Source organism: Aquimarina spinulae (genome assembly GCF_943373825.1).
Lineage (GTDB): Bacteria > Bacteroidota > Bacteroidia > Flavobacteriales > Flavobacteriaceae > Aquimarina > Aquimarina spinulae.
Map to the genome: position 1 here is coordinate 2,450,661 of NZ_CALSBP010000002.1, position 57,671 is coordinate 2,508,331.

49 protein-coding genes (2 of these 49 cut by a window edge) are annotated in these 57,671 nt (G+C 33.1%); 14 read left to right on the forward strand and 35 right to left on the reverse strand.

What is annotated here, in order from left to right; all coding sequences use genetic code 11:
• The 5 genes from NNH57_RS16390 to NNH57_RS16410 form a co-directional block, all read right to left on the reverse strand.
• Positions 1-243, reverse strand: the start of a protein-coding gene (locus NNH57_RS16390; protein ID WP_132065796.1) for a hypothetical protein. Its footprint begins 531 nt before the window's first position; the window shows 243 of its 774 coding nt (coding positions 1-243); it begins with the start codon at positions 241-243; its stop codon lies beyond the left edge, outside the window.
• A 28-nt stretch (positions 244-271) separates the two neighbouring features.
• Positions 272-736: a hypothetical protein gene (locus NNH57_RS16395; protein WP_074409769.1), complete on the reverse strand. Its 465-nt coding sequence runs from the start codon at positions 734-736 to the stop codon at positions 272-274.
• Positions 737-838: 102 nt separating this feature from the next.
• On the reverse strand, positions 839-1,042 hold the full coding sequence (locus NNH57_RS16400; RefSeq protein WP_074409770.1) for a hypothetical protein: 204 nt from the start codon (positions 1,040-1,042) through the stop codon (positions 839-841).
• Between the two features lie 167 nt (positions 1,043-1,209).
• A complete protein-coding gene (locus NNH57_RS16405; RefSeq protein ID WP_074409771.1) occupies positions 1,210-2,313 on the reverse strand; it encodes a helix-turn-helix domain-containing protein in 1,104 nt (367 codons plus the stop codon).
• A gap of 86 nt (positions 2,314-2,399) precedes the next feature.
• Positions 2,400-3,230, reverse strand: coding sequence for a helix-turn-helix transcriptional regulator (locus tag NNH57_RS16410; RefSeq protein ID WP_074409772.1), 831 nt, complete (start codon positions 3,228-3,230; stop codon positions 2,400-2,402).
• Positions 3,231-3,332: 102 nt separating this feature from the next.
• On the opposite strand from NNH57_RS16410, the gene NNH57_RS16415 reads away from it, so the two are divergent.
• From NNH57_RS16415 to NNH57_RS16430, 4 genes are read left to right on the forward strand one after another with little or no spacing between them, the layout of a single operon-like run.
• The gene (locus NNH57_RS16415) at positions 3,333-4,316 is read left to right on the forward strand and encodes a polysaccharide deacetylase family protein (protein ID WP_108808299.1); all 984 of its coding nucleotides are present in this window, start codon (positions 3,333-3,335) and stop codon (positions 4,314-4,316) included.
• Complete coding sequence (locus NNH57_RS16420) at positions 4,313-4,720, forward strand: DoxX family membrane protein (RefSeq protein ID WP_074409773.1); 408 nt, start codon at positions 4,313-4,315, stop codon at positions 4,718-4,720. Before NNH57_RS16415 ends, NNH57_RS16420 begins: the two co-directional genes overlap by 4 nt.
• A gap of 3 nt (positions 4,721-4,723) precedes the next feature.
• Positions 4,724-5,830, forward strand: coding sequence for an alkene reductase (locus tag NNH57_RS16425; protein ID WP_074409774.1), 1,107 nt, complete (start codon positions 4,724-4,726; stop codon positions 5,828-5,830).
• Between the two features lie 4 nt (positions 5,831-5,834).
• Complete coding sequence (locus NNH57_RS16430) at positions 5,835-6,212, forward strand: cupin domain-containing protein (RefSeq protein WP_159099255.1); 378 nt, start codon at positions 5,835-5,837, stop codon at positions 6,210-6,212.
• A gap of 7 nt (positions 6,213-6,219) precedes the next feature.
• On the opposite strand, the gene NNH57_RS16435 is transcribed toward NNH57_RS16430, so the two are convergent.
• From NNH57_RS16435 to NNH57_RS16495, 13 genes are all read right to left on the reverse strand, one after another.
• Positions 6,220-7,098, reverse strand: a complete 879-nt coding sequence (locus NNH57_RS16435; RefSeq protein ID WP_074409776.1) for a cation diffusion facilitator family transporter — start codon at positions 7,096-7,098, stop codon at positions 6,220-6,222.
• Between the two features lie 2 nt (positions 7,099-7,100).
• Complete coding sequence (locus tag NNH57_RS16440) at positions 7,101-7,469, reverse strand: DUF3703 domain-containing protein (protein ID WP_074409777.1); 369 nt, start codon at positions 7,467-7,469, stop codon at positions 7,101-7,103.
• Positions 7,470-7,524: 55 nt separating this feature from the next.
• The gene (locus NNH57_RS16445; RefSeq protein ID WP_074409778.1) at positions 7,525-7,941 is read right to left on the reverse strand and encodes a Fur family transcriptional regulator; all 417 of its coding nucleotides are present in this window, start codon (positions 7,939-7,941) and stop codon (positions 7,525-7,527) included.
• A 2-nt stretch (positions 7,942-7,943) separates the two neighbouring features.
• Positions 7,944-9,137: an efflux RND transporter periplasmic adaptor subunit gene (locus NNH57_RS16450; RefSeq protein WP_074409779.1), complete on the reverse strand. Its 1,194-nt coding sequence runs from the start codon at positions 9,135-9,137 to the stop codon at positions 7,944-7,946.
• 2 nt (positions 9,138-9,139) lie between these two features.
• A complete protein-coding gene (locus NNH57_RS16455; RefSeq protein ID WP_108808275.1) occupies positions 9,140-13,528 on the reverse strand; it encodes a CusA/CzcA family heavy metal efflux RND transporter in 4,389 nt (1,462 codons plus the stop codon).
• A 124-nt stretch (positions 13,529-13,652) separates the two neighbouring features.
• Positions 13,653-13,967 carry a DUF6660 family protein gene (locus NNH57_RS16460; protein WP_108808274.1) on the reverse strand — a complete coding sequence of 105 codons (315 nt, stop codon included), beginning with the start codon at positions 13,965-13,967 and terminating at the stop codon, positions 13,653-13,655.
• A 650-nt stretch (positions 13,968-14,617) separates the two neighbouring features.
• The gene (locus NNH57_RS16465) at positions 14,618-15,220 is read right to left on the reverse strand and encodes a type 1 periplasmic binding fold superfamily protein (RefSeq protein WP_328515369.1); all 603 of its coding nucleotides are present in this window, start codon (positions 15,218-15,220) and stop codon (positions 14,618-14,620) included.
• 14 nt (positions 15,221-15,234) lie between these two features.
• Positions 15,235-17,628 carry a TonB-dependent receptor gene (locus NNH57_RS16470; RefSeq protein WP_108808272.1) on the reverse strand — a complete coding sequence of 798 codons (2,394 nt, stop codon included), beginning with the start codon at positions 17,626-17,628 and terminating at the stop codon, positions 15,235-15,237.
• Between the two features lie 77 nt (positions 17,629-17,705).
• Positions 17,706-17,990, reverse strand: a complete 285-nt coding sequence (locus tag NNH57_RS16475) for a hypothetical protein (protein ID WP_074409784.1) — start codon at positions 17,988-17,990, stop codon at positions 17,706-17,708.
• A 57-nt stretch (positions 17,991-18,047) separates the two neighbouring features.
• The gene (locus NNH57_RS16480) at positions 18,048-18,896 is read right to left on the reverse strand and encodes an alpha/beta hydrolase family protein (RefSeq protein ID WP_328515245.1); all 849 of its coding nucleotides are present in this window, start codon (positions 18,894-18,896) and stop codon (positions 18,048-18,050) included.
• Between the two features lie 38 nt (positions 18,897-18,934).
• Positions 18,935-21,670 carry a PD-(D/E)XK nuclease family protein gene (locus NNH57_RS16485; RefSeq protein WP_108808271.1) on the reverse strand — a complete coding sequence of 912 codons (2,736 nt, stop codon included), beginning with the start codon at positions 21,668-21,670 and terminating at the stop codon, positions 18,935-18,937.
• A gap of 163 nt (positions 21,671-21,833) precedes the next feature.
• The gene (locus NNH57_RS16490) at positions 21,834-23,231 is read right to left on the reverse strand and encodes an OmpA family protein (RefSeq protein ID WP_074409786.1); all 1,398 of its coding nucleotides are present in this window, start codon (positions 23,229-23,231) and stop codon (positions 21,834-21,836) included.
• A 285-nt stretch (positions 23,232-23,516) separates the two neighbouring features.
• On the reverse strand, positions 23,517-26,669 hold the full coding sequence (locus NNH57_RS16495; RefSeq protein ID WP_074409787.1) for a UvrD-helicase domain-containing protein: 3,153 nt from the start codon (positions 26,667-26,669) through the stop codon (positions 23,517-23,519).
• A 195-nt stretch (positions 26,670-26,864) separates the two neighbouring features.
• On the opposite strand from NNH57_RS16495, the gene NNH57_RS16500 reads away from it, so the two are divergent.
• Entirely contained in the window at positions 26,865-27,473 is a 609-nt protein-coding gene (locus NNH57_RS16500; RefSeq protein WP_025666222.1) for a superoxide dismutase, read from the forward strand.
• Positions 27,474-27,735: 262 nt separating this feature from the next.
• Here NNH57_RS16500 and NNH57_RS16505 read toward each other — a convergent pair whose 3' ends face one another.
• Positions 27,736-29,634: an amidophosphoribosyltransferase gene (locus NNH57_RS16505; RefSeq protein ID WP_108808270.1), complete on the reverse strand. Its 1,899-nt coding sequence runs from the start codon at positions 29,632-29,634 to the stop codon at positions 27,736-27,738.
• A 79-nt stretch (positions 29,635-29,713) separates the two neighbouring features.
• Positions 29,714-30,643 (reverse strand): PfkB family carbohydrate kinase, encoded by a 930-nt coding sequence (locus tag NNH57_RS16510; protein ID WP_074409789.1) that lies wholly within the window; start codon positions 30,641-30,643, stop codon positions 29,714-29,716.
• Positions 30,644-31,086: 443 nt separating this feature from the next.
• On the opposite strand from NNH57_RS16510, the gene NNH57_RS16515 reads away from it, so the two are divergent.
• Both NNH57_RS16515 and NNH57_RS16520 read left to right on the forward strand, forming a co-directional pair.
• Complete coding sequence (locus tag NNH57_RS16515; RefSeq protein ID WP_074409790.1) at positions 31,087-32,175, forward strand: M12 family metallopeptidase; 1,089 nt, start codon at positions 31,087-31,089, stop codon at positions 32,173-32,175.
• A gap of 142 nt (positions 32,176-32,317) precedes the next feature.
• Entirely contained in the window at positions 32,318-32,674 is a 357-nt protein-coding gene (locus tag NNH57_RS16520) for a hypothetical protein (protein ID WP_132065794.1), read from the forward strand.
• Between the two features lie 194 nt (positions 32,675-32,868).
• Here NNH57_RS16520 and NNH57_RS16525 read toward each other — a convergent pair whose 3' ends face one another.
• Both NNH57_RS16525 and purN read right to left on the reverse strand, forming a co-directional pair.
• Positions 32,869-33,504, reverse strand: a complete 636-nt coding sequence (locus NNH57_RS16525; RefSeq protein ID WP_074409792.1) for a ribonuclease H1 domain-containing protein — start codon at positions 33,502-33,504, stop codon at positions 32,869-32,871.
• Positions 33,505-33,680: 176 nt separating this feature from the next.
• On the reverse strand, positions 33,681-34,256 hold the full coding sequence (purN, locus tag NNH57_RS16530; RefSeq protein ID WP_074409793.1) for a phosphoribosylglycinamide formyltransferase: 576 nt from the start codon (positions 34,254-34,256) through the stop codon (positions 33,681-33,683).
• A 181-nt stretch (positions 34,257-34,437) separates the two neighbouring features.
• On the opposite strand from purN, the gene NNH57_RS16535 reads away from it, so the two are divergent.
• The 5 genes from NNH57_RS16535 to pyk all read left to right on the forward strand — a co-directional run bounded on the left by NNH57_RS16535 (position 34,438) and on the right by pyk (position 38,778).
• On the forward strand, positions 34,438-34,671 hold the full coding sequence (locus NNH57_RS16535) for an acyl carrier protein (protein WP_024768509.1): 234 nt from the start codon (positions 34,438-34,440) through the stop codon (positions 34,669-34,671).
• A gap of 17 nt (positions 34,672-34,688) precedes the next feature.
• Positions 34,689-35,942 carry a beta-ketoacyl-ACP synthase II gene (fabF, locus tag NNH57_RS16540; RefSeq protein ID WP_108808269.1) on the forward strand — a complete coding sequence of 418 codons (1,254 nt, stop codon included), beginning with the start codon at positions 34,689-34,691 and terminating at the stop codon, positions 35,940-35,942.
• A complete protein-coding gene (gene rnc, locus NNH57_RS16545; protein WP_025666214.1) occupies positions 35,943-36,677 on the forward strand; it encodes a ribonuclease III in 735 nt (244 codons plus the stop codon).
• Between the two features lie 182 nt (positions 36,678-36,859).
• Positions 36,860-37,351, forward strand: a complete 492-nt coding sequence (locus NNH57_RS16550) for an IPExxxVDY family protein (RefSeq protein WP_108808296.1) — start codon at positions 36,860-36,862, stop codon at positions 37,349-37,351.
• Entirely contained in the window at positions 37,351-38,778 is a 1,428-nt protein-coding gene (gene pyk / locus NNH57_RS16555; RefSeq protein WP_074409795.1) for a pyruvate kinase, read from the forward strand. The genes NNH57_RS16550 and pyk overlap by 1 nt, the downstream gene beginning before the upstream one ends.
• 58 nt (positions 38,779-38,836) lie before the next feature.
• Here the strand turns inward: pyk and NNH57_RS16560 are convergent, their stop codons facing one another.
• The 11 genes from NNH57_RS16560 to NNH57_RS16610 form a co-directional block, all read right to left on the reverse strand.
• Entirely contained in the window at positions 38,837-39,250 is a 414-nt protein-coding gene (locus NNH57_RS16560; RefSeq protein WP_074409796.1) for a response regulator, read from the reverse strand.
• 22 nt (positions 39,251-39,272) lie between these two features.
• The gene (locus tag NNH57_RS16565; RefSeq protein ID WP_074409797.1) at positions 39,273-40,724 is read right to left on the reverse strand and encodes an ATP-binding protein; all 1,452 of its coding nucleotides are present in this window, start codon (positions 40,722-40,724) and stop codon (positions 39,273-39,275) included.
• 34 nt (positions 40,725-40,758) lie between these two features.
• Complete coding sequence (locus NNH57_RS16570; protein ID WP_074409798.1) at positions 40,759-41,154, reverse strand: DUF2721 domain-containing protein; 396 nt, start codon at positions 41,152-41,154, stop codon at positions 40,759-40,761.
• A gap of 178 nt (positions 41,155-41,332) precedes the next feature.
• Positions 41,333-41,980, reverse strand: coding sequence for a collagen-like protein (locus tag NNH57_RS16575; RefSeq protein ID WP_108808268.1), 648 nt, complete (start codon positions 41,978-41,980; stop codon positions 41,333-41,335).
• A gap of 227 nt (positions 41,981-42,207) precedes the next feature.
• Positions 42,208-42,828 (reverse strand): hypothetical protein, encoded by a 621-nt coding sequence (locus NNH57_RS16580; protein WP_074409800.1) that lies wholly within the window; start codon positions 42,826-42,828, stop codon positions 42,208-42,210.
• A gap of 234 nt (positions 42,829-43,062) precedes the next feature.
• The gene (locus NNH57_RS16585) at positions 43,063-43,668 is read right to left on the reverse strand and encodes an SIMPL domain-containing protein (protein ID WP_074409801.1); all 606 of its coding nucleotides are present in this window, start codon (positions 43,666-43,668) and stop codon (positions 43,063-43,065) included.
• 113 nt (positions 43,669-43,781) lie between these two features.
• Positions 43,782-44,786 (reverse strand): Kelch repeat-containing protein, encoded by a 1,005-nt coding sequence (locus tag NNH57_RS16590; RefSeq protein ID WP_108808267.1) that lies wholly within the window; start codon positions 44,784-44,786, stop codon positions 43,782-43,784.
• 23 nt (positions 44,787-44,809) lie between these two features.
• Complete coding sequence (locus NNH57_RS16595; protein WP_132065790.1) at positions 44,810-45,607, reverse strand: hypothetical protein; 798 nt, start codon at positions 45,605-45,607, stop codon at positions 44,810-44,812.
• 389 nt (positions 45,608-45,996) lie between these two features.
• Positions 45,997-46,599, reverse strand: a complete 603-nt coding sequence (locus NNH57_RS16600; RefSeq protein WP_108808265.1) for a zinc ribbon domain-containing protein — start codon at positions 46,597-46,599, stop codon at positions 45,997-45,999.
• 692 nt (positions 46,600-47,291) lie between these two features.
• Positions 47,292-48,914 (reverse strand): fibronectin type III domain-containing protein, encoded by a 1,623-nt coding sequence (locus NNH57_RS16605; RefSeq protein WP_074409806.1) that lies wholly within the window; start codon positions 48,912-48,914, stop codon positions 47,292-47,294.
• Positions 48,915-49,101: 187 nt separating this feature from the next.
• Positions 49,102-50,376, reverse strand: a complete 1,275-nt coding sequence (locus NNH57_RS16610) for a helix-turn-helix domain-containing protein (protein ID WP_074409807.1) — start codon at positions 50,374-50,376, stop codon at positions 49,102-49,104.
• A 251-nt stretch (positions 50,377-50,627) separates the two neighbouring features.
• On the opposite strand from NNH57_RS16610, the gene NNH57_RS16615 reads away from it, so the two are divergent.
• Positions 50,628-52,307: an AraC family transcriptional regulator gene (locus NNH57_RS16615; RefSeq protein ID WP_108808262.1), complete on the forward strand. Its 1,680-nt coding sequence runs from the start codon at positions 50,628-50,630 to the stop codon at positions 52,305-52,307.
• Between the two features lie 233 nt (positions 52,308-52,540).
• Positions 52,541-52,717: a hypothetical protein gene (locus NNH57_RS16620; protein WP_159099254.1), complete on the forward strand. Its 177-nt coding sequence runs from the start codon at positions 52,541-52,543 to the stop codon at positions 52,715-52,717.
• A gap of 109 nt (positions 52,718-52,826) precedes the next feature.
• On the opposite strand, the gene NNH57_RS16625 is transcribed toward NNH57_RS16620, so the two are convergent.
• Positions 52,827-53,609, reverse strand: coding sequence for a hypothetical protein (locus NNH57_RS16625; protein WP_074409809.1), 783 nt, complete (start codon positions 53,607-53,609; stop codon positions 52,827-52,829).
• Between the two features lie 107 nt (positions 53,610-53,716).
• Positions 53,717-57,671, reverse strand: partial view of a PQQ-dependent sugar dehydrogenase gene (locus NNH57_RS16630; protein ID WP_108808261.1) — the 3' portion only. 8 nt of this gene lie beyond the right edge of the window; only the last 3,955 of its 3,963 coding nucleotides appear in the window; its start codon lies beyond the right edge, outside the window — the gene reads right to left on this strand; its stop codon occupies positions 53,717-53,719.

Sequence of the window (57,671 nt, forward strand, 5' to 3'; positions counted from 1 at the left end):
AGCAGCTTTTTCTGTTGTTACTATTCCTTGTAAATTAACTCCCCAGATTGCTTTTTCATTTTCTTTTAGATATCCTAGTCCAAATACACCACCAAATCCATTATACTTTACATTAGAGTATTTTACATCCTGAAAGGAGGAAAAACCACCACCAATATCAACATAAAAAGAGGATGTTTTTTGTGCATGAAGCTGTACGAGGCTAACTACAAAAAAGAGCAAGATTAAATAGGTTTTTTTCATGTTTTCGTTTTTATGAATTAATTCACTATTATATTGCTCGTTTAAAAATGTAACGTGTAATAAATATCCCATTACTATCTCCTTCACCAGCATCACTTTCTACTGCACTGGTTACAAAAACAAGATCCCAACCTTCTGCCAACATTGTGGTTATCTTTGATGAAATCACCGCATCATTTGCAGCAATATTTTGAAAACGAATCCCTACCAGGTTGTAAAAGTTTAAAAGTTTAGTCTCCTCAAAATCCTTAACACGAATCGCTTTTCTTTTTGATTTATTACGTGTATTATCATCTTCTGTTTGTGTAGAAGTGAACTCTTTATAATCTCTTTCTGCATTTGCTGAAATAAGTCTTGAACGCCCTAAACCACTTGGAACTATAGATTCTACACTAGTAATAACTTTTACTTCATATTTTGGAGTCGAAGTTTGTGCACTACTTGTTACCATTGATGCGATAATAAATGCGCTTAATAGAATTACTTTTTTCATTTTTCTTACTTTTTATTATTAATTATTAATTTCAGTGTTCTTACTTCTTACACAACAGTAAACTTCTAGAACACCCTATTTTTTAAGGTTTAAAAAAATCCTTTATTTCTTTTTTGATATTGTAATAATTTGATCAATCACATAAATGGTTACTCCAATCAGGATGGGGAGTATAAGAACCAAATCAACTCGTATTACCGGACCGGTTATGGTTTTTTCCCATTTAGTTATCTGTAATTCCCAAACAATAAAACTAGACCAGATCACAACTAAAAAAACCAGTAATATTATAACTACACGTTTCATTTTTGAATAGTTTAATTTTTAACGTTGCACAAAGATTTGTTAAAAGCAAAAAGACAGCCAAGAAAAGTAATAGAGTAGCGGTTCGGATTTCAGAAATCCGAACGGAAATAGTAGTAAAATCAAAGGTTTTATTCCTGTTTCAGGAATCCGAACTTAAAAAAAGAAGGCTATTTGCCGTTTTTAAAACGAGAAGGTGTGGTGCCTGTATATTTTCTAAAAGCATCATAAAATGTACTTTTACTTTGAAAACCAACTTCATTACCAATACCTTCGACGCTTAAACTATTTGCAATATCACTTCTTAGAAGTTCTTTTGCTTTTTCAACCCTAAAACTATTGATATAGGAGTTGAAATTTTGATTAAGTTGAGAATTTATGACACCAGAAATACGTTTGGGATGTGCTCCTATCTTTTCTGCAATATCAATGATAGTTAAATCAGGTACAGTATATACCTTTTCATCCTGAATATATTTCTTTATTTCTTGTAGTAATTGTATTGTACCTTCATTATTTATTAAAGAATTATTGTTTTTATCACTTTTATCCACAACCATTACATCATCTGATATAGGAATTAAAGTTGTTACGTTTTGTTGAAGAATACCTCGTACCGATATCCAATATAATAGCATAACATTAATGGTAGATATTGTTATGAGAAAGTAAAATCCTGTGTCAAAAAAATCAGAGAATAGTACAACAAAAGTAAGAATAAGTCCAAAGCCGATAAAAATTCTTGCCCACCGTAGTTCTCTATATTCTGTAGAAGTATATTGATCTTTTAACTCCTTAGTATGTTTTTTAATAAAATTTAAGGTTTTAAAACCGATAAAGAAAGAAAAAAGAATTCCTCCCAAAAGTATCAAATCATACCAAAGAGATTCTTCTATTTCCATTTTCGAATCATTATCCTGAAAAAATACAACTATTGCGATAATGAATTCTAATACTCCTGGAATTAGTGTCCAGTAACTAAGTTTGTTTTTAGAAAGTATTGAAACCTGCTGAACGTAGATATAAAATAAAGGAAACATCAACCAGGTAAAATCAAAAGGCAATAAGTCATATTGAGGGTAATACGTTATAATATTTAAATCTTCTAAAATGACGGGAAGCAAGTTTAATGCATATACAATTATAAACAAGCCCAAAAATAAAGTAGATTTATCCTTTTTTCTATTTATGATAATGAGTAACAGACCAAGAATAACACCTTGTATTAACCCAAGAGTATCTATAAAGGATACAATATTATAATTTATTTCCATTATCTAAATGTATAGAAATTTGTAGATAAAGCATTGTTACAATAATGACTCCAAAAAGTATTAATTTATAAAATTATTTTGGTTGATTAAAATTCACTTGGGTTCTTACCTGTATATTTTTTAAATAATTTATTAAAATGACTGGAGTCTGTAAAACCTGTTTTTTGAGCTATTTCAGAAATATTCAAATTTGTTTGTTTCAATAATCGCTCTGCCATTTTGATTTTTGTCTGAATCACATATTGCTGTATCGAAATACCTGCATGTTTTTTAATAAATACACTTACATAACTAGGAGACATATTAAATGTTGCAGCAATTTTTTTGATTCTAATAATATCTTTATCCAAAACATTCTGCCGTATATATGTAAGTATATCACTCACCTTTTCTTCTTCAGAAATAGTATGTATAGCAGCATTTTTATTAAGATTTCTTGATATTATAATTAATAATGCACCTAATAATTCTAATAAAATTGAGCGGCTGTAAAGTGAAGGGGTTTTGTATTCTTTTTTAATAATTCGAAACAATTCGAACACATGCGATCTGTCTGTAGTATTAGAAATAATATTTTCGGGAATACTATTGGCATGTAATACAACAGCATCTAAATTCTTTCGCCATTTTAAATCAGAAACAAGTTCTGTTTTTTCTATAAAAAGCTGCTCTGTGAATTTAATAAAGCCAAAGTCTGTATGATCTCTAATGATAAATTCGTGTTCGTCCTTTGGGGTCAATAAGAAGATGTCTCCTTCTGTATATTCAAAAATACTCTCATTTAAAATGTGTTGCCCATTCCCCTTGAGAATAAAAATTAATTCGAAAAAATTATGAGAATGCTTTGGATACTCCCACTTATCAAGCGACAGCTCAAATACATTTAAAGACTTTGCACTAAAAAAACGTTTTGACACAAGTATACTAACATAGATTTATACAAATATACAATGAATATATACCAAAAACAGGCTTCTTCCTTCAACTAAATTTGCATTATAAATCAAATGGTAAACCCAATGAGACTAATAAAAGTATTTTTTTTAATACTATCTACAACCGTATGTATAGTTCTATTTTCTAGTCATACTTCAGAAAAAAAACTTATAAAGACCGCCACAATAGAAACCGATAGCATAACAGATCGTTTCTGGCCAAATGATGCGCGACTGGTCATCTCATTCTCAATGCAATTTGAAACTGGCGGACAGCCTGAAGGTGCAGAAAGTCCTTTTGCTGCAAAACCATTACCCAAAGGATATCCTGATCTTCCTGCAGAAAGTTGGTTTCGTTATGGTGCCAAAGAAGGTATTTACAGAATGCTGGATTTGTGGGATAAACACAATATCAAAGTTAGTTCTCATATCGTTGGAGCTGCTGCTATCAAGTATCCCGAAGTTGCCAAAGCTATAGCAAATCATGGTCATGAAATTGCTGCACATGGTATCGCCTGGAACGATCAATGGGATATGACTTATGAACAGGAATTAGCATTTATAAAAACCGGTATTGACACAGTTGAAACCATTACCGGGCAACGTGGTAGGGGCTATAATGCCAATTGGTTACGACGTAGCCCCAACACACTAAAGGTGTTACAAGAACTTGATTTCTTATATCATATAGATGACTTAAGTCATGACGAACCATTTATCACAGAGGTTAGGGGAAAAGATTTTGTAGTCATGCCGTATACGCTTCGTAATAATGATATTGTAAATATTGAAGGCAAAAATTGGTCTCCTGATCAGTTTTTAAATCAATTAAAAATGGAGTTTGATCAATTATATGATGAAGCAGGAAGTAAAAGAAGAATGATGTCTGTGAGTTTACACGATAGAATCGGTGGAGCACCATCAATTGTTCGCGCGATAGACCTATTCATACAGTATACAAAGAAACATAAAGGTGTTGTATTTATGCGTAAAGATGATATTGCAAAAATGGTAAAAGACGATCCAAAAACACCCAGAGATAATTCTGAATTAATGTATAACAAATGAAAAATACAGCTTCAAAAAATCATGCCTATTTTCTATTACGATTAGCAATGGGCGCCAACCTATTAGCACATGGATTAGTACGAATTCCGAAAATAGAAGCCTTTAGCAACTGGATGATAAACCTTTATAAAGAAATAGTACTACCCGAAATATTCATTTCTTCTTTTGCAAAAATATTGCCCTTTGCAGAACTTACTATTGGTGTCTTCCTTGTTTTTGGGTTGTTTACTTATCGTACCTGCCTCTCTGGGGGAATACTAATGATTATTCTAATTTTTGGCTCTTGTTTAGTCGAACAATGGGAATGGGTTGGGTTTCAAATGATCTACGTACTGTTCTTTTACCTTTTGATTAGTACATCGCAAAACAATCATTTTTCAATTGATAATCTCTTACAAAAATAAATCATGAAAACCACACTATATACAAAATACAAAATGAATGAGCTTTCATTAAAAAATCGTTTTTTAATGGCGCCCATGACACGCTCCAGGGCAGAAGAACCTGGAAACGTACCTAATGCTTTAATGGCAAAATATTACCAACAAAGAGCTTCTGCCGGAATTATTATTACCGAAGCTACTCAAATTTCTGTACAAGGAATGGGTTATGCAAAAACTCCCGGAATCTATTCTCAGAAACAAATCGAAGGCTGGAAACTCATCACAGACACAGTGCATAAAAATGGAAGCAAAATCTTTTTACAGCTATGGCATGTGGGACGTGTAAGCTCTTCAAAAATAAATGGATTACAACCTATTGCTCCCTCTGCTGAAATAGCAAAAGACACACAGGTATATATTTTTGATGGCGCTCCTAATGGTGATGCTACATTTGTTCCTGTCGAAAAGCCTCGGGAGATGACCAAAGGTGATATTGCCCAGGTTATCGAAGAATTTAGAATAGGGGCAAAAAATGCTATCGAAGCCGGCTTTGATGGAGTCGAAATTCATGGCGCAAATGGATATCTTATTGATCAGTTTTTACGAAGTAATAGTAATCATAGAACAGATGAATATGGCGGAACCAAAGAAAACAGAATTCGTATTCTTAAAGAAATTACTCAAGCAGTGGCAGATGAAATAGGTGTTGATAAAACAGGAGTACGACTATCCCCTTTTATAAGCTTTAAAGATATGAATGACCCCGAAATTTTAGAAACCATTATGATTGCTGCCAAAACATTAAACGAAATAGGAGTAACCTATATCCATTTATGTGAAGCCGATTGGGATGATGCCCCCACAATTCCAGAAGATTTCAGAATTAAATTGAGAGCTAATTTTACACATACAATTATAGCTACAGGAAATAAAACTCCTAAAGAAGCTGACGATCTATTGGACAAAAACTTAGTTGATCTGGTAGGGTTCGGAAGAAAATTTCTAACCAATCCTGATTATCCGAAACGAGTACAATTAAATGCTACAATGAATGATATTTCTGATCCCCATACTCTTTTTGGTGGTGGGGATGCAAGAGGGTATACCGATTATCCATTTTTAGATGTATAAAATTATGGTCACAAAAGAAATTAATCCTGCCGGTAGTTTTAAAAATTGGGATAACACTAAAATGCAAGAACTACAAAACAGCAATAAAAGTAATTGCATTGGAAATACTCTATTATTTGAAGATGATAGTATTAAAGTTTGGTCTATACTATTAAAACCTGGAGATCAATTACCTTTTCATAAACATACAAAAAACTATACCTGGATTTGTTTAACCCAGGGGGTTGCCATATCTCATTATGAAAATGGTAGGATTGTCGAAATACAGTATCAAAAAGGAGATGTATCATATTATGATCATGATACCAAAGGTGATTTTGTTCATGATTTAAAAAATACTGGTGATCTGCTATTAAAGTTTAATACAATAGAATATAAATAACCTCTTTTTACCCTGTTAACATACACACCTCACCATCCAATTCTGTTTCAATAGTACAATGACTAAAATGATACATCATTAAGGCCTTTTTAACTTCTGATTTTATATCAATAATCTGATCGGTTTCTGTGATGTCTTTTAGTTTAACATGAGCCGTAAAAACATGATGTTCTCCTTCTAGTGACCAAACATGTAAGTGGTGTATAGAATCAACATGTGGTACTTGTAGTATTTTTGATTTTATTTCTTCTATATTAATATCTTTTGGGATCCCTTGTAGGAATACGAATAATGTTTCTTTTAATCGCTTAATAACATTATATAGAATATACAGTGTTATTAAAAGAGAAAGGGCAGGGTCGAGGTATTGTACATCTGTAAAATATATAGCAATCGCTGCAAAAAGTACAGCAACCCAACCCAATACATCTTCCATTAAGTGCCAGGAAACCACTTTCTCATTCAACGATTTCCCGCTACTTACTTTCCATGCCGCATAACCATTAACAGCTATTCCTATAAGTGCAAAAACAATCATCCCCTCAGCATCAGAACGTTCGGGTTCTAATAATCTGCCTATGGCTTCATAAATCACATAAATGGATCCTAAAATCAAAACAATACTATTAATCAAGGCACCCAAGAGAGAGAAACGCCTATAACCAAATGAGAATTTGGCATCGGCTTCTTTTTTAGATTTCCCTTCGAGGTACCAGGCAGTACCCAAAGAAAGTGAATCTCCTAAATCATGAATAGCATCAGAAATAATAGCAATGCTATTTACATAAAGACCTCCTATAATTTCTAAAATTGTAAAGCTCAAATTTAGAAAAAATACAATTTTTAAATTCTTTCCTGCGTGGTCATGTGAATGATCGTGTCCCATAATTACTTTTGGTATGATTCTAATTTTATTTTCAAATCATGAGGTATATGCATTGTTTTTAAAGGAGGTACATTAGCACCTCCTGTATTACCAATAGGAACCTTATTAACAAAAGATTTCCAGCCTCCTACAATCAAACGAATAACTTGTCCAAAAATTTCTTTGATATCTCTGGTAAGCATCCCATATTTAAGCATTAAATAATGCGTGTAAGAATGTTCCCAAGGGTATGATTGTCCCAAAATATGGCTGCGCTCTAAATGATCCCAAGCCTTTGATAAATCGTTATTAGATAATGCCGTTTTATAAAGCGACAATTCTTTATCATATTCGATTTTAAGCTTTGGTGGTATTGTTATATTAAACTTCATACAATTACATGTTTTATACAAAAATATGCATAGTAGTCATGCAATAGAAGTGCATTTATTGACCACTACAATGCTCACATATACCTTTTACTACCAAATTCATGTCTTCTGCTATATATCCATCTGGTAAATTGATTTGAGGAATTTTATGTTCTGTAAGACATATCGTTTCTCTACAATTATTACAATGAAAATGTAAATGCAAGTCTCTGCCAATATCACAATTACAACCAGCTTCGCAAAGCGCATATTTTATCGTGCCCGTTCCATCATCTACCTGGTGTACAATCCCTTTTTCCTCAAATGTCTTTACGGTTCTATACAACGTTGTTCTATCTGCTTTTGCAAAAGCATTTTCAATATCTCCAAGTGTTTTAGCTACATTACTTTGAGTCATATATTTATAGACCAATAATCGCATTGCTGTTGGTCGTACTTTCTTCGATTCTAAAAAACTTTCAATAGTATTCATTATTAATGTCCGTGACCGTGACCTCCTTCTTCACTGTTTTTTGCCTTACCCAAAATGGTAAAAGCATCTTTTATTACTAATCGAATGGTACTAATGTCTTTATTTTTATCCTCTAATGTAATTGCTACGAATCCTTCTTCTTCGGTTCCTTTAGTGATCGGTATCATTTCAAAATCTGTAACCAGGGCTTCTCCCTCGCTTCTTTTTTCTCCTGCTGCAAAAACATAATGGTTTCCATCAAAACGAACTATGGCTTCTTCTGGAACCGCATATGCTTCGCGAGCACCAACTTCAATTTTTGCGTTTACAAACATTCCCGGAAGCAACTCCTGGTTTTTCTCTTTTAAGTGCCCATGAATAGTTATAGATCTATCATCACTAACATTGTTACCTATTAAGAAAATCTCTGCTTCCATCCATTTATCAGGTTCATTTGCTAATCGAAAACGAATACGTTGCTCATTTTTTATTAATGGGATATCATCTTCATACACTTTGAGCTCGACATGCAAATCTTCGGCATTAGTGATATCCATTAATACATCTTCTGATCCAAAATATTTTCCGGTATTTACATATACTTCTCTCACTACTCCATTAATAGGAGAATACACATTTACTATAGAAGATACTCTTCCGTTGGTTACATTAGAAGGATTGATACCCACCATTTTTAATTTACTTTCTAAAGCCTGAATATTTGCTTTATTAATCAAGTAATCACTTTTTGCTTTTTGAAATACTTTTGTCGAAGAGACATTTTCTTTATTTAGTGTTTCCTGACGTTCATAATCTGCTTTCAGGTATTCATTTTTTGCAACTGCTTCGAGGTAATCTCTTTGAAATTCTATAAAATCAGGGTTCTCTACTCTTGCTACAAGTTGCCCTTTTCTTAATCGTGTACCTGGTAACATATCGGTAAATTTCAAAAATCCTCCATAAGGAACCGTAATAGAAAGATTACTTTGTGGCGGAACATCGATCATCCCATTTACACTTAACTCATTTCCTATTTTACGTTTCTGAGCTTTACCTATTTCTATTTCAGTTTGCTTCATTTGTTCATCGGTCAACTCAATAAAGTTTTCGTTATCTTCTTCATGTTTTTCCTCAGAAGTTGTAGCTGATTTATTATTACACCCTAAGGTAAGCAGAAGTATGAATATGGCTATTAATTTATATATGTTTGTTTTCATTTTTATTGAATTGCGTTTATACTTTCAATTTCGATAAGAGTTTGATTGTAAGCGTTTATGAATTCTAAGTATTTGGTTTGAATTTCTAGTGCCCGATTGAGTCCTTGTACATATTCTATATATCCGATAGCTCCTTCTGTAAAACCTCGCTGAGATTGTTTTAATAACAATTCGGATTGTGAAAGCGCATTTTTCTCATAATACAACAAGTTCTTTTGGTTTTTTCCTAGTCGTTCTAAAAGCATCTTTAACTGGGTATTAACTTCATTTTGAACCACGTCTAACTGTGCCTGACTTTCTTTTTGACGAATTTTTGCCGCTTTTATTTTTGCTGCATGTGGTTTGCCCCAAATCGGAATTGCTAAACCTAACTTTACCCCGGTAAATCTGTTTCTAGAATCAAAAATCACATCGGATCCATTTACGGTTTGTCCCGGGCCATTAAAAGATTGATTAAAATACCCTAATGTGATATCGGGAAGCATTTTTGATACGGCTACCGATTTCTTAATATCGGCAATCGCTATTTGTTTTTTGTAAAAAGATAGTACAGGATTTTTCTCTACAGCTGTAGCATTTTGATCTACTGGCAGCAAATTTGATTTTATTTTTAAATCCCCTACAGCAATATCAACCTTGTTTTCAGAATTTACCAATTTTTGCATAAGCAATTGATATCCTCGTATGGTTGCATTATTCTCCTGTATTTTAATTTGCAAATCTGCAACTTCTGCATTGGCTGTTGCTTGTTCTAATGCATTACTTTCTCCTGTTTTAAATCGCAGGTTTGCAGCATATACAAATCGCTGATAAATACTATCTTGTTTTTGAAGTAACTGTTGTTTACTCTTTAGAAACCACAATTGATAATATGTTGCTTTTAATTGCGTTACTACCTCATTTTGAACCACTTCTTGATTTAATTCACTAGATTTTATCGTTGCTTTAGCCAATTTATTCTGGTTCGTGTAAAGTGTAGGGAAGGCAAATTTCTGGCTGATACTAAACCGAGTATCATTATCAAAATCGCTATTGGTTTGTCCATATGCCAGATCAAAATCAGTTTTGGGTAGGTTAAAACTAGCTCCTTTTAAGGCATGTTTCTGTTCGGTTTGAAATGCAGCAACTTTTAGATTTGGATTATTTCTTAACGCTGCGTCCATAACTTCTTCTAAACTTTGATATATGGTTTTTGCTTCACTAGTCTGAGCATTTATGCTTGTCATATTTCCTGCTACTCCAAGAAATACGACTAGTGAAAGCACTGTTTTTTTGGGTTTCATTTGTACTCTTTTTTCAAAATAATAATAGAGAATAGGTAATACCACCAGGGTTAAAAAAGTAGCGGTAATCAATCCTCCTATAACTACTGTTGCCAGAGGTCGTTGTACCTCTGCTCCCGAGGTTTGAGAAATTGCCATTGGTAAAAATCCTAATGAAGCAACGGTTGCAGTCATAATTACGGGTCGTAATCGAGTTTTGGTACCTTTATAAATTCGTTCAAAAATATCGGTAATACCTTCTTTTTTTAATCGATTAAATTCTGCAATAAGTACAATTCCGTTTAATACTGCTACACCAAATAAGGCTATAAAACCAACACCAGCAGAAATACTAAATGGTAAATCCCGAAGCCAAAGAGCAAAGACACCTCCTATAGCAGAAAGGGGAATTGCTGTAAATATTAAAACTCCTTGTTTTAAAGAACCAAAAGTAAAATACAATAGAATAAAAATAAGCAGTAATGCTAAAGGAACTGCTATCGCCAGGCGTTGCTTAGCTTTGATCAGGTTTTCAAATTGACCTCCATAAGCAACGGTGTATCCTGATGCAAAATTTACCTGATTATCAATTTTAGTACTAATTTCTTCTACAACACTCTGGACATCGCGATCCCTAACATTGAAAGCAATGATAATACGTCGTCTTGTATTGTCTCGTTGTATTTGATAAGGACCATCTTTGATAGATACAGTTGCCAGTTGTTGCAATGGAATTTGTTCTCCATTATGCCCATTAATATAAAGATTCTGCACATCTGTAAGACTGGTTCTGTTACTATTATCTAATCGTACTACTAAATCAAAACGTTTCTCTCCTTCATAAACCAATCCTGTAGATGCTCCTGCAAAAGCTGCCTGAATTGTATTATTAACTGCTTTAATATCCAAGCCATACTTCGCCAATTGGGCTCTATTATAATCGATTACGATTTGTGGTACTCCTGTCACCTCTTCTACATAAACATCGACCGCTCCCTTAACTTTTCCGGCAATTTTACCAATCTGATTTGCATAGGAGGAAAGTCGAGTTAAATCTTCTCCATATATTTTTATGGCTACATCCTGGCGCACCCCCGTCATTAGTTCATTAAATCGCATCTGTATCGGTTGTTGAAAACCAAAAGCCACTCCTGGTAGCACTTCTAAAGCTTCTGCCATTTTATTAGCCAATTCTGAACGATTAGAAGCTGATACCCACTTTGATTTGTCTTTAAGAATAATCATCATATCTGCAGCTTCTACCGGCATAGGATCAGTAGGTATTTCTCCCGAACCTATTTTTGAAACCACTTGTAATACTTCTGGAAAATTATCGAGTACTATTTTCTCTGCTTTGGTTGTAGCTTTTATTGTATTAGAAAGAGAGCTTCCGGTAAGTACTCTGGTTTCTACAGCAAAATCACCTTCTTCAAGTGTTGGAATAAATTCTCCTCCAAGGTTATTAAACACCAAATATGCTATTATAAAAAGTCCTGATGTAATTGCCAGAATAAATATTCTACTATGCATCGACCATTTAATTATAGGTTCATATAGTCTATAGAAAAAATTCATGATTTTATCAGAAATATTTTCTTTATAGGTTCCTTTTTTACTCAACACCAATGCAGACATCATAGGAACATAAGTTAGTGATAGTATGAAAGCTCCCAGGATAGCAAAGCCAACTGTCTGTGCCATTGGACCAAACATTTTTCCTTCTGTTCCTACCAGGGCTAAAATGGGTAAATACACAATAAGAATAATAATTTCACCGAAAGCAGCAGAATTTCTGATTTTACTAGCTGATTTATACACTTCTTCATCCATCTCTTTCTGTGTCAACTTCCTATTAAATTTTAAAGCTCCGAGATGAAACAAAGTAGCTTCTACAATAATTACAGCCCCATCTACTATCAAACCAAAATCAATTGCCCCAAGGCTCATTAAATTTGCAGAAACATCAAAAAGGTGCATCATACTAAAGGCAAACAAAAGTGACAATGGTATTACCGATGCTGTAATAAGTCCTGCACGCCAATTCCCTAGTAATAGTAATAGGATAAAAATAACAATCAATGCCCCTTCTATAAGATTAGTGGTCACTGTACCAATTGCATTATTGACTAATTTAGTCCTATCTAAAAAAGGTTCGATCATTACTCCTTCTGGAAGTGTTTTGGTAATAGATGCTATTTTGTCTTTTACATTTTTAATTACTTCTGCAGAATTTGCTCCTTTAAGCATCATTACAATAGCACTTACTACTTCTCCCTCTCCATTGCGAGTGGTAGCGCCATAACGAATAGCTTTTCCGGTTTGTACCTTGGCTACATCACTAATTAAAACCGGTATCCCATCGGATGTTTGTTTGATAAGAATATTTTTTATATCCTCTATGGTTCCTATCAATCCTTCACTTCGTATAAATAAGGCTTTATCATTCTTCTCTATATAGGCACCTCCTGTATTTTGATTATTACTTTCTAATGCATTAAATATTTCAGAAATAGATATATTCATAGCATTTAATCGTTCGGGACGTATTGCAATTTCATATTGCTTTAGATATCCTCCAAAACTACTTACATCTGCTACTCCTGGTGTACCCAATAGTTGACGTTTTATAATCCAATCCTGAATAGTTCTTAATTCTGTTGCATCATATTGGTCTTCGTAACCTGGTTTTGTAGTAATAACATATTGGTAAATTTCTCCCAGACCTGTAGTTAAAGGAGCTATTCCCGGTTTTCCTATATTTTCGGGAATTTGGGATTGTGCTTCGACAAGGCGTTCACTAACTTGTTGTCTTGCCCAATACACGTCTACGTTTTCTTCAAAAACAATGGTTACTACTGATAGCCCAAAACGTGAAAACGAACGTATTTCTTCAATTTCGGGAATGGTAGCCATTGTAATTTCTACAGGAAAAGTGATTAGCCGCTCTATTTCTGGTGATGCCAATGTTGGAGAAGAGGTAATCACCTGTACTTGATTATTTGTAATATCGGGAACAGCATCCACCGGCAGCTGTTTTGATGAATATATTCCCAAAATAATCAGTGCTAATGTTAGTAATCCAATAATCAATTTATGAGTTATCGAATACCTAATTATTTTATTAAGCATATAATAGTTTTAATTCAGTTAGACATCTCGATTCAATTCGATTAAACAGAATTTCTCGATGTTAAATAGCTGTTACTTTCTTTAAAAAGATAGCAACAAGACATAGTTATCCTATAAAACTAAATTATACTTGGGGTGGTTGGAATAGTGTATTAGAGATTTCTTTACCGACACTATCAAAATGGGCAAATAACTCTGTAGAAATTTCTGGAGATATTAATTGATATGTATCAATACCAAAATCAATAACATGAACATGGCAACAATGACATTGACAGAAAGGAGAGCATAAATCATTCTCTATGCTATGATCGTGATTTTCACAAGAATCTGCAAAAGCTTCAATTTGAGAATCCTCTGTGATAGGTATACTATCATTACAAGGCATAAAATCGAGTGCCAGAAAATATATTGATAATATGAATGCTAAAATCTTCACATTACAAAGATAGTAATATTGTAATGCAATGGTATTGCAAAATTACCTAGATTCTAAATGTTATTAATTATTTTCTTTGGAAGCACGCATACTACTCTTAAAAATAAAAAACAATAGAAATCGGAGTCTGTTTTTTAAGGTTTTATATTCAAAACAAGACCAAAAAAGCGACCCCCGGGTTAACTACTCCCAGGGGTCTAAATTGAAACTTAATTGTATTTAACACAAACTCAACTTATACTAATTATGATAGTTTCAATTATATTGTTTTGTTAGGCTAGGCTTATGATACGAAGATAAGCCCTATCCTTTAAATATTTTAACGTTTTTTTGATGATAATTAACACTTAATAGTATCTTAATGCATTGATAAAATCAATAATGCTAACTAATTAAAAGTTAATTTTTAAACTATTTTATGTACCAATTATGGCATATTGATTGTTGTATTCCCAGTGTTTTTTAAATTTTTTCCCTAACACTGAAGACCCTTATTATAGCAAAATTCATGCCAATATTTTAAATTAGTCTACCTTATTTTAAAATAAACACGGTTTAAAAACCCTCGGGTAACTACTCCCGAGGGCTAGAATTGAAACTAATTATGAAATTTTACACAAATTCAACTTACATAATTAATCGAGTTTCAATTATTGTACTGTAATATCAAAACTTTGGGTAATATCAGTATCACCTCCTGCATTAGTAATATTACCACCGACTACTCCTTCTGCAGCTTTATTAGGTTGGTGTCTCAATGTTACTGTAAAGGTTCCGGTTCCTGCACCTGTTGTTGTTACTGTAAATGCTAGTCCAACAGGATTCGTTGTCGTAAAAGAGGTTCCATCTTCTTTTTTATAATCTGATTCTTTATCAGTATAAGCTGTGGTAATGTTTAGTGCAGAACTTGTTTCGTAGAAAAACTGATGTTCATCTGCTTCTGCCTCTATCTCTTCATTGATTGATTCGGCAGGACTCTCAGATTCATTAAGCAATTCTACAGATCCAGTATATGTTGTATTGGCGCTTAAACTGCCTGAAACTGTTATTACTGGTTCTTTCGGACCATCTGCTCCATCTTCATCGGTAACAATTAAAGTTACAGTTCCTCCACCACCAACTAGAGATACCGTCATTTTGGTTATTAATTCCTCTTCATTAACCGGTACAGGATTATCATCATCGCTAGAGCAAGATGCGAATAAAATACCTCCGACGATAAGCGTTGATAAAAGTTTGCGTGTGTTCATCATTTCTAAAATTTAATTTAATAGTTAATTGATAATCTTAATAAAAAATTCCTACCTAAATCATCTGCAAAATATCGCTGACGATTTAAGTAATTTCTATAGCTTGTATTCAATATGTTGTTTATTGTTAATCCAACTTTTAGTTTATTTCGTTCTCCTAAAGGGAACTCCATACTAGTGTCTGCATTTAATAAATGATATGCATCTGGAGGAGTATTGACCTTTAATAATACATCTTCATTTTGCTGTGGAGAGAACACAGATATATTGGACGGGTACTCATTTTGTCTCAAAAAGTATTGACTTTCTAAAGAAACATTAAGTCCGAACCAATTTTTGTTACTATAAGTAATACTGTTATTAAAAGTTGGTGCAGGGATATTGATCAATGCAGCATCTTTTTTATTTTCTTTTCCTTTTACCATAGAAAAACTATGATCTGTTCTCCAGTTCTGATGCCAATTGGCATAAAGTTTTGCATCTACACCCAATAATCTAACATTGGTTTGTCGATATTCCCAAACAGGAAACGCTCCTCGTATAGATAGCTCGACATCTACAGGTTCTAGCAAAATATAATCATTTATAAAATTGGCATATGGTGCAATTTCCCATCCCCATTTTTCTGTATTCTTTTGTGCGGTTAGAGATATTTTATGAGATGTTTCCTGATCCATCCTTAAATCTCCTAACTCAATTCTCGCAGCCGAGTGATGTAGGCCATCACTAAATAACTCTGAAGGATTAGGAGCGCGTTGTGCTAATGCATAATTGAATCTGAATTCGTAATCTTCTCTAAAAGTATATTGTATTCCTGCGGTACCAGAAACACTATGGTAATCAAAAACTGGATTAGTAAGCCATTGTGTATTAAAATCCTCAATAATGAGATCAGAAAATTCTACATCATATCCTCTTTCTTCCCATCTTGATTTTAAATAAAATTTCTTAGCATCCATACGATTATAATCGTATCGAATACCTGCATCTATAATGATATCATTTGTTGCACCATATTCACCTGTAACAAATACTCCAGTATCATACTTATCATAGTCGGGAATTAATCTTTTTACTCCTGTACCTGGGTCTGCAAAATTATTCTGATATCTAAATAACACTCCTACATTCCACAGAAAATCAGGATTCGAATCAAAACTAAAATCTGAAGTTAGCGTATGTGTTTTTAGCTCAAGATCTATACTAGGTAATTTGGTGAGTTCTTCTGTTCTACGAATATCAAACTCTAATCGTTTATTATATTGAAAATCATATTGCGTATTCCATTTTCCAAGTTCTTCAAAACGTTTAAAATACCGAAGACGTCCCAGATGGTGAGTAACTTCTTGCTTAGGATTATCAATCTCATAGGTAAAATCTCTAACAATTGCAGGTTGCTGCTCATTAATAGCATCTATAAGATCGTCTACATTGCCAATATGAGATGTTGCCAGTACTCCAATTTCGTTATCAAAAAAAGAATAATATGCATCCCAGCCGTGAGTAAATTTATTTACTCCAAAAGATAAGGAAGCTCCTTTTTCGAATACTCCCGTATTCGAAAGAACATAATCTGGTGCTTCTACATCTCCAAAGCGTTTTAATGTTCCTTGTACTTTAAAAAACCATCCATTCTTATATCCTTTAATCAATTCTGAAGAAACCGATCCTCCTCTACCATTTACAGCTCCTGACAATCGGGTTTTCCCAAATAAAGTATCTTTTGCAGGTACTTTATGAGGTTCCATAATGATAACACCACCTATTGCGTCTCCTCCATACTGTAGTGCAGAAGCTCCTTTAACAACAGTAACATTTCCTGCTGTGTTAATATCTATATTAGGTGCATGTTCGTCACCCCATTCCATATCTTGCATCCGAACGCCATTATTCATGATCAATACACGACTTCCGCTAAGACCCTGAATAATCGGTTTTACTATCGTAGATCCGGTATTTAAAGACGAAACACCTGTAATTTCTCTAAGGGCATCTCCCAAAGAGGCACTGCCGTATTTTTCTATGATATCAGAGCCTATCGTTTCTTCTTGAGCAGAAGTTGTTTTAGTATTATTGGCTCCCGAAACTTTTACTTCTTCTAATTCATTAAGGTGATGTTCTAAGGAGAAATCTTTTGAGGACGTTTTGCCTACATCAAGAGTTACTACCTGCGAATTACACTTTTCATGAGAAACAGTAAAAGCATATGCCGTCGCACATAAACCTGTAATAGAATATTTACCAGAAGCGTCTGTCACGATTGTACGATTATTAAATGTTATTGTAGCGCCTTCAAGGGGTGCTCCGTCATGAAAATCTATGACTCTGCCAGAAAGTGTTTTATCACATTCTTGTGCTGAAAGGAGATTAATCCCGAGAAGAAACACAAGTAACCAAGTGTGTCTTTTCATTTGTAAAATAAATAATAGATAAACTGATTGGTATGGATATACCACAGTTAAGTTTCAGTAATAAAGTTTAGGTAAAACTAAGCTACAGGGGGTGCTTTGTTTAGAAAATTGTATGCAGCAGATGAATCAAAATATCGATTCACATAAGTTGCTCGAACAATATCGGCAGGAATATGCACTGCTTCAGGAACAGTAACTGTGTCTACAGATATAAAATTATCATTATGATGATCAGAAGTAAATTTACAAAGAGTGCAATCTGTATCATTAGCATCATGACCTACAAGATGTAAATCTGCTAATTGAATGATACCAAAGAGTACCAAAAATACGGAAGCCAGTATTTGCCTATTAAACTTCATAACAGCAAATAAACGAAAAAAAATGATTGCTTATTACATTTTTTGGCTAAGAAAGTGTTAAAGACCTATAAAATCTATACTTTTTTGCACTATTTCCTCAAGGTGTTTTGATAAATTGTTGTTTTGCCAGGGATGTTTTACACCAAAGATATGATCTGCTCCTTCTACTATGAATAGTTGGCTATTGACGCTCCAGGCGTGTATATTTTTGCTTTCCTGCACATCAACTGTCGGATCACTTGTACCATGAACAATTAAATGTGGTATTTCAATTTTTTTGGCTGCATTAGCGATGGTTAATCTATCTTCATTCTCGATAAAAGATGTGTAAAACTGAAAATAATGTGGCATTTGCTGTTTGGTTCTTCCATTTTCGATATACATTACTCCTTTCTTCTGCCAATATGTAAAGGCTTCTCCTTTTGGAAATCGATTTTTATAATCAGAAACGCTTGCCCATGTTATTAATGTAGTGATTCTCTTATCTTCTGCGGCTTTAATAGTTACAATTCCACCACCACGAGAATGGCCTATCAAAGAAATGTTTGCAGTATTAATTTCATTTTTGAATTTAAAACCTGAAGAGGTTACCCAATTTATAATGGTTTCTAAATCATCCAATTCTTTGATATAATTATTATTACCAAAAGCTTCGAGGTCAGGAAAATCAATAGGTTGTTTTGTAGTGCCTCCGTTATGCGAGAAATTAAATTTTACAAAGAAAAATCCAGCATTGGCAAAAGTTTCTGCCACCAGATCCCAGGCTCCCCAATCTTTAAAACCTTTATACCCATGACAAAAAATAATAATAGGTTTTGGCAACTCATTATTAGTATAGAAAACATCTGTCAAAATTGGTTTTTGATGTTTTCCTGCTACTATTATATTTTTGTTTTTAATCATCATAATTCTAAGTATAGAGTTTAGTATCCAAGCTATTGCAGCTACACTTCTTTTTCAATAAATGGGATTTCAATATTAAAAATTTTCAGGATCAGTTTTTTTAACTGTAGTAGATAATCGTCAAACACTGCATTTGTAATTTCGTAATTTGCTTTCCCTCTTATGCTTTCTTTTGTCCCAAACTTAAGAAACCCTTCCTGAAGATTCTTAAATGAAATTATGCCTGCTTGAAAAGCTTCTGAAATTGGATTTTCATTATGTTGCATATATGCATACGCCAAAACCTGGATTACTTTGCTGTATTTATATTCATCGGTAATTATATCCCAATCCATAATAACAACATCATTTCGACCTACTCTTCCTGTCTTATAATCTATTATCCTTACTTGCCCATCCAGCTCATCAATACGATCTACTTTTCCTTTAATATAAATAGGAAAATCCAACTCAGGAATTTTTAATTTCGTTTTTAGATTACTTTCTATCGCCAGAATCTTTAATCGGGCACCACTCTTTATTAGTTTCTCCTCGGCTTTCAAGAAATTATACACATATTGCTTGGCTACTTCAAAAATCAAAAGATTTTTACCTTGCGTGATATTGAGTTTTGTATATTCTTGTTTAAACTGATCCCGAAGTTCGATATCGATTTGGCTTCTCATCTTATCGATATCTTCGATAGTTAGAAACTTATTTTCTAATGGTTTATAAAAAGTTTCGAGTGTATTATGGATAACTGTCCCCAAAGTATTTGCAGCGATAGTTTCTTCTACCTGTTCGGTTTCTGTAACACCCAAAACATATTTATAATAGAAGTCCATCGGGTTTCTTATATAAGCAGTTAATGCAGAAGGGGACAACCCGTATGCACATAGTTCTTTTAATTTTAGCAAAACCGCTTCATTTTTCTTTATCTGCAATGGTTGGTTAGTTAACATAGGGACTTCTGCCGACACTACATATTTTGTGAGTTTATGCTTGGGTCTTTTATCAATATCTAACTGAAGTAGAAATCTGCTCTTTTCTCCACCACCTACTCCTTCGTCTTCTGTATTATACAGCAGGTATACTTTTTTAGCTCTTTGGATCAATCTATAAAAGTGATATGTATATATAGCGTCTTTTTCTTTATATGTAGGAAGGCTGTATGCTCTTTTGAGATCATAAGGAATGAAAGAATTCATGCTTTTCCCGGCAGGTAAAACTCCTTCATTAACTGAAGTGATAATAACAGTTTCAAAATCAAGACATCGGGATTCTAACATTCCCATAAGCTGTAGTCCGCTAAATGGCTCACCAGAAAAATCTAATGTCTCAGACATCATAATATCTTTATACAATGTATATAAAGATCCAATCGTTTCTAAGTATTGATAGCTATCATGTAGTGTAAAAACTTTATTAAAAACTAAATGGAAATGATATACATATTCTAGTTCTAACTCATCGTTTTTCTTATCAAGATTATTCTTGAGTAATAGTATTATTTTTTTACAATTTTCTAAGGCTGTAGTAACATCTTTCCAAGGATCAAATAGTAATGCAAGAGTTTGTTTCTCCTCATCCGAAGCTTTTTCTTGTAGTTTATCTAATGTTATGTAAACGATATTTTCTTTAGAAATGGTATTGATTAATCGTGTTGCTTCAAATCCTAATATTCTATACGCGGGTAGGCTATTTAAAATCTCTAATACTAATTTATAATAGAATCCTTTGGAGCTAGAGTTTTTATGAAGGCTAAATAACAGCTCAAAAAATGCAGCTATTGGAACTTCTTTAAGAGGTAGTCCCATTGTAATATTTAGGGCTTCGATTGTATTAGGCAATGAATTAAGCAGGGGCTGCAATAGCGTCTCGTCTGCAAGTACCAAAGCTGTTTTTTCGATCTCGGACTTGGGTATCGAAGTAAGTATCTGACCAATAGATTTTGCTTGCCCTATATTTTTAGGTACTCCTACCAGAGTAATGTCTTTTTCTTCAGAAAAATTGTTTTGTACCCATTGAAATGGATTCTTTTTATAATATCCCCATTGATTTTTATATGTTCGTAAGAATAATGATGCTTCGTGGTAGGTATTCTCCATAAAAAATTGATCTGCGTCCCAATACACCCGAGCTATATTAGCTTCTAAAAGTGATTGAAAAATGATCTGCTCTGCATTATTAAGTGCATTAAACCCTACCAGGATATGTGTTTTACTTTCGGTATTAATATATGCCTGGATATCTTCTGATGCTTTTCTGTACAGCAACCCTTGATATCCTATTTTTTTGGAAAGCAGTTTATTTTTAAAATTGTCATAGTAATCCATCAGGTTTTCCCAAAACCTAATATAATTTTTAACTAATTCGGTCTTTTCTTTTTGTAAATACCAATGGTTTAAGTCTTGTATCCCTGATAAATAAGCAAAAAAGCTCTTATGATCTATACAGTATCTGTCGATTTCATTAAAATCATAGATTAGGGTCTGGGCCCAATTACTAAATGTTTCGAAATCTTCCTTTTCTAAGTGAGTATGAGTGTTTAAATAGGTTTCATAAAACTCAAATAATGTCTGAACATTATCAATTTGTTGCAATCCTGATAATCGAACAATAAATTCTTCAATACTAAGGATTATTGGCGCAAAAAGAGTTTGATCGGGATATGTCTCTAAAAGTTCTTTTTTAAGAAAAAGCCCTGCTCTTTTACTAGGCACCAGAAAAATTAGATCACTTATTTTTTCTGTAGTGCCTTGCACTTCTAGGATAACTTCTTTTAGGAAACTTTTCAAGTATTTATGATTTTATTGCAAGGTATTAAATCTGAAGGCAAACCTGAACCTCTTAAGAAGAATCGATCGTGTTAAGTCAAGATCTTTATTTAATTTTCTAAAAACAAAAAACGTCCCGAAAATTTCGGGACGTTTTTATTATTATGATTGAGAGATTTTATTCTTATTTTACTAAGTTAATCTCTACACGTCTGTTTTCTTTTCTACCTTTTCTAGTCTTATTAGAAGAGATAGGTCTGTCTTCACCATAACCAACAGCTGATAATCTGAACTGGTCGATACCATTTTCTGTCAAGTAGTTCTTAACAGAATTTGCTCTAGAATCAGATAATCTTTGATTAAGTTTAGCACTTCCTACACTATCAGTATGTCCTTCTACAGTAAATTTAGCATTAGGGTACTCTTTTAATATCGATATGATATCAGCAAGTGCTTGATTAGACTCTGATTTAATGGTAGATTTACCAGAATCGAACAAGATAGTTTTTGCATAGTTATTAAGAGTCTTCTGTACTTCTTCAGTTACTTCTGGACAACCATTGTTAGCAACAGTACCAGCAACGTCAGGACAGTTATCATCTTTATCTAATACACCATCACCGTCTTTATCTTGGTAAGGGCATCCATTATTAGCAGCTGGTCCAGCTTCATTAGGACAACCATCTTTACCGTCAGCGATACCATCACCGTCAGCATCAGGACATCCATTAAGAGCAGGTAATCCAGCTTCAGTAGGACACTCATCTTTAGGATCTGGAACTCCGTCACCGTCAGTATCAGGACATCCATTAAATTCAGCAGTACCTGCAGTATCAGGACATTCATCTTTAGCATCAGTGATTCCATCACCATCAGTATCAGGACATCCGTTGAATTCCTCTAAACCAGGAACATCTGGACACTCATCATCTTTGTCATATATTCCGTCACCGTCAGTATCTTTACCTCCAAATGCGAAAGTAAGTCCTGCAGAATGTTGGAAATGAGTTGGTGGGTAACTACCAGTCTCATAATCTTCAAATACATGCTTATAAGTTGTTTGAAGGTTAAATGCTAAGTTTTCAGTTAACCAAAAGTTGAATCCAAGAGAACCGTTTAATGTTCCAGCTCCTTTTTCATCAAGCCAAGTATAACCTCCACCTACACCTAAGTAAGGATCGATCCAACCTGAACCAAATGCTTTCCTAAAGCTGTAGCTAATTCTACCATCTATGGCATAATAAGATAGGTCATCAACTTTTAAATCTTCTCCTGTAACAGGATTTTCTCCCCAGTTTTCTATTTTGTTAACCGATCCTGCCGCTGTAAAACTAAAACCATCTCCTATATATCTACCAACAGATAATTTGGAAACAGATGGAAGGATGTTCCAGTGGTCACTAGCATTAAAATATTCATCGAAAATTTCTCCCTGACTAGTAAGGTCTCCCCCAGTAGGAAAGATGTCAACGGCATTAATACCTATAGAAACCGCCCAAGGATTGTTTTCATCTTGTGCATTCGCCGTACTAAATCCAAGTACAAGTAACGAAGCCACTAAAAATCTGCTAAGATGTTTCATATTCAATAATTTAATTTTTAAGTGTTAATTAGAGCAAATGTAATATGTTAAAAATAACTGTCAAAGATAAATCTAATAAATTTTTCTTAACAGGCCAGCATATATCGCAGCTTTGGAGAGTGTAGTAGTTTTTTCTTACAGTTTTCAAGCCCCAAAAAAAGCAATAATTTTAACCTTATTAGAGAAAAATTAAAGTATTTATCTCAGCAATTACGTTACAATTATAAGATAAAAATACCTTTTATCCTTAAATTTCTTTTAGTAATTATAAAAATGATAGTTTATTTATACGTGTTTTAAGGTGATATTATCATTAAAATAAATTAGAATTTTACCTTTTATAGTGTGTCCTATTTTTTCAAGAAGTGATGCATAGCCCTGTATTTGTATAGTGTGAGAAGTATTATGAACCCCCGTTTTATAATCTATTATGGTGGTTCGATTATTTTTGTCGACTACTACTCTATCTGGTCGAAATAATCTTCCATTAGAAATTATATCTCTTTCGTTATATACCACATTATCTAAAGAAAAATATTGAGAAAGCTCTGGATGGTCTACAATACCTTTTATTTCATCATAAAGTATTTCTTTTTCAGAAATAGTAATCTCTCCTGTTTTGTGGGCTTCTTCAACAACTCTTTTCACATCCTTATATGTATCTATAGAAGCCATAAGATCATGTATCAAATTTCCTTTTTCTATTGCATTCTGTTGAGATGTGTCCCATAGTTTACCAGAATTGGTTACAATATTTACCTTATATTTTCGTGAGGAGTCCTCGAATCGAGAAAGTTTAATCACCTTTGGCTTGTCTTCTATATCTGTATTTAAAACCTCTGTTTTTTCAGGATGGCCAAAAGTATACTCTGTTTTTTCAGGATTCCATTGATCCAAATGTTTTAGATATGCTATTAATTTCCCAGAAAAAGTATTTGGGTTACTTTCTCCTTTAGAATTTAATTTCAAATTAGAAACAATATACAGTTGTTCTTTTGCACGAGTAAGTACTACATATAATAGATTAAACGCATCTAACTCTAATTGAGCTTGCCTGTTTAATACAATTTCTTCTGCATCTTTACCATACTCAGATATCCCTTTATTATAGTTGATAAAAACTTCTTCAAAATTGTCATATTTTTTACTATCTACTGCCAGCCAGGTTTTGGGCTCTATTTCTTCATAGATATCAATATTAGCATATGGATAAATAACACAGGGAAACTCCAGTCCTTTTGCTTTATGTATTGTCATGATCTGAATTGCCTGCTCTGTTTCTGGGGCAACAATGCTTAATTTATCTTTTTTGACATGCCAATACGCTAAAAAACCTACAATACCCTCTGTATGTTTTTGAGTAAATGCAAACACAACATCCAGGAAAAACTGTATATACGCTGTAGTTTTATCGGCAAGAGAAAAACTGGCTATAATATATTCTACTGCATCATAAAGAGGTTTTATAGCTACTTTGGCAAGATCAAAATCAAGCCCTAGAGTTTTAAGTTCAGAAGAAAATGTATTCTTAGTACTGTTGATCATTTTTTCCAGAAACAAATGCTTTTCTTGTATTGAAAACTTCTCGGTTAAGAAATGTAATACGTTGATTTTTGACTGAAGATGATCAGGTTGTATGCACCAGGTAAGCAGGTCAACAATAAATACAACTTGAGGAGCATTATTAATTAATAATGTTTCTGAAGAAATTATAGACAGCCCTCTTTGGGTAAGAAGATCTGCTATAACAGCTCCTTCTTTTTGTTTTCTTACAATAACACATATTTCATTAAGAGGATATCCTTTTTTGTTTAGTTCGAGTACAGTTTCATACACTTTCTCGGGATATAAATCATTCTCCTGAGCTACATTTTTTGCTTCAACAAATGATAGATTAACGTATCCATTTTTTTTGGAATTAACTTCTTGTTTATTTCCCAATATATATAATTCTCGATGTTTTTCATTTTTAAAATCACCCGACAAAAAAGTAAATAGACTATTATTGAATTTAATAATTTCTTCGTGACTACGATAATTCCTAGGAAGATTAAGAACTTGTTTTTCCTGTATTGAAAAAGGGTTTTCATCAGACGATAAATTGATAAATTGTTCTGCTTTCCCTCCTCTCCATCGATAAATTGCTTGTTTTGCATCTCCGACTATAGTAACCTGTCCTCTTTTACCTGTTAATGTTTCTGTTGAAACTGCATTATCAATAAGAGGGATCAAATTATTCCACTGTAATTCTGAAGTATCCTGAAATTCATCAATAAAATAATCTCTATAACGTTCTCCTAAACGTTCATATATAAACGGAGCTGGCTGATCCTTAATCGCTTTACTTATAATCGTATTAAATTCTGATATTAATAGAATCTTTCTCTCTTTTTTGATCCCAATTAATTCTTTATTAATTGCATTTAATACCGAAAGAGGTGTAAGGTTTTTGATAATATTTTGAAAAAAACCAATTCGTATTAATAATTGCTTTGTTATTAGAAAAGCATCTTCTACAGAAGATCTAATACTATCGATTAGTTCTTTTTTATGAGGGTCTAACTTCGCATTATAGAAAGAGGCTTCTTGTATATTCTGTTTCCAGGCTGCTTTAAAATCTGCTTTCACCTCACCTTCTGCAAGTTTTAAAAAATGGTTAGGAATCGAGCTTCGAGTAAAATCTGCATATTCTAATCCTTGGGTTTTAATGAATTGTAAAACTGTATTCGACTTAGAAATAATATCTTTCTTGCATTCGGCAACCTTTTTATTCAGCTGTTTTTTTAGAACCTCAAAATCGGTAATTGTTTTATGAGAAAGTTTATTAAGGTGTTCTCTGTCATTTTCACTAAATAACAATCTGGCTATCTTATTCAATTCTATAGTGATATCCCAACTTTTATCATCCTCTAGCTTGCTAATTGCAAAATCAACGATTAATCTGGTCAGTTCTTCGTTTAGTCCTATCTTGGCAACTACAGCATCTACGGCTTCTTCAATTAAAGCATCTGTATCCATTTCGATCTCAAAATTCATAGGAATCTCTAAATCATGTGCAAATGTCCTGATTACTCTATGTGTAAATGTATCAATAGTAACAACATCGAATGCCGCATAATTATGAAGGATACTTCTAAGAATTCGTTTTGCTTTTTGTTTAAGTTCGAGCTCAGGAATTTTGGTCTCTGTACTTAATTCACTTAACAAACCTTGATATTTTGATCGAGTATCAAGAGCACTAATAGCAACTAAGTTCTCTAATATTCTGGATTTCATCTCAGCTACAGCTTTATTTGTAAAAGTAATTGCCAGGATATTTTTGTAACTATCTCTATACTCTCCTTTTAAAAGAGCAATCAAGTATGCTTTTACCAAAGTATAGGTTTTACCAGCACCAGCAGCAGCATTGTAAACAACAAAAGCAGTAGTAGAATTCAATTCTTTTTTTTACTAAAATACTAAAACCCGAAATTCTTATACCCATCAATTTCTATAAAATTATAACAACAAAAAAGGTTGTTTTTATTATCCTATGGGTTTTAATCAATTTATAACAATTATAAATTTTTATTCATCATTCTAATTGTTAAATTTGATGTCGCTTTTATTTTTTATTAATTAAAATAATAACATATGTCATTCGAATTACCAAAATTAAACTACGCTTTTGATGCGTTAGAACCCCATATAGATGCTCGTACCATGGAAATTCATCATGATAAACATCATGCTGGATATACTAGCAAATTAAATGCTGCAATTGAAGGGACTGATCTTGAGGGTAAAACCATTGAAAATATTCTTATTAATCTAGATATGTCTAATGGAGCTGTTAGAAATAACGGTGGTGGATATTATAATCATAATTTATTTTGGGAGATAATGTCGCCTAATGGAGGAGATAAGCCTTCTGGTGAGATTGCAGATGCAATTAATGCAGCGTATGGATCTTTTGATGCTTTTAAAGAAGCATTCTCAAAAGCAGCTGGTACAAGATTTGGATCTGGATGGGCTTGGTTATGTGTACATCAGGGAGGGAAAGTAGAAATTTGCTCTACTCCTAATCAAGATAATCCTTTAATGCCTGGTATTGGATGCGGAGGAACCCCTATCCTTGCATTAGATGTTTGGGAACATGCATATTATTTAAACTACCAAAATCGTCGTCCGGATTATGTCGCAGCATTTTTTAATGTAATTGACTGGAACGAAGTAGCAAGCCGATATGCTCAAGGAAAATAAGTACTAATATATTTTTTAAAAAAGAGTTACAGTATTGTGACTCTTTTTTTATGTGAAAGTATTACGAAATGTCAGAAAATAAAAAAAGGTGGAAGAACCACCTTTTTTTGCCCCAAATCTACCATGAACTTAACCTACTTATGCTATGGCTTTGCTAATATAGAACGTTATTTCATAGTGAAAAAATGTTTTAGACGAAAGGTCAAAATACTTGTTGAAATACACAAATTAACCCTTTTTAACAACAAACATTTTTGTTTTTTTAATAAGCTCTTTCATTTTTTCCTTCAAAGAAGTTTATAAAAGCCTTATTCACAACTCTATTTCCTCCTATTGTTGGATAATCTCCTGTAAAATACCAATCTCCAAGATTCTTAGGGCAGGCTTTATGAAGGTTATCGACAGTTTGATAAATAATCTTTACATCGGCTTTTACCGATTTATCACTTAATAATTCTGATATTTTATCACTTACTTCCTGATCAGAAAATCCACTATAGATTTCTTTTACAAAATTTTGCACTTCAGAGTCTACTAAATTTTCCTGGGCTTTACATTTTTCATAAACCTGCTCTACCAAATCATAATTTCCATTTTCTTTTAACAGCTCTAATGCTGCCTGAAATGCAATTAACCCCTCTAATCTTGCCATATCAATTCCGTAACAATCTGGATAACGAATTTGTGGTGCCGAAGAAACAATAACGATTTTCTTTGGCTTCAATCTATCCATCATCTTGATAATACTCTTTTTAAGTGTCGTTCCTCTAACGATACTATCATCAATTATGACTAAATTATCTTCTTGTTTTACTACACCATAAGTCACATCATAGACATGAGCTACCAAATCATCTCTACTACTATCTTCTGTAATAAAAGTACGAAGCTTAGCATCTTTGATTGCAATTTTCTCTGTTCTTAATCTGTACGAGAGAATTTCTGATAGACGTTCATCTGTTAATGTCTCTTTTTCTGAAAGAATAGTTTCGTTCTTCTGCTTATTTAATTCATCCTGGGCTGCTTCAACCATACCGTAAAAAGAGGTTTCGGCTGTATTCGGAATAAAAGAAAAAACGGTATTTACTGTATCATGATCAATTTCTTCTAAAACCTGAGGCATAAGCAATCTTCCTAAACTCTTTCTTTCTTCGTAAATTTCGGCATCACTTCCTCGTGAAAAATAAATACGCTCAAAAGAACATGCTTTTCTCTCTAATGGATCAATAATTCTATTTATCGATGTATCCCCATTCTTTTTGACGATAATTGCTTTTCCCGGATCAAGTTCTAATACATCATCAAAAGCAACATTAAATACAGTTTGAATAACAGGTCTTTCTGAAGCAACCACCACTACTTCATCATCTTTATAATAGTATGCTGGTCTAATTCCTGCCGGATCTCTTAAAACAAAAGCATCACCATGCCCAAGCATTCCTGCCATGGCATAACCTCCATCCCAATCTCTTGATGATTTTTTAAGGATTTTAGCAACATTTAATCGTTCTGCAATTTGAGGAGAGGCTTCATTTTTATTAAACCCTTCTTTCTTTAATTTCTTATATAACTTGGCTACTTCAGAATCCAAAAAGTGGCCTATTTTTTCCATTACAGTAACGGTATCTACCTTATCTTTTGGATGCTGTCCTAATCTTACAAGGTTATTAAACAACACATCATTGTTAGTCATATTAAAGTTACCTGCTACAATAAGGTTACGGTGCATCCAATTGTTCTGTCTTAAAAAAGGATGAACACTCTCTACACTATTTTTACCAAATGTCCCATAGCGTACATGTCCCAGAAGTACTTCTCCTATATAGGGAATATTTTTTTTCTGTAGTTCGACATCGTCAGCATATTCTGGATGCTCCACCAATTCTTTATTAATCCTATCATTAATCTGAGAAAAAATATCTTGTATTGGCTGCGATTCACTAGATCGAACTCTACTTATATATCGTTCGCCAGGAGTTGTATCTAATTTAATACTTGCAAATCCAGCACCATCCTGACCTCGATTATGTTGTTTTTCCATCATTAGATACATTTTATTTACTCCATAAAATGCACTACCGTATTTCTCCTTATAATACTCTAATGGTTTTAATAATCTAATAAATGCTATACCGCATTCGTGTTTTAACGCATCACTCATTGTATTCCAATTCTAAATGTTGTTGTGTTAATCATAATCAAAAAAGCCCTAAACAATTACTTTAGGGCTATACTTTATATCAAGACAATTCTATCTCGAATTGTGTTAACTCTCTAAATTGCTGAAGTCGCCTCTGGACCTCATCTCGATTCAAATTCTCCATTCGCTCTGTACCAAATTTCTCTACACAAAAAGACGCGAGGTTTGAAGCATGAATAATTGCTTTTTTCATATTCTCGAATGAAATATCATCTGTCTTGGTTAGATATCCCGAAAAACCTCCTGCAAATGTATCTCCTGCTCCGGTAGGATCAAAAACTTCTTCTAATGGTAGTGCAGGAGCAAAGAAGATCTGTTCTTCATGAAATAACAAAGCTCCGTGTTCTCCTTTTTTAATCACAACATATTTTGGCCCCATCTTTTCGATTGCTCTGGCTGCTTTTACCAAAGAATATTCTCCACTTAATTGTCTGGCCTCTTCATCATTAATAGTAATTACATCTACTTTTGAAATTACTTTTAGAAGATCTCCCAAAAAAGCATCTTCCATCCAAAAATTCATAGTATCTAATATCGTAAGTTTTGGGGTAGTAGTAAGTTGTTCTATTACACCTAGCTGTACTAGCGGATTTAGATTTCCCAGCATCACAATATCTGCATCTTTATAATTATCAGGAACCACAGGGTTAAAATCTGCAAGTACATTAAGTTGTGTATCTAATGTATCTCTAGAATTTAAATCATTATGATATCGACCACTCCAGAAAAAAGTCTTTCCTCCTTTTACGATCTCAACAGCAGAAGTGTCAATATTTTTTTCCTGAAGCATAGAAAGATAATCCAAGGGAAAATCTTCTCCAACCACAGAAACAATTGATGAAGAAATGTTGAAATTCGAGGCAGAAAGCGCAATATAAGGGGCTGCTCCTCCTAATATTTTATCAGTTTTACCAAAAGGTGTCTCAATAGCATCAAAGGCAATAGAACCTACAATAAGTAATTTACTCATACAACTAGCGTAATAATTTTTTGCAAATATACGTTTTACTTTTAAGTAGTAAGAAGATTAATACAAAGGTTATTTTCTGTTAGAATGTACAAGTATTTTTCTTGTGATGTTGTTCACTATTTGATAAATCTAAGTTAAAACACCTAAAATTTTATTACTTATTTAGAAATAATAAACAAACAATACTCTTTTTACAGATTGGTATATGATTTTAGATTTGGCCACCTTAACAATAACACACTCTAAATCAAAATTTTAACTCTTTATTTTGTGCATTGAAAATAATGTTGAATTATGCCTGATAATTTACGAAAATGGCAATTTTTTGGTGTAAAAATTCCCAAAAAACTATAATTTCTGAAAAAAAAAATTAAAAAATGCCAAAATAATCTTAAAAAATTACCGTTATTTACACCAATACAAACTCAAACTTTCAATTAATTATGAAAAAATTAAATTTAGCTAAACTCGTTTTAGCTACATCGCTGTCGGTTTTATTCTTCAATTGCGAAAAAGATTCTGAAGACATTATCGAAACTAATCAACATACAGATGCAAAAACTGCTCATGTATGTATCGAAAAATGGAACACTAACGAGAATGATTCAAAAGCTGCCAGTGTTAAAGCAAAAGAATGGCAAGCTGGTCAAACTATCCGTGTAAAATTCTTAAATGGAAATAATTTTGTACAGTCTAAAGTAAGACAATATGCTGTAGCATGGGAAAGTTATGCAAACATTAAATTTGAATGGGTATCTTCAAACAGCAGTGCAAACATCAAAATTGGTTTTAAAGAAGGTCAATTTGCAAACGATGGTGGATCTTGGTCTTATTTAGGAACCGATTCTAATGATCATGCACATAGTATGCATTTTGGATGGTTTAACAACAGTACTTCTGATACAGAGTTTAGAAGAACTACCATTCACGAATTTGGACATGCTCTTGGTTTAATTCATGAACATCAAAATCCTGTAGCAGGAATTAACTGGGATAAAGAGGCAGTTTATGCTTACTATGCTGGACCACCAAACAACTGGAGTAGAGCACAGGTAGACAACAACCTTTTTAGACGTTATGAAGCAAGTACTTCTAACTATAGTACATACGATCCGTTATCAATAATGCATTACCCTATTCCTGCAGCACATACTACAGATGGTGTTGCCGTAGGAAGTAATAGTCAATTATCTGCAACAGATAAATCTTTTATTGCAAGAATATACCCTGGTTCTAGTACTGGTGGTGGTAACTGTGATGGTGTAGCAGAATTTAATGGTAATCCTTCTTCTTATTCTGTGGGAGATAAAGTAACATACCAAGGAACTTTATACCAATTAACAGCTAGTGGTTCATGGAATAACCTTGGTGCGTGTGATAGCACTCCTCCTACTGATATTTGTGCTGGTGTAGCAGAATTTAATGGTAATCCTTCTTCTTATTCTGTGGGAGATAAAGTAACGTATAGAGGAACTTTATACCAATTAACAGCTAGTGGTTCATGGAATAACCTTGGTGCATGTGGTAACTAAGAAAAAAATAATCACATAATCTAATTTGTTTGCTACATTAGATTAAAGTCTTATTATATAAAAATGCTCCGGAAAAACACCGGAGCATTTTGTATTTATAGTATTTATACATTATTGTTGTATACCATTAATAATGTATAATTTGAAAATAGATTTCACTTCTCAAATATTAATCAAAGAAATATCCACATGGATGGACGGAGGTTCGATTACTTTAAATTGTGAAAATAAAAAAGGGAAAAAATTTATTGTGAAATTTGTCCAAAACGTGAGATGGGACATTCTTGAATTTGAAAAGCTTCCAGGAAGAATTTATATCGACGAGAATCTGGTTTCGCAAAGGTCTGAATTGGAAAAAAAACTTCTTAAAAGTATAGAAAAGGCTACACTTATTAATCCTTCTGATCTAGACAATAATATTCTAAAAGAGCAAATTGACTATATAAAATCCAAACAATATATTCTGGACTCTGAAAAAATACAAATACGGAAAAGGTAAAAAAAGTATACAACATTATATATGTGATGGTAGCTGCTAAGCGATAAATCGAATGGTTGTTTGTATTTTTATGAAGGCGCAATGCTTGCTGTGAAGAGAAGTTAACAACCAATGCGCAGAAAAGCGAAAAGCAAGGTAACATTTTGTCCCGTTACGACACTTATATTAAACGTTATCTAGAATACGTCTTAAAACTACTTTCTACCAAAATCTGCAGGTATTTCTCCCCACGCTTTGGTTTCCCACTTTACAATTGTAGTTGTATATGTGTTTTCTTTAAGCCACTGCGTAGCTCGATCTACCAAATCAAAGACTTCCTTATTTTTAGCAGTTCGTTGCAGTTTTGTTTTGCATGTCTTTTGTTTTACCCATCCTATCGCTATTTTAGAATCAGAATAAATAATACGGTCACTATTTTTCTTTTTAAGGTACGCAAGACCATGTACAAGTGCCAAAAATTCTCCTATATTATTTGTACCTTGTCGAAAAGGCCCCTGGTGAAAAAGTTGTTTCTCGGTTTGAGTGTCTACTCCTCGGTATTCCATTTTACCAGGATTACCACTAGAAGCAGCATCTACTGCTATTGAATACAAATTAGGTTCTCCAATTTTTGATAACTGTGCAGCAGTAAGTGTTTTTTTGGGTTTACTTTTTCCTTTATAATCCTCATAATCTCCATTATATGCTTTTTTTGCAACATCAAAAGAATCAAACGATTTATACTTTGCATTAGGATACCCCTTAACCGCCGCTTTACAATCATCCCACTTGGTATAAATCCCTGGCCTGTGTCCTTCCCAAACCACATAAAATTTTTCTTTCTTAGCCATTCTTATTCGTTGATTGTTTCTCGTTATTTATTATTAAGTCTGTTTGGTATCATTAATGACATTTCGGAAGTCACATTAAGCTTGTTGAAGTGCTTTTGTCCTACAAATTTGCTTCGACAGGCCCAGCATGACAATTACTTTTCTTACTAAACAACTTTAGTCTTACTATTATCAAACTACTTTTTTCCTGCAAACAGAAGTTCTTCTATAACGATCGGAAAATGTTTATATTCTAATCGATGGATGGCCTGCGCTACATCTTCGGCAGAATCTTCTGTAGAAATTGATGTTTTAGCCTGAAAAATAATCGCTCCTTCGTCATAATGCTCGTTTACATAATGGATCGTAATCCCGCTTTCTTTTTCTTTATTTCTAACCACAGCCTCATGTACATGATGGCCATACATTCCTTTTCCACCATATTTTGGTAATAATGCAGGATGAACATTTATCACTTTATCAGGAAAAGTTTCAATGATTTTTTTAGGAAAAATCCATAAGAATCCAGCTAGTACAATGATGTCAGGTTTGGCATCTTTTAAGATATTAAGTACCTCGTTTGTGTCATAAAATGACTCTTTGTCAAAGTGTAACGCCTTTACTTTCAAGGCATGAGCTCTTTTTAATACTTTGGCACGCAGGTTGTTAGAGAACACATGTGTAACCTCGGCAATTTTTCGCTCGTGGAAGTACTTAATTATATTTTCGGCATTGGTACCTGAGCCGGAAGCAAAAATTATAATACGCTTCATAGTATAGTAAAGTTGTTAATTAGAGAGCACAAAAAAAATAATTATTATTCAATTTTAGGTAGCAAAAAGGCAATACTTCGCTATATTTGATAAAATACAAATACATTTTTATGGGATTGTGGGGTTTTAAAATAAAGTTTTTTATTTTTGCCACCTAATTAAAAAATTAAAATTAAACATTATGTCAGACATTGCATCAAGAGTAAAAGCGATAATCGTTGACAAATTAGGAGTAGACGAAAACGAAGTTGTAAATGAAGCTAGTTTCACAAACGATTTAGGCGCTGATTCATTAGACACTGTAGAATTGATTATGGAATTCGAAAAAGAATTCGATATTCAGATTCCAGACGATCAAGCTGAAAACATTGCAACAGTAGGTCAAGCAATATCTTATATTGAAGACGCAAAGTAATAACCTCACAACAAAATATGAATCTTAAGCGAGTTGTAGTCACAGGACTAGGTGCATTAACACCTATAGGTAACAATATTGATGAATATTGGGATGGATTAGTAAATGGAAAAAGCGGTTGCGCTCCCATTACCTATTTCGATACCGAAAATTTCAAGACTAAATTTGCTTGCGAAGTCAAAAATTATTCTCCCACAGACTATTTTGATAGAAAAGAAGCACGAAAACTTGATAAATTCGCCCAGTATGCTATTGTATCTTCTGAAGAAGCTATAAAAGATGCTGCTATTGACCTGGAAAAAGTTGATAAATTTAGAGTTGGTGTGATCTGGGGTGCAGGAATTGGCGGAATAGAGACTTTTCAGGAAGAAGTAATTGGCTATGCCAACGGAAATGGAACACCTCGTTTTAATCCTTTCTTTATCCCGAAAATGATTGCCGATATTGCTCCTGGTCATATTTCTATACGAAATGGCTTTATGGGACCTAACTATACCACAGTTTCTGCTTGTGCTTCTTCTGCAAATGCAATGATCGATGCGTTCAACTATATTCGTTTGGGCCAATGTGATATTATCATTACAGGAGGAAGTGAAGCTGCAGTTACTATAGCTGGTATGGGAGGATTTAATGCGATGCACGCTTTGTCTACAAGAAATGAAAGCCCAGAGACGGCCTCTAGACCATTTGACGTAACCAGAGATGGTTTCGTTTTGGGAGAAGGTAGTGGAGCTCTTATTCTTGAAGAATATGAACACGCAAAAGCACGAGGTGCTAAAATCTATGCCGAAGTAGTTGGTGGTGGAATGTCTAGTGATGCATATCACATGACAGCTCCGCATCCCGATGGAATAGGTGTAGAACGCGTGATGCTTAATTGTTTAAAAGATGCAGGTGTAACACCAGAACAAGTAGATGCTATAAACACTCATGGAACATCCACTCCATTAGGAGATGTTGCAGAATTGAAAGCTATTACTAAGGTTTTTGGAGATCATGCACCTAACATCAATATCAATTCAACAAAATCTATGACAGGACACTTACTTGGTGCAGCCGGAGCTATAGAAGCTATTTCTTCTATTTTGGCTATGCAAAAAGGTATAGTACCTCCTACTATCAATCACACTACAGTGGATGAGAACATAGATTCTTCATTGAATTTGACATTAAACAAAGCTCAAAAACGTGAAATCACATATGCAATGAGTAATACTTTTGGTTTCGGAGGTCATAATGCTTGTGTGTTATTTAAAAAACTGAACGAATAAATGAATGTTATTCGAAACATACTAAATTCCCGCTCTGAAAAGAACGGGAATTTTTTTTCTAAAATTCAGAAAATAGTAAATTTTAAGCCCAAAAACATTAAACCTTATGAAAAAGCATTTACGCATAGGTCATTAAATTTAAAAGACAAAAAAGGAAATGCTGTTAATTTTGAAAGGTTAGAATTTCTTGGTGATGCCATGTTAAGTAGTGTTATCGCTGCTCACTTATTTAAAGAAGTACCCGAAGGTAATGAAGGGTATTTAACCAAAATGAGAGCCAAAGTAGTAAGTAGAAAACATCTTAATGAATTGGGTAAAGATCTTAAACTAATTGAACTGGTGCGGACCAATATTCCTAAATCTCAATTTGGAATAAATATACATGGAAATCTTTTTGAAGCACTAATAGGTGCTATTTATCTGGATCGTGGTTTTGTGTATTGCGAACGATTTATTAAAGAAGCAGTAATCGATCCATATGTTGATATCGAAAGTCTAGAGGGACAAATCATTAGTTATAAAAGTTTATTGATAGAATGGTGTCAAAAAGAGAAAAAAGTATTTAGTTACGAAGTATATGAAGATACAGGTAAAGATGAAATGAAGCATTTTGCCGTAAAACTTTGGATAGATGATAAAGTAGTTGCAAAAGCAAGAGCTACTTCAAAAAAGAAAGCAGAAGAAAAAGCTTCAAAAAGAGCTTATTTTGCATTTCAATCTAAAATAAATATCTAAATATCATTAGATTTTTTCTTATTAAATTAATCAAAATATATACATACTAGAAAAACTATATTTTTTTATAGTTAAAAGATACTAACTCAATCGTTTTCGTAAAATAACTTTATCTTTAATTAAACTTGTTAGGTGAATTTATTTGTATATTTCGCGTTAAATCGGAAACAAAAAAAATCAAAGTGGCTGTTCAGCGGTTAGTATTAGATGCCTTTGCCGATGATGATTATGAACTTATTGCCATTCATTGTTCATTAGCTTCATATCGGTTGGCTTTTTTATTGAATAAAAACCTGAATTTAAAGCTCTATAGAAAAAAAGAAGATATCAATTTTGAGTATAATGATCTCACTGCAAATTTTCCATTATATCAGTATGATGATCATTTTCAATATAGTACATATAGTCTTATCGGAAATAAATTTCAATCCAAAATAACATCAGAAAATCAGATTTCTGAAGGCCTATTTACTACTATAGAGAATACATATACTACAAAATACTTAATTCCTGAATTAAAAAATGTAGATTTTTTTCTAAAAATTGAGACCGAAGCATCAAATTTTTCAAGTAAGTCTTTACTTATAGACATACTTACCATTTCACAAATTATAACAGCATATCCTTTGGAATATGCTACACTTAAATCAAAGAACAACTTAATATTCGAATAATGCCAAAACGTAAAAGAACTAAAATAGTCGCTACTCTTGGACCCGCAACAAGTAGTGAAGAGATATTAAAAAAAATGTTGGAAGCAGGAGTAAATGTTTTCAGAATAAATTTCTCTCATGCTGATTATGATGATGTCAAAGAGCGCATAAAAATTATACGAAAACTAAGCAAAGAACATGGTTATAATGCATCTATACTTGGAGATTTACAGGGTCCTAAACTACGTGTAGGTGTTATGAAAAGAGATATCATCGTTAATGATGGTGATATAATCAATTTTGTAACTGGTAAACCTTTTGAGGGCACCTCTAAAGAGGTCTATATGAATTATGAAAGTTTCCCAAAAGATGTAAAAGCAGGAGAAAGAATATTATTAGACGATGGTAAGTTAATTTTTGAAGTTATCTCTTCTAACAAAAAAGATACCGTTAAGACCAAAGTAATACAAGGAGGCCCTCTAAAATCTAAAAAAGGAGTGAACCTTCCTAATACTAGTATTTCTTTACCGGCACTGACGGAAAAAGATATAAAAGATGCAATTTTTGCATGCGAACAAGGAGTTGATTGGATGGCATTATCTTTTGTGCGTCATGCCCAGGATTTAATAGAATTACAAGACCTCATAAAAGAACATAGTGAACATAAGATTCCAATTATTGCCAAAATAGAGAAGCCCGAAGGAGTAGAGAATATTGATAAGATTGTAGCTTATTGCGATGGATTGATGGTGGCAAGAGGAGATCTTGGAGTAGAAATTCCTGCCCAGGAAGTACCTCTGATTCAGAAAAACTTGGTGCTCAAAGCTAAAACTGCCAGAATACCTGTGATTATTGCCACACAAATGATGGAAACAATGATCGATAGTCTTACACCAACACGTGCCGAGGTAAATGATGTCGCTAATTCTGTAATGGATGGCGCCGATGCCGTTATGCTATCTGGCGAGACTTCTGTAGGAAAATATCCTGTACAGGTGATCGAAACTATGTCTAAAATTATTAAAAGTGTAGAAAATTCTGATTTAATAACGGTTCCTCAAAATCCTCCTCATATCAGAACCAATAGATTTATTACAAAATCTATTTGTTATCATGCTGCGCACATGGCAAATGATATTGATGCCAAAGCAATCTGTACTCTTACCAATAGTGGTTATACAGCATTTCAAATTTCTGCATGGAGGCCTGATGCTCATATTCTGGTCTTTACCAGTAATCATAGAATCTTATCTCAGCTTAGCCTCTTATGGGGAGTAAAAGCTTTTTATTATGATAAGTTCGTAAGTACTGATGAAACTGTCGAAGATATTAATAAAATTGCATTAGAACGTAAATTTGTAGAACAAGGAGATATGTTGATCAATTTAGCTGCAATGCCAATTACTGCAAAAGGAATGGTAAACACACTTAGGGTTTCGCAAATCTAAGAAATTTCTGCAATAGAATATTGTAGTAAAAAGCTTCTCTATATGGGAAGCTTTTTTTCTATAAAGTTTGCTTTAAAAAGATTGCCTCTAAGTCCTCTATGGTAACTGGTTTTACAAGATAATCCTTTACCGTATTAATACTTTTTGCCCTTTCTATATCTACCGGATTAATTGAAGAACTTACAATGTATAGTGTGATTGTTTTTCCGAGTTTATTTTTGATTTTAGTGAAGTTGTCCAAAAATTCCCATCCATCCATTACTGGCATGTTTAAATCAAGAAATATGATTTCGGGAATTGTCTTTTTATTTAAATTAGTCAAAATAGCTTCAAAATAATTAAGAGCATCCTTACCATTTTGAAATACCATTAAGTTACTACAAAGGTTTTTTGCTTCTACAATCCTTTTTACAAGATTTACATACATATTGTCGTCGTCAATAATACAAGCTAATCCTATTTTATGACTCATGATTTAAAGGGGTTATTTGTTATTAAAATTCAATTATAAAAGTTGTTCCTTTATCTACTTCACTCTCTACAGTAATTTTTCCATCAAGTGATTCTACCTGGTTTTTTGTTAAAAACAGTCCGATTCCTACTGCATCCTTATTGTAATGAAATGTTTTATACATGCCAAATATTTTATCTTTGAACAGTTTCATATCAATTCCCCTACCATTATCTGTGACCTTTAAATACTCTTTATTACCTCTAGAATAGCTTTTGATTTTTATTACCGGATCTCTATCCTGATGTTTATATTTTATAGCATTCGTTATTAAATTTAACAGGATACTTTCTAAATATGCAGGAATATAATTAATTGTATTTAATTCACTAAAATCTGTCTTGATTTTGGTCTTGCTCATAGAAATCATTTGCCCGATGCCACTTGCAACCAAATTAAAAGCATCTTTGAATTTAACTGGTTTTTTTTCCTGGTCCTTATTTGTATGTATTGCTACAATCTCATTAAGGTGTTCGATGGTTGTATTTAAACTATACGATATTTGTTTAATTTCTTTGACTAATCCAATCTTTTCCTTAGGGTCATCTATATCTTCAATCAACTGTACTAATAAAGATAGATTACTGGTATGAGATCTAAGGTTGTGAGATACGATATGAGCAAAATTGAATAATCTAGAGTTCTGAGACGCTATAATATCAATTGATTTTTGCAGACTTAATTCCTTTTTTTTGATTTCATCTATATCCTGAAAAACACCTCTAATCCCAATTATTTCTTTATTTTCATTATATACAGGCTTTCCTATCGCTCGTACCCAAAATTCTCTTTTGTTGGCCGTTACCATTTTAATTTCGGTATTAAAAGGCGTACCTACCATAGCGCAATTAAAAAATAAATCTGCCGCCTGTTGCCTTGAATCTTCTGCATAGTAGTTGGCAGAATCTTTAAGAGAAGGAATATAGTCGTCGGCATATTCTAAAATTCTTCTGGTCTCAAAATCCCAGAAACTTTTCCTTTCCTGAAAATCTACATACCAACTCCCCGTAGCTGTCATTTGAGCAGTTTCTTTATAGTAGAAATTATCTTTTGTAATATCCTGCTCTGGCTCTAGTTTGATTTCAATAAAAAAGACAAGACTAATCTTAGATTTTATATTTACTGGTAATTCATCATTAGTTGCACATCTATATAGTTTATAATTTCCTTTTTTATCGATAATTTTTATATGCTGTTTAAAACTTACAGCATTACGTCGATAGCTAAAAAAATTATCTCTGAATAACTCAACATCTTCTTGATGTATCAGGTGTTCTAAAAAATAGTCTATTTTTGACTCTAGTTCATTTTTTGTATATCCTAAACTATCATAAAACTTTTCTGACCAAATCTCTCTTTCTGGATCATCATACAACTCCCAATATCCAGCATTGAAATCTTGAATTACATTATTAAAAAGTTCATTTTGAAGCATTCAGTAGCATTTATCATAACAAGATAAGGATTTCTTACGTATCCTCTTCGATTCTATTAAGCCTAATAGCTAGTGCTTTGGTAGAAATCTGAACTTCTATAAATGATAAAAAAAGTGAAATCATAAGTAAAAAAAGACTAATACCAAATACTATATTAGCCCAGGATATCTTTTCTACATACAATAAAAACATAGTAATTACACTGGTGAGAAAACTAGCGATAGCAATGGCTTGCATATTTCTAATCAACCATAATCGTTTTCTTAAATTTTTGATCTGTAATACGGTGTTTTTTGATCGTGAAGTCAAATATTCCTTATGTAATTGTCGTATCAATGCTGCAATAGCTAAATACCTTGCATTATAAGCCAGCATAGTTAATGATATTGCAGGAAATAACAAAGCTGGAATACTCATAGTAAGCGTCATAAAAAAGAATTTAGAACTACTAATTTAGAGTAAAAAAACAGGACAGCAAATTATAGATGATCTCATCCTTATGACACATCATTTAACGTTTTGGATGTATATACCGAACAAAAAATAATGAGCAATATAAAAATATTGCTCATTATACGTAATCTAAACTAATGATTGGTTATAAAGATTATTCTGGGATATTAAATAAAGTTTTAATTTCTTGATACGACATCTTGGTATAATCTCTTGCAGATTTAGATCCAGATTCAAGCCCACCTGAAGCAGTACTACTAGAAGCCGAAATCCCACCAGGTATAATCACATATCTGAAATCATCAAAAAATGTAAATAAGTTAGTTCCTCCATCCAACGTAGTTACTTCAATTCGTAACGAACTGCCACCACTAAAACTTGAAACCTCAAAACCGTAGTATTCATTTTGTGAAGCAAGTATATAAGGAAGTTGTTTGATTTCAGAAACTAGTATGTTTACTTCATGTCGTCCGTAGACCAAAATTACATCTTCATTCAGATTGAATTCGCCAAAATTAAAAGAGGTGAGAAGTTGTTCATTAGTTTCAGCCGGTACATTAGTTTCAAAATCCGTTGCAATCCAATCCGAATAAATTACATTGGCTGTTCCTGGAGGGCCACCTTCACCATCGACACCATCGGCACCATTACTACCGTCTGTTCCATTAGTACCATCAACTCCGTTAACTCCGTCTTGGCCTGCAGGCCCAATTGCTCCATCTTCCCCATCAGAACACGAAAATATCAATAGTGATACCATCACTATCATCATCCCCTTTACTAAATTTGTTATTGCTTTCATTTTTATAATTTTTAAAAGTTAATGGCACAAACCTAGTATGGGTAAGAATATGTACTATCCGAAAAGTTTGAATTTCAAAGAATTCGGACACTTTTTAAGGGGTTTGACTGTGTTTTTGGAGTGAAAATACCTGAGTACTTTAAATATGATCCTTTTTTAGGTAATTTAAATATTTATGTTGAAGTATACTGTTATGATAATTGATGTAGTAAAAACTCTTAGGTTCTTCAATCTTTACTTCTCATTTCTCTACATTCAATAACTTGTTTTATCTCTGCCTCTAAACCATAGTTTTTCCATAAAGTCACATCCTTTTTTAGCTCTAATGCGTTTTGACCAGACTGAATATATTTTTTAATGGATAGTAAAATAGGATCATTATCTCCTTTTATTTTTAACATCGACTTTCCTCCCGGAATACTATAATTATCTTCGTATTCATAGCAAAAAACCAGTACCCGATCTCCTTGTTTTACATCTTGCTCATAGAAGTAATCTGAAACAAAGAATTTTTGTTTATCATACCTATTCTTCTTAAGCACTCTCGAAGTTAACACCTTATCAATCTTAATACTGCCTTTTTGAGGCGTATAGAGCAGATCATCATTCTGAACCGGGTCATCAATATGCTGAATAGTGCCTAAAAAAACTAATGCATATTTATCACCACAATTACCAATAAAAGGCCCTGATTGTGGCCACCAATATGTGTATCCAACCCTAAGAGTATCAGCCACTGTAGATATTGGTTGATTCATTTTTGTATCTGTTCCTTTTTTTTGTGTATAACCTGTACTACAAAAAAGAAAACCAAAAATTACTATCGCTTTTGTCAATATATGATACATTTCTATTTCTAAATTTAATTCGTATTTATTTTTCTATTTATACGTTTAGATAGCATCTTTCTTTTTGATATACTATCGATATTGGTTACTCATTGTATTTTTTGATGTACAATTAAATAAAAGTGTCAATAATAATATTATTATTGACACTTTTATTTAATTTCAGCTTAAAGCTAATCATTTTTCATCTAGTTTTTAGAGATGTCTGTATCATTTTATTTGATTCTCAAAAGTCTATTCCAAAACAAATGTTACTGTTATGTAATGCTTTTGTAGTTCTTGTGATTTATTCACATTATAATATTGTCGCTTATAATTAGTGTCTTCTATGCTTTGTATATTCCCTATCTTTTTATTGATACTACCTGCAATTCTAGTAGCTTTACCTCTGGCATCCTGGATGGCTTTTTTATTCAATACTATCATTTCTTCATTTGTCTTTTCTTTGGCTATAATATCTACCCAAGTAATTGTTACTCCTTTCATTTTTTGAGCATGTATTTTTTTTACTTCATCAAGGGATTTTGTAACATAAAAATAATAGGCTTGTGCTCCATAACTCGTAGCGGTAATTTTAAATAAAACATTTTCCTTAAATTTTTCAAAATCCAAACCTATAGCATTCAATTTGTTCTTATAATCCTCTTTAAGTTGTGATACGCTTTTGGATTCAATATTTTGATATCCATCTGCTATAACCTCTTTGAATTCGATATTAATAGTATATTTTTCGATATCTATTTTTTTATCACATTCTCCTATTACACTTATCGTATTATTTTGTTGCTGCCCAAACATAGGAACAGTACCTATTAGCAAGATTAGAATTAATTTTTTCATTTATTTATTGTTTTTATTTAAGTAATCATAAACGTAAACACATGCCATTCCTTAAAAATTGGATATAAAATTCAATATTAGAATAGTTACGTGCATCAGAAATGTCATTGTTATTATTCAAAAGACCAGATATCGTTATAAAAGTCATCAGGGCTTCCATTGTTCAAAGCATATCCACTAATGACCCACAATTTCTTGTCAAAATACACAGATGTATGCTGCGTTCTTTCATGAAATTTTTTAGTTAGATACGTTTTTTTCCAATCTATACCATTGGTACTATACCAGATATCATTAAAATACTCGAAGTCGTTATTTTTTGTTCCGGCAGTTAACCACATTCCCTTTTTATCTACTGTTACTGCATGATTTCTTCTAGGTAAAAAATCTGCATCTGGGGTAGCGAGAAACCATTGAAAGCCATTTGAGGAATACCATACATCGTTTAAAAAGTTATTATTGATATCATAACCGCCTATAACCCATATTTTATTATCATACACTACAGAGGTATGATCTCTTCTTGCTCCAAAAGGTGCCAGGTTGGATACTAAATTCCATTTAGACCCATCACTACTTACCCAAATATCACCTTTCTCGACTCCATTTTCCTGACCACCAATTACAAACATTCTTCCTTGTAAATCGACCATTGTATGTCCTGATCTTGGTGAAAACGAAGCATTGCCTGTAGCTTCTTTCCAGATCTCCCCGTCTGTACTAAACCAAACATCATTCATTTCATTAACAAGCCTACCACCTGTTATCCACATTTTACCTTGAGAAACAGTTGCAGCATGACTTGTTCTCGGTGAAAAAGAAGCCTTTTTTGTGGCTGCCATCCAGGTAGTGCCATCTTTACTATACCATGCATCGTTATAGTATATTCCTGGGCCATTACCCGCTATTACCCACATTTTATTGTCAAACACAAGTGAGGTATGATTGGCTCTCCTTCCAAAAGGTGTTTCTTTAAGAACTTTTTTGGGGGTTAAACTAAGGGTTTTGGTGGTGAATACTTTGGTATTATTGTCTTCTATTTGAATCTCTTCTGTATCACATGATAAAAAGATCGTAGATACAAATGCTAGTAGTATTATATATATCTGTGTTTTCATTGTAATTTATTTATTATTACTATTTATTTTATCTCAATCGCGTCACAAGTCCCTACAAACGGAATACCTGTGTTACCAAAAGCATATGTAATAAGCCCTATATAAACTTTGCTATCGTATGAAGGGGCGGTTCCTGGTAATTTACCCGTACCATTATAAAGTATCCATTCATCTGAAGTACTATTACTTGTTAAATTTGGTTGTTGCCAATAAAAGGTAAGTTCATTATTTTCATCTCCTATAATACGTATATCTGCTCGTCCTAAGGGAGCCATATCTATACCTATATCATCTACAGAAGAGACACCGTTTACTGTGTTTTTTCCTTCTATAGTAAACCTTCTTGTTCCTCTGTGACCTATCACCACATGAGAAGAGTTTATAGAATTAAAATCTTCTACATGTACTTGAATCCCCGAAAAGTTGTATTGAGTATCACTATGAGTTGGTGCTGTTTGAGAATCGGCAATAGTACCAATACCAATATTTCTTGCTATAAATTCAAAGGGAAATGTGACTAATTTAGCATCCAATCGCCCTTGCTCTTCGTTAAAATGTAGTGTCTGATTATTTGTGTTATCATCTAAAACTGCATGATATCTCCCTGATAATCTACTTACATTTGGCAATACTGTAGCATTATTTGTTATATAGTCTACTAGCGGACCAGTACCTCCAAAGTCATCAAAAATTTCGTTTTCTGGATTTATTATTGGGTCTGGTTCAGAATTCGAATTTGAAGCATCGTCATCATTACTACACGCAGCAAGAATAACAAAAAATATTACACTTACATATTGAATTACTTTCATCCTTTTCATCTCTTTTTTACGTTAATTAATAGCCAAATATGTGTCTCATAATGGCCTTTGTAAAATCTGTTATTGTTTTTCTATTTCTATTATAAAAAGCTAATGCCACAAACCTAACTACAGACATAGTTTGGAGTATCCGAAAAGTTTGAATTTCAAAGAATTCGGACGTTTTTTAAGGGGATTTACCGGTATCCTTGGGGGCTTTTTTTTATCATTCAAATTATTGCTTTCATTGTGAACAATACTAGTCTTATAAATTTCTGAATCTATATTACTAATGACAGGAAGTTTATATACTCCTATATAGGGTTCTTTTTTATTTAATTCAAAAAGATCATCAGTATGACTTGTATAGATAGCTATTAAAAGACTCCTTAATTGTATGGTGCATATCCTTATCTATTTATATCAAAAATTTCTCCAGAATCATACATCTCTTTTAGTTTGTTTTTTGAGATTCCATATGACGATTCAGAATAATTTTTGGGTGTGTTAATTTTATAAATTTTACTCATCCTGCTTATTTCATATTCATTTGGAGACACAAATACACTGTCGTTTGAGACACTCATCACTTTTAAAGTTGAATAGCTTCCTGTTTTGATTTTGTACTCATAGATGTCTCCTACCCAAGGAGATACCAGATATTCTAATGCTAGTTTTTTATCTTCCCTACCAGCATAAATACCCCAAGTAATCAAAACTACAATTAAACCCAATCCAGCAAATTGCCATATAGGTCCTTTAGCATTATTTTTTAAATTATCATATTCCCTTTTAACCGACTCTGGCATCTCCTTAGTTTTAAGAACGTTTTTACAATGTTGGCATTGCGATGTCCCCTTTTTTGCAATAGGAAACAAAGGAATCCAAAAAACATGAGCGTGTACTCTATATACGCTTAGAATCAAAGAGCCTTGGGTTCCACAACTTGGACAAGTTGTTGTTTTTGATCGTTCAGATTTCAAATGAACTGTTTTACCTCCATAAATTATCATATTTCTATATTTTAATGACTATAACCTGCATATGATGTCCCATATAACTCATCTAGTCTTTTTAAAAAAATAGTTTATTTTAGACCTCAAGGCTAGATGTTCTTTTTTGACCTTTAGCAGATGTTTGGCAACATTAGGATCTTCATATATTAATAAACATCGCATTAATGGAAAAGATAAAAAGCTAGAACTATATTTAATCAACATCTCAATAATAGCTGGGATATAACTCCTTTCCTTTAGAAGGCTAGCTATCCATACTCCACTTAATCCGTATACTTCATCATGTTTTTTACTTAATTCAAAAAGATCATCAATATGACTGGTACTGATAACTGTTAAAAAATATCTCGAATGTATTCCCAATCACCCCAATTAAATACAAGGTATAAACTTCCTTTTGCACCAAACATTATACCCCGCCTAAAGAATGTTAAACCAATTGTTTCAATACGTGTTTTATATTCATACTTCTAAATAATAATGGTAGAAAGTAGTTTAGAAATTTTCAAAAATTGTGATTATATATTTAGTATATTTTATTTTCTAAATATTTGCATTAATTTTCGATTATCATATATAAAACGGATCCCCATTATCTTTGTTAGGTTAGGTAATGAGGATCCGAGGTAATGAAAAGCATGGACAAAAAAACCTAATCATTACAAATTGTTTTTATAGTATCGCAAGAATTATTCTAGTTTTACGACCCAATAATCCCACATACCTTTACCGGCACCACTAATATCTCCTCCCGGAGCATAAACATAACCGGCTACGATGTAACCGTTATTGGTTTGTTGAATCGTATTTGCATAATCAGGTTCTGGACCACCAAAGCTAATTTCCCATAACAATTCACCAAAAGGATTTAGTTTTACCACCCAAAAATCTGCATAGCCTCCATTATTAGTACTTACATCAAAGTCGCTTGCTCCCGAGTTCCCAGCAAAGATATATCCTCCATCTGTAGTTTGTTGAATAGAGCGGGCGGCATCACTCTCTGAACTACCAAGGTTAACCTGCCATACTAGTTCTCCCGAAGTATCTAATTTTAAGATCCAACTATCTTTTTTTCCATTATTACCACTTACATCAAAATCTGAGGATTCTGAATATCCAGCTACGATATATCCTTGATCAGTAGTTTGATGAACATCATATGCCAGATCATCAAGTGTTCCTCCAAGATTTGTTTCCCAAATCAGATTTCCTAAAACATCCAATTTTACAATCCAATAATCTTTTTCTCCATAGTTACCTCCCACATTACCGTCTGAGGATTCTGAATATCCTCCAACGATATAACCTCCATCTAACGTTTGTTCAACCGATTGTGCAATATCAAATCCGGTACCTCCAAGATTTGTTTCCCATACTAAAGCTCCCATAGAATCCAGTTTTATCACCCAGTAATCCAGGCCTCCATAATTGTCTCCTACATCACCGTTTGAAGAGCTGGTAAAACCTGCGACAATAAAACCGTCATCTGATGTTTGTTCGATATCTGTTGCTTCTTCATTTCCACTTCCACCATAATTGGTCTCCCAAACCAAATTTCCAGAGCCATCTAATTTTACAATCCAAAAATCAGCAAAAGATGCATCACCACTAATATCCTGATCGTTAGAATAAGTCATTCCTGCTATTATATATCCACCATCTGAGGTTTGTTGTATGCTATTTGCAGCTTCATCACTAGAGCCTCCCAGGTTAGTTTCCCACATTAGTTCACCCGAACTACTTAATTTAATAACCCAATAGTCTCCTCCTATATACCCATCTGCATCGTTATTACCACCTACATCTCCATCATCAGAATTAGCAGTACCAACCACAATATACCCCCCATCTATTGTTAATTGCAGCGCATTAGCAATGTCAATATGAGAGCCCCCATAAGATTTTTCCCATGCTATAGACACTTCTTCACTAATTACTACTCCTTTTTCTGTATCAAAAGCAAATGTGTTTTCTGATGTTCCTCCTTTTCCATCAGAAGCCACTATCTTACCATTGTAACTGGTTTGACCATCAAGTCCTTCTAGTAAAAATTCTGTAGTCTGCACATCTGATTGTATCGAATTTTCTCCCAAAAAAATAGTATACGATACTTCATCATCATTTGGATCAACTGCGAGAGTCCATTCTAATAATGCGCTATTCGCTGTTATCTCATTAACCTGTATGGTAAAATCTCCTGGTACCTGATTCTCGGCTGATACAGGTGGTACAACTATGTCATCATCATTTTTGCATCCTACAATCAACACGCAAAAGATGATCAAACGATATAAAAACTGTTTCTTTTTCATTTGTTTATGTTTTTATGATTTGTTTATAAAAATCTATCCTTATTCTTAGCCTACTATAGAGCAACAAACTGCTTAAGCTAAAAACAAATACTTAGTTTGTACTTGTGTAGTACTTAGATGATAAAATTAATTAGGGTGAAGTGTACAAATGTCCAGAAAGTTTGAATTTCAAAGAATTCGGACGTTTTTAGGGGGTTTTTCTATATTCTTTTGGAGAAATGCCTGTTCGTTTTTTAAAAGCACTATAAAAAGTAGATTTCGAATTAAACCCAGATTCTAAAGCGATCGATATAATAGTGTAGTTTATAAAATTAGGGTTTCTTAATTTAAATTTTGCATCCTCTATTCTATATCTATTTATATAATCGGTAAAATTATACCCACTCAATTTATTAACCAATTGTGAAAGGTAGTTACCACTTATGTTTAGTTTTTTGGCCATACTGTCTAATCCTAGATTTGGATCTCGATATATTTTAGCTTCTTTCATCAAAAAATCAAGTTCTTTAAAATACACATTATCATCGGTAATATGAGATTCACTTTTTACATGAATTTGTTTTAGTTTTTTTCCGGTTAACCCGGCAATTAACTGAAATAAAAACACATGATCTTTATTGAAAAAATCTTTTTGAGAATGCTCAGAATCCAGAACACCTACTACCTGGTCATCTATTAAAATAGGAACAGACAATTCAGACATTCTACGATCATCATCTATGATATATCCCGGATCATTGGTCAAATCGGGCACATACTCAAATGTTCCTGATTGGGCTACTCTACCAACAATACCTTTACCCAATGGAATTTGGATAGGGCTTATGACTTTTCTTTCTCCATTATTTTTATGACCAAATGCTGCTTTTTGTATCAAAACTTCATTTTGGGTATCCAACATGTAGATTACACAGTCCTCTAGTTTTAGTTTCGAAATGCAATTCTCTACAATATCCCATAATACTTCTTCAAGTTTATTTTTTTCGAACAGTGATGATGCAAAATAACTTAGTATTCCTATGGTTTCGTTTGATGCATTTTGATGTTGTATCTGGTCTTTTTCAGAAAAAATCTGGTGCAAGCCATCTATACTAAAATTTGATACCGAACTTCGTATCACATCTTTTTTACTCTTCACTTTATCAAACCTTGGTGTTAGTTGTTTTGTGGTCGTAAAAACACCATCATACGCTACTTCAAATACTTTATTAAAAAGAACAGGAGCCTTAACATAGAAATTAGAGAAATTCTTCAAGACTATACTCGAAAAGAAAAAAATAAATACTGTAATGAGTAATACTATGTTTAATACTATCAGCATTGCAAACATATGTCTTGTATTAAAATCTGTACTTAGCATCTTATAACACACAACATATATCAAGAAAAATACAACCCCGCATATTAAAATTGTAGAAATCTTCCCTACTAGTTTATCACCTATGTTTTTTTTGATATTCATGATGATTGATTTTTTTGTCCAATCCAAATATATAATGACAATACCCATGAAAACAAACGAAATATCTCGATATTCTGAGAATTTCGAGATTGATTTTCAACATTAACCATTTAATTATCAGTTAATTATATTGAATTAATTCTAAGACACTACAAAAACCAGAAAATAGTATCTTTATAGCTAGATAAATAGATCAAAACCCCTTGAACACAAAAAAGACATATCTCTTTTTCCCTTCCTTTTGTAAAAGGATGATTATCGTTTTTTTGCTGTGCTGTGTACAAATTACTACTGGGCAAAAAGAAGATTTTGTAATCCCTGATTCTTTAAAAGCATTGGATTATGAGAATTTATATAAATCTTATCTAAAGGTCTATAGAGATACATTGTCTGCAAAGATTTACCTTAATACGTATCTAAAAAAAGCTATTCTAGAAAATGATAAGATAAAAATGGCTAATGCATATAGTAGATTATCCTATTATACTGAAGAAGAATCAGAAAAAATAACATTATTAGATCGTTCTATTACTTTGAGTACTGGTTTAGATCAGGATATCATAATTAGATCATACTCTTTTAAAGGAGGATATTACTTTCGTAAAGGTAATTACACTCTTGCACTTGACAACTACTTACAAGCTTTGATGCTTGCAGAAAAAATTCAAAACGTTGAATACATTTATATCACCAAGCATAATATTGCTTGTATCAAGACGGAAATAAGAAAGCATGAAGAAGCTTTACCTCTTTTTAAAGAATATTATACATATATAATAACAAAACATACTACCGATACAATCCGCTATTTAAAAGCAACTGTTCCTTTAGCAGAATCTTATCGCTATAATAATCTCCTGGATTCTGCTTCAACATATCATTATAAAGCAATTAAACGATCACAAAAATCAGAACATTATTATAATAGGTTTTATAGTCGGATTCTCATTAACGAAGGTATCAATCTCTTTTATAAAGAGAAATTTAAGGATGCTTATGATAGTATTGCTAAAGGTTTGCCTGTTCTCGATAAAACCAGGTCAGAAAACAAAAAAGCATATATTTTGGGTGAGTTTTATTTGGGAAAGCTACAATTATTAAAACAAGACATCTTATCTGCTAAAAAGCACTTTCTTACCGTAGATTCGATTCTTCACTATGAAAAAATTACTCCTATTGAGGTTCGGGAAGGTTATGAATTTATGATCAATTTTTATAAAGAGAATGATAAAAAGGAACAACAGCTCGAATATATCAATAAACTTCTACGATTTGATAGTATTATTAACCAGGAAACTTCTTCTTTATCCAATCGTTTATTTAAAGAGTTTGATACTCCTTTACTGATAAAAGAAAAAGAGGCATTGATCAATGAACTGAAAGGCAATAATAAAAACCTAAATTCATTAGTGATTTTTCTCTCATTACTTACTCTTGTTGCTATTGTTTTTTTATATCGCCAATATCAAAAGAGAAAATCCTATCAGTATAAATTTGAACAATTAATTGCTCAAAACAAGGTGATTGAAACACCTAACGAAAAACCTCAAAATGATATAGGAGTACCCAATGATATCGTTGAAGAAATCCTGAATAAGTTAGCTTTATTTGAACAAAATCATTATTATCTTAAAAAGAATATTAGTACTACCATTTTGGCCAAAGACATTAAAACCAATACAAAGTATTTGTCAAAGGTCATTAATCATCATAAGCAAAAGAATTTTGCCAATTATATCAACGATCTTAGGATTGCACATGCGGTAACCCAGTTAAAAGAAAACAAAACGCTTAGGAACTATACCATACAAGGTATTGCAGAAGAAATGGGATTTAATACTGCCGAGTCTTTTTCGTCTGCATTTAAAAAGAGTACAGGAATCAAAACTTCTTATTTCATAAAGAAATTACATGACTTAGATACTATGTAATTTATCGAAATTCCGTGAATTTCGACTAATAACAACCTCATTCATAGTATGTTTACTATTTTTTACCCTATATTTATTCTTGGAATTCAAAAAAAGTAACTTACATATACTTTTTATACTGTTAGGCATTTTTCATTATCACTTTGTGTGATTTTTGATAAAAAATTGTATCGATAATATTCTGATACTGGTAGAGAAAATATATGTATAATAATCTTTAAAAACTAAAAATTATGAGAAAAGCAAAGGGGAAAAAATTAAGTCTTGCAAAACTAAAAATTGCAAAATTAGAGAATCCATCATCTATAAAAGGTGGTCACGTAGATAGTAAAAACCCTTCTAGATGTCCTCTATTCTATAAGCCAAAATTTACTATTATTACTTGCCCAACTAATTTTGAATGGGGTTAAAAAAATTCACAAACCATAAATAATTAAAAACCCTCAAACTATAAAAAAGGGAAAACATAGTTTGAGGGTTTTTCTATGGATTTAATCAAATGATTCGATTTATTATTTTTTAGTTTCTAACATCTGTCCAACCCTTCCAATGACCTAAAAAACCTCCTGGCACTGATCGCCAAGATCCTCTATATCTTTTTTTTCCTCCGATATAAGTTATTTTTTTTCCATACCCTCGTTTAACGGTATGAGTTGCCTTATCATTTTCTTTCCAACTTCCATTTGCTTTTTTATACTTAAACTTAACTGTCATATGGGGTACTCCGGTTCCACTATCGCAAAAAAGATGAGTATACCCTTCTATTTTCTTTTTTTTATTTCCTGACTTCCACACATCTTCAAGATCCCATCCGTCTCCCTCACAATAATCAGCATATTCTTTATCACAAAAACCTCGGTTAACCGGGAATTTTTGTAACAATGATTCAGGAATTTTTGCCATTTCTATTGTAACAGGAATATGCATAGTAGGTACTATCTGTCTTTTTTGTAATAATTTCTGATATTGAAAAGATTTGGACATATCTGCCAATACCTTAGGTACAGGAGTTTTTTCTGAAGTAAGAATCAGATATACATCCAACATAGAATGCGTGTCAAAATTAATAAACATTTTGTTGTGTTCAGATCCTGATTCTATAGCAATGATAACAGGATCTCCCTCTTCGTCACTTTCGATAAGTTGTAGTTTATTACCATTGGCAAAGGTAAAAACAGCAAATTCTCCACTATTAGTTTCCTCTAGAGTTAGCTGTACAGGTTCTGCTTCATGCTCACATGAGGTAATAAAGAGTAAGACGCAGATAATGCATAAAACTTGTATAAATTTAATACGTTTCATAAGATTAGTATATTAAAGATTTATGTGATAAAAATTACCCGAACCTTTTTAAGACACTCGGATTTGCGTCTACTCTTGCAAAAATATTTTAGAAAAATCCTCTGGATTTAATACTTAATAATTTTATAGGTTTGTTCGTCATCTTCAACATTAATCTTAACAAAATATAACCCTCTGCTATAATTCAGAATATTGATTGTTGTAGTATTACTATCCAAAATTCTTGAAGTAGTAATTAGTTTTCCACTAACATCAAACACTCTTATCAAAAAATTACTATATCCAGGTACCAGAACATCAACATTGTCTCTTGCAGGATTTGGAAATAATATAGCACTAAAGCCTTCTACATTTTCATTATCGTTTGATGGTACAGGGCTAATTTCTGCAATACCAGCTTCAATAATAGTATTACCACTGTAAGCAATAAAAATGGTGCCTTCTTCAGAAACATGTATATCTCTTATTCTTCCAAAAATGCCTTGTTCATTACTTCCAAACAGATATTCTATGTTTTGCATTGGTAAAAGAGTATTGTCCAGAGGTATTTTTATAACAGATTGACCTCTTAAAGTTGCCATAAGAAGACTATTATTAAGCTGTGGAAAAGCGGTATGATTATAATAATCTAACCCCGCAGGAGCAACAGAACCCAGATCGATAAAAGAGCAATCAATATCCGGATTATTGCAAGGTGTAGTCACGTCGGGCCATCCATAGTTATTTCCAGAAGCAATCAGATTGATCTCATCTCCTCCCACTTCGCCGTGTTCGCTTATATAAACATGAGGACCAGCTTGTGTGACTCCTTGAGGATTTCTATGCCCAATAGTAAACACAGGACTACCTGATATAGGATTATCTGTCGGTATAGAACCATCTGTATTGATTCGTAGGACTTTCCCTTCCAGACTATTTATATCCTGAGCATTGTTATTGGGAGATGCAGTTGTGATATATAAAAATCCATCTGATGATAGTAAGAGGTCACATCCATGCATTGAAGGCGAAGGAATATTTTCTAAAAGTACAGTTTCATTGGTTAAATCATCATCTACAATAGTATATTTTGCTATTCGAAGTTTAAGACTGCCATCATTATATGTATAAGCAACAAACAGTTCTTCATTACCCAAAGCCAAACCCAGTAATCCTCCTCTGGGAGAAGTATTGGTATCAAAATCTTGCGTTTCACCTAATCTAAGTACTTCTTGTTTATCTCCTGTATTTCTGTTTATTTTACTTATTACCCCAAGATCCCTGTCTGTAATCCATAAAAAACCGTTACCATCCAATTCTATAGACCATGGTACTTCAATCTCATTAGTAAGTACCCTTATATATCCTCTGGTATCTCCAATACTTATATTTTGAGTAAGTAAGTTTTGATTATCGGTTAGTTCGGCTAATTGTGTACAACCTGCAACCGAAACTAGGAGACCATAATCCTCTATATTAGATTGAATCTCTATAGAATCACCTGTCTGTCCTACAATAGGAGTATTATTTAAAGTCCATTGATACAAATATCCAATCCCCGACGTAGCAGTTAATGTTTGGTCTTGACGCACAAAATAGACATTTGTTAGATCTGAATGATTTACAACAATACTACCATTCATTAATCGATCACATCCTTCACTCATGGCTCGTACTGTTATTTCATCATCATTACGAATATGGTGGTAAGGAATAGCTATCGATAAAGGTTCTCCCGATCCCATTGCCGAAATGCCAATTTCTGTAGTATTTACCAATACCACATATGCTATCAGGTTTTCAGAATCTGATAAGTGAATTGTTACATCTTCTCCACTACACATAGTAGTGTTACCTGATAGGTCAAATGCACTTAATTGCCCAGCTACCGTTATGGTTACTGTACCAGGGTTACTCTCACAACCTTCTATAGTTTGAGTAGCATAAAATGTAGTAGTGGTCGATATATCGGTATTTAATATATTTCCTGTAGCAATACCATTTTCGAGATCGGGATCAGAATACCAGGTAATGTTTTCTCCTATTGCTTCTAATTGTACAGATGATTCGAAACAGATACTATATCCTTCTGGCATTTCGGGAACGGGAGCACAGGTAAATTCGATGGTATTAGAAATTACATTACAACTACCATTATCTACAATTACGTAATACGTTCCTGATCTTGATAACTGCAATACCTCATCATCGCCATCTACTAATTCCTGATTTCTATACCAGGAAAATGTCAACCCTCCAGAGCTTACCGAGGGAGTGGCCTGTAGTTCATTACCCACTGCTTGTAATACAACATTAAACGGATCGGATATCTCAATATCAAAAGAACCATTCATAATAGATGTGCAACTATTTAATGATGATCGGACTTGGATATTCCCAGAACTTAATCCTCCGATTGTGTTTAAAGTAATCGAGCTTCCTGTTCCTTCAATAAGATTACCAATGGAAACATTATCCAACAGTGTTTGATAGGTAGCTCCAATCTCTGACCCATCTAGTGAAAAACTTAGTGTATCTCCAGAACATAATTGCATACTGGCACTTTGATCGATTGAAAAGGGTTGTGGATCAGAAATAATCGTTATTGTTACCGAAGAGGAGGTAGAAGTACAATCTGTATTTGATTGTGTAAGATAATATGTTGTAGTCTCTGTAACACCAGTGGGTTCGAATTGTGCTCCTGTATGCAACAGATTGGTTAACCCAATATCAGAATACCATCGAATAGTGCCGCTACCCGATGCTGTTAATACAGGTGCTGAGTCACTGTTGCATATAGGATCAGGATCTTCAATCGTTGGTGCCGGTAAGCAGTAACTTTCATTTCTTAGTACTACTATTCTATCTTGATTGTGAGATGCCATAAAGATTTCACCATTAGGAGATACACAATAATCACGTGGAGAAACTTGAGATCCATCATCACCCCAAACTACATACTGATCATCATTGGTCAATATTATATTGTTAGCAGGGTTTAAACTTGTGTTTTTATTAATAACACTTTGGCCATCTTCAGAAACTAGTATTCTAAACGCTCTTCCACCTTTTGATGACCCTCCTATAAATGTATCTTCCCATTCTGGTATAGCAGGATGGTCATAATACAACAATCCCGTAGGGGCAAGGTCAAAGGTTACCAAGGGGCATGTGTTTTCATTTGTATTAGAAGAAGGGTCGCAATATCCCTCATATACAATATTATCATTAATATCCAGAAAGCCCCACCCATAACTATTACCCGGCTCTATACGGTTAAATTCATCATTAAGTTGTGCACCATGCTCTAATGCATAAATAGCATTGGGATATGTGGGATGGTTTGCAGGTACTTGCGCAATACCTTGCGGGTTTCTATGCCCGTAGCTGTAAATATAACTTGCTGGCGATGTAGGGTTACCCGAGTCATAAAATGGATTATCGATAGGTGCTGATCCATCCAGATTTATGCGTAAAACTTTACCGACGATATTATCAAGTCGGGAGGCATACCCCTCCTCCTCATCATTTGCTCCTGTAGTCATCAATAACTTTTGGTCATTTGATATCAACAACCTTGATCCATGATTATCTGGCGCAACATTAGACTGAAGTAAAATTTCCTGATTTTCTAATCTTTGATTGGTAAAACTATAAGTATATCTCGAAAGTGTTTGTAGATTTTGAGGATTAGTGTGTGTTAGATATATATAAGGGCTTCCATCATTAAAATCTGGATGTACCACCATACCTAACAGTCCTCCTGTACCAGGCCCTTGCTGTATTTGATCAGATGGTAATGTAAGCAGGATTTCTTTTGGGGATGAAGAATCATAGGGGTCAACTCTGCAAACATTTCCTGTGTCCCTCTCGGTAAACCAAATCATATTATCGGGCCCCCACAAAATCTCCCAAGGCTTCTCAACATCTGTTCTAAGAAACGAATATGTAACAGTAGTATCTCCCACTTCAAATGTTCCTTGAGCAGATAACATGGTGATATCAATATTGAGTATCACTATTATAAAAAATACCTTTAAGATAAATTTATCTAGAAAGGGGCTTGTATTATTAAGAGTTTTA

Coding starts and splice junctions, on each gene's coding strand:
- NNH57_RS16445 (WP_074409778.1), bottom strand. CDS start 7,941: ATGAATACTATTGAAAGTTTTTTAGAATCGAAGAAAGTACGACCAACA.
- NNH57_RS16625 (WP_074409809.1), bottom strand. CDS start 53,609: ATGAAACGTATTAAATTTATACAAGTTTTATGCATTATCTGCGTCTTA.
- NNH57_RS16605 (WP_074409806.1), bottom strand. CDS start 48,914: ATGAAAAAGAAACAGTTTTTATATCGTTTGATCATCTTTTGCGTGTTG.
- NNH57_RS16525 (WP_074409792.1), bottom strand. CDS start 33,504: ATGGCTAAGAAAGAAAAATTTTATGTGGTTTGGGAAGGACACAGGCCA.
- NNH57_RS16600 (WP_108808265.1), bottom strand. CDS start 46,599: ATGATAATTTATGGAGGTAAAACAGTTCATTTGAAATCTGAACGATCA.
- NNH57_RS16480 (WP_328515245.1), bottom strand. CDS start 18,896: ATGATGATTAAAAACAAAAATATAATAGTAGCAGGAAAACATCAAAAA.
- pyk (WP_074409795.1), top strand. CDS start 37,351: ATGCCAAAACGTAAAAGAACTAAAATAGTCGCTACTCTTGGACCCGCA.
- NNH57_RS16490 (WP_074409786.1), bottom strand. CDS start 23,231: ATGAAACATCTTAGCAGATTTTTAGTGGCTTCGTTACTTGTACTTGGA.
- purN (WP_074409793.1), bottom strand. CDS start 34,256: ATGAAGCGTATTATAATTTTTGCTTCCGGCTCAGGTACCAATGCCGAA.
- NNH57_RS16435 (WP_074409776.1), bottom strand. CDS start 7,098: ATGGGACACGATCATTCACATGACCACGCAGGAAAGAATTTAAAAATT.
- NNH57_RS16505 (WP_108808270.1), bottom strand. CDS start 29,634: ATGAGTGATGCGTTAAAACACGAATGCGGTATAGCATTTATTAGATTA.
- NNH57_RS16430 (WP_159099255.1), top strand. CDS start 5,835: ATGGTCACAAAAGAAATTAATCCTGCCGGTAGTTTTAAAAATTGGGAT.
- fabF (WP_108808269.1), top strand. CDS start 34,689: ATGAATCTTAAGCGAGTTGTAGTCACAGGACTAGGTGCATTAACACCT.
- NNH57_RS16515 (WP_074409790.1), top strand. CDS start 31,087: ATGAAAAAATTAAATTTAGCTAAACTCGTTTTAGCTACATCGCTGTCG.
- NNH57_RS16475 (WP_074409784.1), bottom strand. CDS start 17,990: ATGAAGTTTAATAGGCAAATACTGGCTTCCGTATTTTTGGTACTCTTT.
- NNH57_RS16560 (WP_074409796.1), bottom strand. CDS start 39,250: ATGAGTCATAAAATAGGATTAGCTTGTATTATTGACGACGACAATATG.
- NNH57_RS16450 (WP_074409779.1), bottom strand. CDS start 9,137: ATGAAAACAAACATATATAAATTAATAGCCATATTCATACTTCTGCTT.
- NNH57_RS16440 (WP_074409777.1), bottom strand. CDS start 7,469: ATGAAGTTTAATATAACAATACCACCAAAGCTTAAAATCGAATATGAT.
- NNH57_RS16415 (WP_108808299.1), top strand. CDS start 3,333: ATGAGACTAATAAAAGTATTTTTTTTAATACTATCTACAACCGTATGT.
- rnc (WP_025666214.1), top strand. CDS start 35,943: ATGAATGTTATTCGAAACATACTAAATTCCCGCTCTGAAAAGAACGGG.
- NNH57_RS16585 (WP_074409801.1), bottom strand. CDS start 43,668: ATGAAAAAATTAATTCTAATCTTGCTAATAGGTACTGTTCCTATGTTT.
- NNH57_RS16500 (WP_025666222.1), top strand. CDS start 26,865: ATGTCATTCGAATTACCAAAATTAAACTACGCTTTTGATGCGTTAGAA.
- NNH57_RS16510 (WP_074409789.1), bottom strand. CDS start 30,643: ATGAGTAAATTACTTATTGTAGGTTCTATTGCCTTTGATGCTATTGAG.
- NNH57_RS16470 (WP_108808272.1), bottom strand. CDS start 17,628: ATGAAAAGACACACTTGGTTACTTGTGTTTCTTCTCGGGATTAATCTC.
- NNH57_RS16425 (WP_074409774.1), top strand. CDS start 4,724: ATGAAAACCACACTATATACAAAATACAAAATGAATGAGCTTTCATTA.
- NNH57_RS16575 (WP_108808268.1), bottom strand. CDS start 41,980: ATGAAAGCAATAACAAATTTAGTAAAGGGGATGATGATAGTGATGGTA.
- NNH57_RS16405 (WP_074409771.1), bottom strand. CDS start 2,313: ATGGAAATAAATTATAATATTGTATCCTTTATAGATACTCTTGGGTTA.
- NNH57_RS16465 (WP_328515369.1), bottom strand. CDS start 15,220: ATGATGAACACACGCAAACTTTTATCAACGCTTATCGTCGGAGGTATT.
- NNH57_RS16400 (WP_074409770.1), bottom strand. CDS start 1,042: ATGAAACGTGTAGTTATAATATTACTGGTTTTTTTAGTTGTGATCTGG.
- NNH57_RS16590 (WP_108808267.1), bottom strand. CDS start 44,786: ATGAAAACACAGATATATATAATACTACTAGCATTTGTATCTACGATC.
- NNH57_RS16620 (WP_159099254.1), top strand. CDS start 52,541: ATGAGAAAAGCAAAGGGGAAAAAATTAAGTCTTGCAAAACTAAAAATT.
- NNH57_RS16570 (WP_074409798.1), bottom strand. CDS start 41,154: ATGACGCTTACTATGAGTATTCCAGCTTTGTTATTTCCTGCAATATCA.
- NNH57_RS16615 (WP_108808262.1), top strand. CDS start 50,628: ATGATTATCGTTTTTTTGCTGTGCTGTGTACAAATTACTACTGGGCAA.
- NNH57_RS16395 (WP_074409769.1), bottom strand. CDS start 736: ATGAAAAAAGTAATTCTATTAAGCGCATTTATTATCGCATCAATGGTA.
- NNH57_RS16580 (WP_074409800.1), bottom strand. CDS start 42,828: ATGTATCATATATTGACAAAAGCGATAGTAATTTTTGGTTTTCTTTTT.
- NNH57_RS16565 (WP_074409797.1), bottom strand. CDS start 40,724: ATGCTTCAAAATGAACTTTTTAATAATGTAATTCAAGATTTCAATGCT.
- NNH57_RS16610 (WP_074409807.1), bottom strand. CDS start 50,376: ATGAATATCAAAAAAAACATAGGTGATAAACTAGTAGGGAAGATTTCT.
- NNH57_RS16420 (WP_074409773.1), top strand. CDS start 4,313: ATGAAAAATACAGCTTCAAAAAATCATGCCTATTTTCTATTACGATTA.
- NNH57_RS16535 (WP_024768509.1), top strand. CDS start 34,438: ATGTCAGACATTGCATCAAGAGTAAAAGCGATAATCGTTGACAAATTA.
- NNH57_RS16455 (WP_108808275.1), bottom strand. CDS start 13,528: ATGCTTAATAAAATAATTAGGTATTCGATAACTCATAAATTGATTATT.
- NNH57_RS16595 (WP_132065790.1), bottom strand. CDS start 45,607: ATGAAAAGGATGAAAGTAATTCAATATGTAAGTGTAATATTTTTTGTT.